The sequence below is a fragment of the Streptomyces sp. NPDC096136 genome (genome assembly GCF_044763325.1).
GTDB lineage: Bacteria > Actinomycetota > Actinomycetes > Streptomycetales > Streptomycetaceae > Streptomyces.
Window position 1 is genome coordinate 1 of record NZ_JBIWFZ010000029.1, and the last position, 55,643, is coordinate 55,643.

The window sequence follows — 55,643 nt, forward strand, 5'->3', positions numbered from 1 at the left end:
TTGACGTCCATCACGGCCTCGACCGCGTCACGGGTGCCGATCGTCTCCTCGAAGTGGTAGCCGGTGTCCAGGAAGACCACGTCCACCCCGGGCATGACCCGCGAGGCGAGGTGGGCGACCACCGCGTCCTCCATCGAGGAGGTCACGCAGAACCTCGCACCGAAGGTGTCCGCGGCCCAGGTGAGGATCTCCGGTGCGGAGGCGTCCTCCAGCTCCCGGCCCGCCCGCTCGGCCAGCTCTTTCCTATCTCCGTGTGCCTGGATCGTCGTCACCCGGCGGCTCCTTCAAAAGGGGAACGCGGCGAACCGGTCAGGAATTTTCTGAGCCGAGATTAGCAATGCCGACACATAAAGCACTGACGGTCCGCTGATCGGGGGTATTTTCCGGACGAACCAGCCACTCCACGTCACTGACCAGTACGTTTCCTTGATTTCTGGGGTTTTGCGGAGTGCGGTCAGGGCCCGGTAAGCGGCTCATCAGCGGACCGCCAGCGCCCCTGTGCGACAGTGACCGGAAATAGCGCCGTCGATTCCCCCCACATTCTGTCCGATATCCCCGGAGAGGGCACGCGGAGAAATGAGCCTGCAAGGACCGCGCCGAGGAAGGCTGATACGCCGCCTCGCACTCTGTCTGTCGGCGGTGGGACTCACCGCCTCCATGCTCACCGCGGCGGAACCCGCCGCCGCCGGCACGCCGGAGACCTGGACCTCCACCTTCCAGGGCTCGGACGGCGTCACCTACTCGGCGACCAACCACCTGGTGGCCCCCGCCGGCGGCCCGGGCCGGCAGTGGATGCTGGTCTGGGCCGGCCCGGCCAAGCAGCCCGCGCCCGACTTCCTGACCGTCATCGACGCGACCCCGGGCTCCCCCACGTACGGCAAGGTCGCCAACACCGTGACCGTCGGCCCGGGCAACGGCAACGAGCCGCACCACATGCAGTACGTGTGGCACAAGGGCGACCGGATCTACGCCGGCGGCATCATGAGCGACACCACCTTCGTCTTCGACGCGAAGGCCCTGCCCGCGCTGACCATCGCCGGGGTCAACACGGCGGCCGACACCCCCTGCGGCACCCTGCCCGACGCCTACCAGGTGCTGAGCGACGGCACCGCGTACGGCACGTACATGGGCGGACCGAACGTCACCGGCCCCTGCACCTACACCAACGGCCAGGTGCGGGTCGGCAACGGCGCCGCCGGCTCGCCCGGCGAGATCGTCCGGATCGGGCAGGACGGCCGGACCCTCGCCGAGATCCCGGCCGCCACCGAGGCCGGCGAGGACCCGGCCCAGTGCGGCAACGTCCCGGCGCTGCCGGCCGCGACCTGCGCCAACCCGCACGGCATCGCGGTCCGCGAGGACCTGAACGTCATGGTGGCGAGCGACTTCGCCGAGGCCCGCAACTTCATGACGCCGGACTCGGCGCTGAAGGAGAACCTGGCCCGCCAGACCGTCCGGGTCTTCGACATCACCAAGCGCGACGACCCCGTGCTGAAGTCGGTGTCCAAGGTCGCCGACGGGCCGCGCGGGGCGCAGGAGCAGCGGGCCTTCTTCCGCGAGTCCCGCGTGGTCATGGAGACCGCGCTCACCAACCGGCCCGGCCACAAGGGCGCGTTCGTCTCCTCGATGGCGGGCGGAGCCGTCTTCTACACGCCGGACATCACCGCGCCGGCCCCGCAGTGGAAGGAGGTCTTCGACGACACGACCGCCTACCGGACCTTCCAGAGCGACAAGGACGTCACCGGCAGCGGCGACAACGGCAGCTGGCTGGCCGTCAGCCCCGACGACCGGTTCCTCTTCCACACGGTGATGGGCCAGTCGGTGCCCTACGGCAAGCCGCTGGACCAGACGACGGGCATGGTCTACGTGCTGGACATCCAGAAGCTGCTCGCGGCCGGCGACGGCGCGAAGTGCTCCGTCGACGAGCTCGCGGAGGCGAGCCGCGGCGGGCGGGAGCGGGACTGCCCGGAGCTGGTGAGCACCGTCCCGATCCGCGACGTCAGCTCCGGCGGCCCGCACTGGGGCGCCATGGACAACTTCAAGCGCGGCGCCGACGGCGTCTACCGGGAGACCACGCAGGTCAGCCGGATCGCGGTGGCCAACTACTTCGTCGCCGGGTCCTTCGGGGGCGGCGGCGACCACCGGGTGTGCGTGTTCGACCTCGACCGGCGCGGCCGGGTGACCCTCGACCGGTCCTTCCGCGACGAGAGCACCGGCAAGCCGTGCGTCGGCTTCAACCGGGCCTCCTGGCCGCACGGCGACTACGGCGACGCGCAGCCGCACGGCGTGCTGTTCGTGGTCAGCGACAGCGTCGTCCGGCGGTGAACGCAGTCCTCCTGGCGGCGGTCGTCCTGACCGCCGCCCTGGCGCTCGGCGTGCTGCTGCTCCTGCGGACGCGGCTGCTCGCCCGCCGCTCCGCCGCCACGGCGTACTTCGCCGCGGCGGCGGCCTGCGCGGCCCTGGCCGGGAGCCTGGGTACGCCGGGCGGCGGGACGGCGGTCCCGGCGGCCGGCGGCCCGGTGCTGGGCTCGGTCGGCCTCGGCGGGCAGCGGGTGCCGGTGCTGGTGGTGCCGAACCGGCCCGGGTACAACCTGGTGGCCGTCGCCGCCCCCGACGCCTCCGCCGGAACCGTCCGGGACCGCCTCGCCCGGGGCGGCCCCCGGCCCGGATCTGCCCTGACCTGGGTCCCGGTCGAACTGCCGGCCGGGCCCGGGCAGGTGTGGGTCTCCGCCGGCGGGGCCGTCGCCCCCCTCTCCGTGGACACCGGGCGGGCGGGGGCCGCCCCGGCCCCGGCCGGGCTGCGGGGCGCCGACGGGCCCGAGTGCGCGAGCGCCGCCGCCGGGTCGCTGCTGGGCGGCAGCGCGAAGCCGCCGGCCGGCTGCCCGTCCGACGCCCTGGCGGCGGCGGACGCGGGCGCGCTGCGGGAGACCGTCTCCTTCCTCGCCGGGCGCGGCACCCGGGCCGTCTCCCTCGTCGAGGACGACTCGCCGCGCGGGCGGGCCGCGGCCGCCGAGGTGCGGACCGCCGCCGCCCGCGCGGGGATCTCCGTCACCGCCCCCGACGCCTCCTCCCGCCGCCCGCTGGTCGTCACCTCCGGCTGGGCGGGCGCGGACGCCGCCGTCCACGACGTCGAGGCCGGCCGCACCGTCGCCGAGGGCACCTACCTGGCGCCCTGGCTGCTGACCGCACCGCTGCTCTCGCCGAGCGCGGGCCAGCTCATCCCGCTGCGCTACGCCCCGACCAGCCCGGCCGCGGTGGAGTACGCCGCCGCACTGGGCGAGCGCCTCCCCGGCGAGGTGCCGACCGCCGCCGGGTACGAGGCCTGGCGCGCGGCGCGCGGCTCGGCGGGCCCCGCGCCCGCGAAGCTCTACGCCGCCGCCGTGCTGTACGTCCCGGGCAGCGGGGGCGCGGGCGCCGGGGGCCACCACCACACCGCGTCCGCGAACTGGCTGCCCAGCGGAATGATCGTCCCGGTCGCGGGCCTCGGCACCACCTGACGCTGACGACAAGGAGCAGGACCATGACGGAAACAGTCGCCGCGCCGCCGGTCCGGACCGCCAGATCCGCGCGCCCCGCCGCCGCCAAGCGCCCGGAGGGCCAGTGGGCCCTGGGCGAGCACGACCCCCTCAACGCCAACGAGGAGTTCAAGGCGGTCGAGGACCCCCTCCTCGTCAGAGAACGCATCGAACGGGTCTACTCCCGCGAGGGCTTCGCGAGCATCGACCCCGACGACCTGCGCGGCCGTATGCGCTGGTGGGGGCTGTACACCCAGCGCAAGCCCGGCATCGACGGCGGGAAGACCGGCTCGCTCGCCCCGGAGGAGCTGGAGGACGAGCACTTCATGATGCGGGTGCGCAGCGACGGCGGCACCCTCGACGCCGCCCAACTGCGGGCGGTCGCCGACGTCTCGATGCGCTTCGCCCGCAACACCGCGGACATCACGGACCGCCAGAACGTGCAGTTCCACTGGATCCGGATCGAGGACGTGCCGGCGATCTGGCGGCGGCTGGAGGAGGTCGGCCTGTCGACGACCGAGGCGTGCGGAGACTGCCCGCGCGTCATCGTCGGCAGCCCGGTGGCGGGGGTCGGCGCGGACGAGGTGCTCGACGCGACCCCGGCGGTACGGGAGATCGCCGCCCGGTACGTGGGCGACCCCTCCCTCTCCAACCTGCCGCGCAAGTACAAGTCGGCGGTGTCCTGGCTGCCGGACGTCCCGTACGAGATCAACGACCTGGCCTTCCTGGGCGCGGTCCACCCCGAGCACGGCCCCGGCTTCGGCATGTGGGTCGGCGGCGGCCTCTCCACGGTGCCGATCCTCGCCCAGCACGTCGGGGTGTGGGTCCCCCTCGCCGACGTCCCCGACGTGTGGGCGGCGGTGGCCCGCCTCTTCCGCGACTACGGCTACCGGCGGCTGCGCGGCCGGGCCCGGCTGAAGTTCCTGGTGGCCGACTGGGGCGTGGAGAAGTTCCGCCGGGTCCTGGAGGAGGAGTACCTGGGCCGCCCCCTCCTCGACGGCCCGGCCCCCGCGCTCCCCCCGGCCCCGATCGACCACATCGGCGTGCACCCCCAGCGGGACGGCCTGTCCTACGTCGGGGCGGCCCCCCTCGCCGGCCGCCTCTCGGGCACGAAGCTCGCAGCCCTGGCCGACCTGGCCGAGACCCACGGCAGCGGCCGGGTCCGCCTCACCCCGTACCAGAAGCTCCTGGTCCTGGACGTGGCCGATCCGGAACCCCTGATCACCGACCTGGCGGAGATCGGCCTCCAGGCCCGCCCCTCGCCCTGGCGGCGCAACACGATGGCCTGCACGGGGATCGAGTACTGCAAGCTGGCGATCGTCGAGACGAAGGAACGGGCGGCGACGCTGGTCGCGGAGCTGGAGAAGCGCCTGTCGGGCGAACCGGACCTCCCGGGCCTCAACATCAACCTCAACGGCTGCCCCAACTCCTGCGCCCGCACGCAGGTCGCCGACATCGGCCTGAAAGGCCAGCTGGTGGCGGACGAGGACGGCCGCCAGGTCGAGGGCTTCCAGGTCCACCTGGGCGGCAGCCTCTCCCTCGCCGCGGACCAGGAGGGCGGCTTCGGCAAGAAGCTCCGCGGCCTGAAGACCACGGCGGCGGACCTCCCGGACTACGTGGAACGCGTCACCCGCGCCTACCTGGCGGGCCGCACGTCCCCCGAGGAACCCTTCGCGTCCTGGGTGGCCCGCTGCGAGGAGTCGGACCTCCAGTAGACGCCGGACGGGCGGCGGGCGACCGGTCAGGAATCGAGAAGCCCCGTCCGCCGTGCCGCCCGTAGCGTGAGGGACATGGAAACCACCGCCTCCACCACCACGTCCCTCGCCTCCGTCACCCTCGAGGTGGCCGACGTCGACGCCGCCCGCCACTTCTACACCGCCTTCGGCGTCGGCGCCCACGTACACCTGCGGCCGTCCGAGGCCCACACCACCGGATTCCGCGGCTTCACCCTGGGCCTCACGGTCTCCAACCCCGCCACCGTCGACGGCTTCTTCAACGCTGCCGTGGACGCCGGCGCCACCGTCCTCAAGCCGGCCACGAAGTCCCTGTGGGGCTACGGCGGCGTCGTCCGGGCCCCGGACGGCACGATCTGGAAGATCGCCACCTCGGAAAAGAAGAACACCGCCCCCGACACCGGCCGGATCGACGAGATCGTCCTCCTCCTCGGCGTCGAGGCGGTCAAGACCACCAGGCAGTTCTACACGGACCGGGGCCTGACGGTCGCCAAGAGCTTCGGCAGCAAGTACGTCGAGTTCGCCGCCGGCCCCACCACCCCCGTCAAGCTGGCCCTCTACAAGCGCCGCGCCCTGGCCAAGGACCTCGGAGTCCCCGTCGACGGCACCGGCTCGCACCGCGTCGTCCTCGGCAGCACCACCGACACCTTCACCGACCCGGACGGCTTCACCTGGGAGCCCACCGCCGCGTAGCCGCCCTCCTCAGGCGGCCCCGGCCGTACGTCACCCTGTGCCGCGCGGCGGCCGAGGGCAGGACCAGGCGGGTTCGACGCTGCCTGGCCGCCTTCGCTGCCATCGACGCGAGCGCGCCGCAACGAGGGCGATCCCGACCCCTTTCACCCGCGCGAGCGGTTCTCCTACTTCGTCGACCTGTGGTCGGGGCGCGAGGACTGGACGTGCGTCTCGGGGTGGGAGGACGGCAGCCCCGTCGGGTACGCGTACGGGTCGAAGTTCAAGCCCGGCGGGTGGTGGAAGGGAGCCGATCGGCCCGACGGCGTGCGCGGGCGGATCTTCGCGCTGTCCGAGCTGATGGTGGTGCCCCGGTGGCAGGGCACCGGGAGGGCCCAGCGGATCCACGACGCGCTGGTCCGGTCCGTCGAGGTGGACTTCGCGACGCTCCTCGTGGACTCCACCCACACGAAGGTCCGGGCCCTGTACGAGAGGTGGGGCTACGAGAGATGTGACGCGGCCACACCCTCCGACGACTCGCCCCTCTACGCGGTCATGGTCCGAGACCTGCCCTGACCTCGGCCATGACAAGCCATCCCCCTCTGCGGCATGACCGCCGGCGAGGTCTGACACGCACCCCCGGCCGGGCCCGGGGGGTCGGGGCCGGCCGGGGGGGGTGGGGGGTGGTCGAGGGGTCAGGGGGTCAGTTCTGCGGCCAGGGATTCCAGGATGACGTCCGCGCTGCGGTCCACGTCCTCGCGGGTCGTGCGCCAGTTGACGACCGAGACGCGCATCGCCGCCCGGCCTTCCCACAGGGTGCCGCCGAACCAGCAGACGCCGCTGCGCTGGATGCGGGCGATGACCCGGCGGGTGGTCTCGTCGTCGTCGCCGAAGCGGACCAGGAGCTGGTTGAGGACGACGTCGTTGAGGAGTTCCACCCCGGGGACGCCCGAGAGGCGCTCGGCGAAGTGGCGGACGTGGTCGCAGCAGCGTTCGACGAGTTCGGCCACGCCCTCGCGGCCCAAGGTGCGCAGGGCCGCCCACACCGGGAGGCTGCGGGCGCGGCGGGAGAAGTCGGGGACCCACTCGATGGCGTCGCGTTCGCCGTCGGTGCCCGGCGGGAGGTAGCCGGCGCGTTCGTTGAGCATGGCCGCGCGGTGGGCCTCGGGGTGGGCGATGACGACGATGCCGCAGTCGTAGGGCACGTTGAGCCACTTGTGGGCGTCGAGGGCCCAGGAGTCGGCCCGTTCCACGCCGTCGACGAGGGGGCGGAGCTTCGGGCTGGCCGCGGCCCACAGGCCGAAGGCGCCGTCGACGTGGACCCAGGCGCCGTGGCGGTGGGCGATGTCGCAGATCTCGCCGACGGGGTCGATGGCACCCGAGTTGACGTCGCCGATCTGGGCGCAGACGATCACCGGGCCGGTGAGGCCGGCAAGGGTGCGCTCCAGTTCGGCGGGGATCATGCGGCCCTTGTCGTCGACCGGGACGTTGCGGATGCGGGCCGTGCCGAAGCCGAGGTAGCGGGCGGCGAGGTCGATGGTCATGTGGTGCTGGGCGCCCGCGACGACGGCCACGTCCGGGGCGCCGCCCAGGCCCTCGCGCTCCACGTCCCAGCCGGCCTCGGCGAGGAGCTTGTGGCGGGCGGCCGCGAGCGAGGTCAGGTGGGCCATGGTGCAGCCGGTGGGGAAGCCGACGGAGGCGTGCGCGGGCAGGCCGAGGAGTTCGAGGACCCACTGGGCGGCGACGTCCTCGGCCACGGCGATGGCCGGGGAGAGGTTGTAGAGGCTGGCGGTCTGGTCGTAGGCGGCCACCAGCCAGTCCGTGGCGATGGCGACCGGCAGGGTGCCGCCGGTGACGTAGCCGAAGTAGCGGGGGCCGTTGGCCGTCGGGATGCCGCCCTCGGCCACCGCGCGGCCGATGACCTCGATGGTCCCGGCCGGGTCGGCCGGTCCGGCGGGCAGGGGGCCACCGAACATTTTCAGCAATTGTTCGGAGCCGGCAGTGGCACCCACCGGCCGATCGGCGAGACCCGCCAGATATTCGATGGCCTGCTGATAGGCCAATGCGAGAGGTGCACCGTCTGCTGTGGTCATAGTACAAAGCTAGGCGGCTGGCACTGACGTGCGACTGACTCAAATGGCCGGAACTTCCAAAGGCTTGGACAGGGAGCCGTTGGACTGTATTACTTTCTCCTGTGGCCCCGGCCGGTGCGGTCAGTCCGGCCGGTCCGACGGTCCGCCATCCGTGCAGAGTCATGAGACTTGAGGAGTTCCAATGTCCGACGAGCAGACCCGCAAGGTTATCGAACAGTTCAACCAGGCATTCCAGCTGCACGACCCCGGCCTGCTGAAGGACATCCTCGGCGAGAACTGCCGGCTGGAGAACTCCGGACCGGCCCCCGACGGCACCAAGCACGTCGGTTACGACGAATGTCTGCAGTTCTGGACCGCGATCGCAGGCAACGAGCACATGACCTTCGAGGTGGAGGACGTCTGGGTGGCCGGCGAGCGTTCCGTCTGCCGCTGGACGCTGCGCTGGGGCGGTGGTCCGAAGGACTTCGTCCGCGGGGTGAACGTGCACCGCCTGGAGGGCGGGAAGCTCGTCGAGAGCTTCGGCTACGTCAAGGGCTGACGGCACACGGGAAGGGGGCCCGGGCCTGTCGGCCCGGGCCCCCTTCCGCATGTGGCGGCGGATCAGTCGGCCAGCTGGGAGACGATCATCACGCAGTCCTCCAGGGCCTTCGTGGCGTGTCCCTTGCCCACCGTGTCCTCGACCAGCTGGGTGTTGCCGGGGACGAAGGTGCGCCAGGTGCCGTCGCTGACGCCGCACTCCATCTTGCCGCTGACCAGGGTCATGATCTGGCGGCGCGGGGCCGGGTGGAAGTCGCCGAACCACCCCGCCGGGATGTACAGGTACACGGCCTGCTTGGCCGGTATGCCGTCGGAGACGAAGAGCGACGGCGCCGGCGGGGCGAAATTGAGGGCCGTCACCTCCAGGGTCTCGTCGATGAAATGCGATTCGCCGTTCTCGTCGTTGTAGAGGCGGGAAACGGCGATTTTGGCGGTCTCGGCGGTGGTTTCGACGGCGGTCTCGGCGGCGGTCTCGGCGGCCACGGGAACTCCCTGTGTGCGTGAAGTCGGGATCAGGTCGGGATCGATCGCCCCTCACTATCCCAGCCGGCGCTGATGGGCCCCTGACCGCTCGGGGCCGACGGGGGAATTCCGTCTCAGATATCCATCAGCCCCGTGTCAGCCGCCGCGTGCCAAGCTGATGGCACAAGAAAGGCCGAAGGAGAGGTACCCAAAGCGGCCGAATGGGGTCCGGCTCTTCGCCGGACGGGCTCTGCCCACGCAGGTTCGAATCCTGCCCTCTCCGCAGGTGCTCATCCCAGGCACGCGCATCCCGATCCGATACCAGGGATGCGCGTGTCTTTGGCATGCGGCGCCCGGACCGCCCGACAGGGCCTCCCCACGCGCCCGTCTCGTCCTCCCCGGACCCGCGGGGCGACCGTATCCGGCCCTTTCCGGCCCCTTCCGGCCCCTCCCGTCCGGGGGTCCCGTCGACGGATCCGCACGTTCCCTTCCCCAGCCCGGCGCGACCCGAACAGGCGTCGCTTTCCCGAGCGACCCCGACAGACATGGAGACGCAGTTGCCCAGCAGCGACCACCACACCGTTCCCGTGCTCCGCAGGACGGACGCCGCCGCGCTCGTGGACGAGATCTCGTCCTGGCTGACCGTCGACGCCGACGAGATCGACGCCAAGTTCCTGGGCGAGCGCGCCCGTATCGTCGAGGCCGTCACCGACCTCAACGCGGCGGCCGTGGCCGGCCCCGCCCGCGAGGACGCCCACTACCACCAGCAGCTCCTGCTCTCGCGCATCTACCAGACCGTGATGCAGATCCCCGACCGGCCGAGCGCCGAGGGCTCGGTGCTGCTGCACGAGGTGACCCGCCTGCTGGAGAACGCCACCCTGGCCGCCGAGGACGCCCACCTGGAGCCCGGCCTGCTGGAGTCCGCGCCCACCGAGCCCAAGGCGTTCCTGTCCTGGCTGAAGGGCCTGGTCCGCAAGCACCGCGCCTTCAAGCACCCCTACTACACGGACTTCATCAACCGCGAGGCGCGCGAGGAGGACCTGCGCACGTACGTCATCCAGGAGTCCCTGATCGACGGCCGTTTCGACGACTTCCTCGCGATGATGCAGATCGGCACGGCCGGCGCCAGCAAGATGGAGATCGCCGCCAACTACTGGGACGAGATGGGCAACGGCGACCCCGAGGCCGTGCACACCCACCTCTTCAACAAGATCTACGAGGTCTTCGACGTCCGCAACGAGGACCTCGAGGCCGCCATGACCACCACCGACCTGCACTCCGGCAACCTCGCGGTGCTGCTGTGCCGCTACCGGCACCTGTACCCGGAGGCGGTCGGCTTCCTCGGCATGACCGAATGGCTGGCCCCCGACCGGTTCCGCAACGTCGTCCGCGCCTGGGAGCGCCTCGGCCTGCCCGAGGTCGGCATCACCTACCACCGGCTGCACATCACCATCGACTCGCAGCACGCGGCGGGCTGGTTCCACAACGTGGTCATCCCGAGCGCCGACACCGCCTACATGCGCCGGGGCATCGCCCGCGGCGCGCTGTGGCGCGCCAACTCCTCCGCCCGCCACCTCGACGAGCGCCTGGACCTGGCCCGGCTCTCCGCCGAGCGCACGCCCGTCGCCGCGGGCTGAGCCGTGTCCCTGCGGGAGCACGGCTTCGCGCTGGTCGGTCTGGACCCCGTGCCGGGGGTGGTCGCGGCCGGCTTCCCCGGCCCTCCGCAGCCGGCCCTGCGACTGCGGATGTCCTGGACGGCGGACGACGACTGGCTGTTCCGGCCCGCCGTGCCGTACGGCGTCGCTGGCGTCGTCCCGGACGCGGGCGCCGACCGGCGGCTCACGACCGGGCTCTGCGCACTGCTGCGGCGCGCCCTGTGCGGGCCCTGGCTGGACGTCCACGCGGACCGGCTGATCGAGCTGCACCGGGTGCGGACCGTGGCGCCCGCGGGGGCGACGGTCCCGGTACGGCTGCCCGGACCGGTGCCGGACGCCTGCGAGTTCGCCCTCGTGGCGGTGGTCGGGCGGACCGGGGGCGGGACGGGCCGGTCCCGGCTGTACGGCACCGGGCCGCGCGTACCCCTGCTGGAGGCGGAACCGGCTCCGGGGCAGGGGCTGCTGTTCGACCGGCGGGTGGTCGCGTACGACGGGCACGAGCTGGTGGCCGGCCCCGGCGGCCCGGCCGTACAGGACCTGCTGGTCGCCCACGTCCTGCGCCCGTCCGGCCCGCAACCGGCCCTGCGCCGCCGCCCGATGCTGGTCCGCGGCCCGGCCGGCACCCTGATCAGCACCCGCCCCGCCCTGCGCTGAGCACGGGGCGGGGAGGACGGGGCGGGGAGGACGGGGATCCACCCCGGCTTCCCCGCCTCCGCGCGGTCCCTCACCGCGGGGCGACTCCGGCACTTCCCACGCGTCCCCCGTCGCCGTCGAAGACGCCGACGAGCACCGCCCCGGCGGGCCGCTGCGGCCACTCCCCGTAGGCGGCGAGCACCTCCGCGGTCCCGGCGGGCGGGACGCCGCCCTCGGCCCGGGGCAGCGTGGTGTGGAGGTGGACGTGCTGCTCGTCCCCCGCTTCCACCACCTGCACCGCCTTGACCCGGGCGACCGCCCCGGCCCACTCGGCGTGCGCGGTGCCCCCGGCCCACTCGGCGAACGCGGCCGCCCGGGCCGCGTCCTCCGGCGTGTAGGCCCCGTGGGGATCGGGCGCGGGCAGATGGGCGGGGATCCCCGTCCCGGACTCCGGGGTCGAGGTCACGGAGCATCCGGCGGCGCCCAGCAGGGCGGCCAGGACGAGAGCGGCGGCGTGGCGTGCGGGTACGGGCATCTGGGGGGCCTTCCGGTGACGGTCGGGCGGATCCGGACGAGCGCGCCCCCGCACGGTATCCGTACGGGGGCGCGGTGACAGCCCCGAGCGGGATGTCACATGACGAGCTCGTCGGCCTTGTCGCCCCAGTTGCCGCCGTACGGGTAGCCGTAGACGTGGAGGTTCTTCAGGCAGTAGCCGAGGGCGGTGATGATCTCGGGGTCCGGCATCCCGGTGCGCCAGTCGTACAGGCTCATCCCGCCTATCTCGTCGTTGTTGCAGGTGGACGAGGCCTTGTCACGGAAGCTCCAGTCGCCGAGGTTCTTCGAACCGTCCGCGGACCACTGGAGCTTGCGGCCGTACCAGCCGGCGTCCTGCCACAGGCAGGTCCACCCGAACCCGCAGGTCGGCGTCCCGTCGCCGTCCACGGCCGCGACGGGCTGCGCGCCGTTCCGCTGCGCCTCCTCGGCCTGCGGCTTGAGCGTGCTGCGGCCCGCGGGGGCCGTCGGCAGGGCGTTCGCGGAGCCGGGTTCGTGGGCCGCGGAGTAGGCCGCGATGTCGGCGGCCGACTCCGCCTCGGAGTCGAAGCACTTCACGGAGAGGTCCGGGTACTCCGAACACACCTGTGCGGTGGACCATCCGTCCTTGCTGAGGTTGATCTTCTTCCCCTTGTAGGTGGCGATCACGTCGCCGGTGCGGGCGCGGCCGGCCTTGGCCGCCCGCTCGCCCTGCTCCCGCTGCTGTTCCGCGTTGCCCCGCCCCTGGGCCGGGCCCGCTGTCGCGGCGCCGGCGGCCTGGGTGGTTCCGATGACGAGCGCTGCTGCGGCAGCGAAGACCACAGCTATCTGACGGACCTTCAAAGCTCTTCCCCCCATGGAGAGTTGATGTCACGTGCTCGGGTGAACCTACCCGCGCTCCCGGGGGAGGGCAAAGCAATTGGTCGCGTATGCGTGTGATCGTCCCAGGGGTCCGGCCGGCATTTCGGCCGTTCGTCCAGGCCCGTCCGGACGCGGGGCGCGCGGGCACGCGGAAGGACCCCGCCGGACGTGCCGGCGGGGTCCTTCCGCGGGGTGCTACTCCCCCGCCGCGCGGAGCATGGCGTCCAGGCGGGTGAGGTCCTCGTCGCAGAGGCGGGCGGCCTCCAGGTCGTCGGGGGCGGCCGCGCAGGACTGGAAGCGGTCCACGACCAGCAGGCCCTGGGCCCGGATCTCCTCGGACGTCGTCATCGTCTGCCTCCCTCTCAGACCGCGTTGCAGGCGCGGAAGACGTGGACCAGCGCGGGCAGGCTCGCGCCGTGCTGGAAGGCGATGTACTCCGGCAGTACGGCGGAGGGCGCCCACTTCTGCTTGTACTCCAGCTGGGTGCGCGCCGGGTAGATGTGCGCGCCGTGCTCCCACAGGTGCTCCATGAACCAGTGGAAGCCCAGGCTGTGGCCCGGGAACTGCGGGGCCGTCAGGGAGGTGAAGGGGGTGAACCCGAAGTGCAGCCAGCGGGTCCCCTCGGCCGTGAACACGTCGATCGCGGCCTTGTTGAGGGCCTCCATCACCCCGGGCGGGGAGTCGGGCTGCCGGCGGCTCAGGTCGTGCATCCAGCCCGGCTGCGGCCCGTACACCGGGGCGTAGGAGACGTAGCCGATCAGCTCGCCGTCGCGCAGGGCGGCGAAGAGCCGGCGCAGGTGCTGGTAGCGGCCGCCGGTCTGGCCGACGAGGAACTCCAGGGGCTTGACGCCCTCGCCCTTGGTGGAGAGCCAGGCGGCGTCCAGCGCCTCGATCTGCCCGGCGTGGTCCTCGTAGGGGACTTCCTTGATCTCCAGGCCGCTGCGCAGGGCGCGGGAGATCTTGTTGCGCAGCTGCATGAACTTCGTGCCGGCCAGGGTGAAGGCCTCCAGGTCGACGGCGTACGAGGCGCCCATCTGGTTCACGGTGAAGCCCTGGTCGACGTAGACGTCGGCGTCCGCGCCCTGGAGCTGTACGGACACGATCTCGCGCCCCTGCTCGGCGGCGAAGGCCCTGAACGCGGCCAGCAGGCGGCCACGGGGGCCGCCCGGGCCGGCGGGGGAGAAGGGGGCGAACGGGCCGCCGAACTGGACGAGGTAGCGGCCGACGGGCCGGTAGACGATCACTCCGGGCCCGTCCGGGAGCCGGAAATAGCTGTTCCCGTCACTGAAGGCGAAATACGCGCTCGGATTTCCGGCGTCCGCGTACTGCCGGATGGCGTCGAGCGCGACATCCGTCTCCAGAATCGTTCCGGTCATGTGAAATCCATTCTCGCGGCAGCACTACCGCTACTTATGGCACGGGCCGCCGGGCCCCACAAGGCCGCAGCCGCCCGCGGTCAGCCGCCCGTCAGGGGAGGGTCAGGCAAAACCGCTGGTCAGATGAGCGTCAGGCCTCAGTCAGATGACGACTGGAAGACTCTCCCCTGCATATTCGACTTTCGGACCGACGGGAATCCCGAAGATCCGGACGCGAAATCCCAGAGAGCCCGAGAGAGCCCGAGGAGAACACGGCGATGCGTTCCCTGACGACAGCGCGCGGGATCTGCGAGCAATTCCACGCAGGTCTTCTCGACGCACTCGAAGAGCTGCCGCTCACGGCCCGGGAGGCCGCGGACAGCCCGGTGCTGGAGCTGTACCGCGAGCACGGCGGGCCCGGGCTGCTCGTGCCGGCCGCGTTCGGCGGTGCGGCCGCCGGTCCGCTGGAGGCGGTCCGGGTGCAGCGGGCGATCGCCTCCGTCTCGCCCTCGCTGGGCGTGGCCACGACGATGCACCACTTCACGGTGGCGATGCTGTTCCGGCTGGCGGAGGCCGCCGACCGGCTGACCCCGGCCCAGCTGAAGCTGATGTCCGCGGTGGCCTCCGACGGACTGCTGCTGGCGTCCGGCTGGGCCGAGGGGCGGACCGACCAGAACATCCTGGCGCCCTCCGTCGTCGCCGAGCGCACCCCGGGCGGCTACCGGGTCAACGGCGCGAAGAAGCCCTGCAGCCTGTCCGGTTCGATGGACGTGCTGACGGCCAGCGTGCAGGTGACGGAGGAGGACGGGCGCTCCGCGCTGGCGCTGATGCTGATCCCGGCCTCCTCCCCCGGTGTGGAGACCCGGCCGTTCTGGGCCACTCCGGTGCTGGCCGCCTCGCAGAGCCACGAGGTCCGGCTCACCGACGTGGAGGTCCCCGAGGACCTCGTCATCCACAGCACCCCCGAGGACGCCGACCGGCTCGACGACCTCCAGACGGCCGGGTTCACCTGGTTCGAGCTCCTCGCCACCTCCGCGTACGTCGGCGCCGCGTCCACGCTGGTCGCGCAGGTGCTGGCCGGCGGGCGGGGCAGCGCCTCGGAGCGGGCGGAGCTGGCGGTCCGGATGGACGCGGCGGTCTCCCTCGTGGAGGGCGCGGCCCGCTCCCTGGAGGACGGCACCGGGGGCGACGAGGCGGTGGCGGCGGTGCTGACCGCCCGCTACGCCACGCAGGACCTGCTGTCCCGGACCGTCGACCAGGCCGTGGAGATGCTCGGCGGGATGGCCTTCATCCGTTCGGGTGACGTGGCCTACCTGGCCTCCGCGGTCCGCGCCCTGGCCTTCCACCCGCCGTCGCGCGCGAGCGTGGCCGCGGAGCTGGCCGAGTACTTCGCCGGCGGCCCGCTGCGCCTGTCCTGACCCACCGGCAGCATCCCGTCGCGCGGCCCGCCCGCAGTAAGGACACCCCTCATGGACATCAAGAACCCGGTGGAATCGCCGGTCACCTTCAACCTGCACCGCCTGGAGTACCTGGTCGCGTTCGCCGTGACGATCGGGTTCATCCTGTGGCACTTCATGGACATCAACTGGTTCGCGGCGATCGGCCTGTTCCTGTACATCGACCTGGTCGGCTACATCCCGGGCGCGATCGCCTACCGGCGCAGCCCGGACAAGCAGATCCACAAGGCGTTCTACGTCCTGTACAACTCGATGCACAGCCTGCTCAGCGTGGCCGCGGTCGGCCTGCTGTGGATGTGGCTGATCGGGCCCGAGTGGGCGCTGCTGGCCCTGCCGTTCCACGTCTTCGGCGACCGGGGCGTCTTCGGCAACTTCCTCAAGCCGTTCGGGCTTCCCTTCGAGCCGGAGGACACCCCGCTGGTGCACCAGCTGACGGCCATGCTCAAGCGCCGCTCGGCCACCGACGGCCCGGTCCCGCTGCCGTACGACGAGCACCCCGCGACCCTCGCCGCGACGGGCGTCTCCGCTCCGGCCGTCGGGGTGAACCGGTGAGCCGCTACCCCGCCTGGCTGACGGACCGCTCGCCCTCGGCGGCCGCCGAGGGGTACGAGGACCCCGACGCGGCCCGGCTGGCCCTGCGCCGGCTGGCGTCGAGCGTGACGGTGCTGACCGTCAGCCGGGACGGCGTCCGGCACGGCACCACCGCCAGCGCCGTGGTCACCCTCTCCCGCGACCCCCTGGTCCTGGGCGCCTGCCTGCGGCCCACCTCGACGTTCGCGTCGATGGTCCGCCGGGCCGGCCGCTTCTCGGTGAACGTCCTCGGCTCGGCCCAGCAGGACGTCGCCCGCCGCTTCGCCAACCCGCAGCGCCCGCTCGGCGACGCGCAGTTCGAGGGCTTCGACTGGTCCACGGACCCGCTCACCGGGGCCCCGCTGATCGGCGGCAGCCTCGCCCACATGGCCTGCCGGGTCCTCGGCTGGCACCAGGTCGGCGACCACGACATGCTCCTCGCCGAGGTCACGGGCGGCTCGCACACCGTCGACTCCCCGATGCTCAGCTTCGCCGGCCGCATGCACAGCGCCTGCGTCACCCCTGCCGCTTCCGTCTCCGTTCCCGCTTCTCCCAGTGAGGTTGCGTCATGACCACCCTTCCGCAGATCCCCGTCGAGGCCGACTGGGACCGCGCGCCCAACCTGCTCGACGGCGCCCAGGAGATGACCCTGACCGCCGAGGAGTGCGACCTGGGGTACTGGCTGTCGGCCGTGGCCCAGGGGACCCTGCGCGGGCGGGCCGAGGCCGGGCACGACGCCGTCACCCCCGCGCACATGCGCGAGGAGGGTCCGCTGCGCGAGGCGCTCGTGCTGGAGCTGGGCAACCGGTCGCTGGCCGAGTCCCGGGCCGTGAACGTGCTGTCCCACTACGTGATCGGCGCGCCCGGCGTCGTCGAGCAGGAGTTCTTCACCACCCAGGTGGTGGACGAGGCCCGGCACGCGATGATCTTCCGCAAGCACCTGGTGGACCTCGGGGTGCCCGAGGCGGGGCTGCTGGAGTTCATCAGGGAGCAGGGCACCGACTACACGCGGCGCGTGCTGAACCCGATCGCCGAGTTCGCCACGACCGTCGTGCGCGACGAGGGCGACTTCATCGGCGCGGTCGCGGTGTTCACCATCGTCATCGAGGGCGTGCTGGCGCCGGCCGCCGAGCTCAGCGAGCGCAAGTGGACGCTGCTCGACCCGGCGGCCGCCGAGATCGCCCGCGGGGCGTCCATCGACGAGATCCGCCACTTGACCGTCGGCAGCTCGATCGTCCGCGAGCACCTCGCGCGCAACCCCTCGTACCGGCCCCGGCTGATCGAGCTGATCCGGCGCGGCCGGCAGCTGTGGGACGAGCTGCCGTCGGAGGAGTTCGTGCTGGAGCGCGAGGAGCTGTTCCAGCAGGGCATGTTCGTCCACGCCGAGCTGCTCAAGGACTACGAGGTGTTCCCCGGCTGCAGGCTGCTGGAGACCACCCCGAAGGAGCGCTACGACCTCGCCGAGCGGTGGACGGACGACATGGCCGAGGTGCGGCTGCCGTACATGGGCATCCCGGAGGCCGTCGACCTGATCCGCACCCACCCGAGGTAGTCCCGGTGACCTCCACGATTCCCGCGAGAGCGGAGCGGCGGGCCCCCGCCGCCGCGCCCGGGCTGCGCCGGACCCTGACCACCCCCCGGATCGTCTTCCTGGTGGTCGCCGCGGCGGCCCCCATGTCCGGAGTGGTGGGCTCGGTGCCCCTCGCCTACGCCATCGGCAACGGGGCGGGGGTGCCGGCCACCTTCGCGCTCGCCGGGCTGATCCTGCTCTGCTTCTCCGTCGGGTACGCGGCGATGAGCCGGCACGTGGTGGGCGCGGGCGGCTTCTACACGTACATCGGCCAGGGGCTCGGCCGGCCTCTGGCCGTCGCGGGCGGGCTGACGGCCGTCGTCGCCTACACGGCGGCCGTCGCGGGCGTGGCCGGAGCCTTCGGGTACTTCGCCGAACTGGTCTCCGCCGCGCACGGCCTGCCACTGCCCTGGCCGGTGTGGACCGGCGGGGCGCTGGCCCTGGCGGCCGTGATGGGCTACCGGCGGATCGACCTCAGCGCCCGCCTGCTGGCGGTGCTGATGGTCGCCGAGGTGGCGGTGCTGGGCCTGCTGGCGCTGGCCATCGGCGTGCGGCACGGGACGGACGCCCTGCCCGCCGCGGCGTTCGCGCCCGGCACCGTCCTGGCCCCCGGGCTCGGGGTGGCGCTGATGTTCGCCCTGATCTCGTACGTGGGCTTCGAGGCGGCCGCGCTGTACGGCGAGGAGAGCCGCGACCCCAAGCGCAGCGTGCCCGTCGCCACGTACGCGTCCGTCGTGCTCATCACCGTGTTCTTCGCGCTGATCAGCTGGGCGGCCGTCGGGGCGGTCGGCGCGGACCGGGTGGCCGGTACCGCGCAGCGGGAGCTGGGCGACCTTTTCTTCCGGCTGTCGGACGACTACCTCGGCGGCTTCGCGACCGGTGTGATGCAGGTCCTGCTGTGCACCAGCCTGTTCGGGGCGCTGCTGGGGCTGCACACCGCCGCCAACCGCTACCTGTTCGTCCTGGGCCGCGAGCGGGTGCTGCCGGGCTCGCTGGCCCGGGTGCACCCGCGGCACGCCTCCCCGCACCGGGCGAGCGTGGTGCTGTCGGTGGCCACGGCCCTCGTCTGCGGTGTGTTCGCTCTCGCGGGCGCGCACCCGTACACCACGCTGGCGACGACCATGCTGGCCCTGGGCACCGTCGGGATCGTCGCCCTCCAGGCGGCGGTGGCGGTGGCGGTGCTGGTCTTCTTCCGCCGGCACCCCGACGCCCACTGGTGGCGGACCCGGCTGGCGCCGGCGCTGGCCCTGGCCGGGCTGGCGGGCGCGCTGTGGCTGCTGCTGGACAACTTCGCGCTGGTCACCGGCACCGACTCCGCGTGGGTCAACCGGATCCCGTGGCTGATGGTCGCCGCCGCGCTCGGCGGGCTGGGGTACGCGGCCTGGCTGCGGGCCCGCGCGCCCGAGCGGTACCGGGCCGTCGCCACCGCCGCGCACGACGTACCGCAGCCGCAGGACATCCCGTAACGAGACCGAGGAGCCGTCATGCACGACCCGCACAGCCTGCTCCAGGACGAGGCGGAGGCCGACCTGGCCCGCCGCGGCTACGTCCTGGACCGGGACGCCCTGCGCACCCTGACCGAACGGCGCGCCCGGCTGGTCGCCGAGCGGGACAAGCTGCGGGCCGAGCAGAACCGCTCGGCGAAGGTCGGCGGCCCGCCCGACGCGGCCGCCCGGGCCCGGCTCCAGGAGGCCCGGGAGCGGCTGCGGTCGGTGTCGGAGGAGCTGAAGGAGGCGGAGGACGGACTCGGCGCGCTGCTGCCGGCCGTCCCGAACCGGCCGCACGCCGACGTCCCCGACGGGACCGAGCAGGACCCGCCGGTGGTGCGGCGGGTCTGGGGGGAGGTGCCCGGCTTCGAGTTCGCACCGCGCGACCACGTGGAGGTGGGCACCCGCCTGGGGATCCTGGACCCGGTGCGCGCCGCCAAGCTGTCGGGTTCGCGCTTCGCGGTGACCCGGGGGGCGGGGGCCCGGCTGGAGCGGGCGCTGGCCGCGTTCCTGCTGGACCTGCACACCACCGAGCACGGGTACACCGAGCACGGGGTGCCGCACCTGGTCAGCCGGGAGACGATGACGGGGACGGGGCAGCTGCCGAAGTTCGAGGACGACCTGTTCCTGACGAACGCCGCCGACCGCGACCTGCTGCTGATCCCGACGGCGGAGGTCCCGCTGGTCAACCTCTACCGGGGCGAGACCCTCCAGGAGGGCGAACTCCCCCTCGCGCTGACCGCGTTCACGCCCTGCTACCGGGCGGAGGCGGGCTCGTACGGGCGGGACACCCGCGGGCTGGTGCGGCTGCACCAGTTCGAGAAGGTGGAGCTGGTGCGGATCTGCCACCCCGACCGGGCCGCCGAGGAGCTGGAGCTGCTCACCGGGCACGCCGAGACGGCGCTGCGGCGGCTGGGGCTGGCGCACCGGGTCGTGGAACTGCGGGCCGGGGACCTCGGGTTCGCCGCCCGGCGCACCTACGACATCGAGGTGTGGCTGCCGGGCCAGGGGACGTACCGGGAGATCTCCTCCTGCTCCGACTGCGGCGACTTCCAGGGCCGCCGGGCCGGCATCCGGGTGCGCGGCCGGGACGGCCGGAAGGCCTTCGCGGCGACCCTGAACGGTTCGGCGCTGCCGGTGGGCCGCACGCTGGTGGCGATCCTGGAGCAGTACCAGCGCGCGGACGGCTCGGTGGGCGTGCCGCCCGCGCTGGTCCCGTACACGGGGTTCTCGGCGATCGCCCCGGACGGCACGCCCGTCGTCAGCCCGTCCTGAGCCCCCCGGCGGGGGACCGCGCCGGGGGCCCCGCGGGGGCGCCGGCGCGGTCCGGCCAGGTCAGGACGGTCACCGGTGGCAGTTCCCGGGACACGAACGCGGTCATCGCCCAGGGGCAGTCCTGCCGGGTGGGCTGGAGCGCGGTGTGCCCGTGCCAGGGCAGGACGCCGTGCCCGGTGATCCCGCGCAGGGTGACGGAACCGTCGGGCCCGAAGGCCAGGTCGACCTCCCGCGCGCCGTCGGTCAGTCCGCGCCCGGTGGCCTTCACGGCGGCTTCCAGCAGGGTCCAGGCGTGGAAGAAGGTGTCGGCGCCGACCCCGTCCGGGACCCCGGGGTAGACGAACGTGAGCACGTCGAGGCTGCTGGTGGACGGGCGGACCAGCTCGACGTCGACCCCGATGGGCCCGGTTTCGGTGGCGCCGAGCAGCAGCAGCCCGTCGGAGCGGGACCAGCTGACGTGGGTGCCGGGCTGATCGGGCAGGTAGGGCTTGCCGGCCGGGTCGTAGTGGATGCGCAGGTCGTGGGCGGCGAGCCCGAGCCGCTCGGCCAGCAGGCGGCGGACGGTGAGGCGGGCCCGGAAGAACCGGTGGGCCGCCCGGGCGTGGACGAACTCGGCGCCGCGCCGCAGCTCCTCCTCGGTCAGGCCCTCGGGGTAGTGCGCGCTGATGTCTTGGGGGGCGACCTGGTCGAGGTCGACCAGCCAGGCGTCCATGGTGCTCCTTTCTCTGGCACGGCCTCCCCGGCCCCGTGCGTACGGCCTGCGCCTACAGGCCGAAGACGCGGGTGCGGGAGCGTGCGGGGTCCCCCGGGCGGAGGTGGAGGCGGCCGGCCGCGGGGAGCATGACGGCCGCGGCGACCGTGCGTTCGGCGCGGATGTCCCCCCGGTCGGGGACGCGCACGGGCGGCTGGGACAGGAGGGTCAGGTGGTCCTCGGGGGTCGCGGTGGCCGGGAGGGCGGCCAGGCCTTCGGCGGCCGCGTGCAGGCGGCGCAGGGAGGAGTTGCGGGCGAAGACGTTCAGCTCGTCCGCCGGGGCGAAGTCCGGGTGGAGGTAGTGGTTGGTGTGGGTGAGCGCGCGGGGGCCGGCGGCCTCGGTGACGCGGAGGTCGCCGTCGAGGTGTTCCACGTAGAGGGCGCGCTCGGGGTCGCAGAGCATGAGGGAGCGGGAGCTGGCCAGCGGCAGGTCCGCGAGGAGTTTGAGGGCCTGGCCGGTGTCGGCCGCGGTGTCGAGGAGGTGGCGGATGGCCAGGTACGGGGGGACGCCCGGGCCCCAGGTGCCGCCGAGGACCAGGTTCAGTCCGACGGCGAGGCCGTCGCTGTTGAGGCCGAGGTAGCCGAGGAGGCCGGCGAAGCTGAGGACGAGGGAGCGCCGGGCGGTGCCGGCGCGGGCGATCTCCAGGACGCTGATGTGGCTGTCGAGGTCGCCGCTGAGGTCGACGGTCTGGGCGAGGACGGGCGGCCCGGCGCCGGGTCCGGTGCGGGCGTAGGTGGTGCAGTCGCCGCCGGTGCGGACCTTGGAGTAGCCGAGGATCTCGCGGCGCAGCTGGAGCAGCCAGGCCTCGTCCTCGGAGGTGCCGGCTCCGTCGGCGAGGCCGGCCACCTCCTCGGCGAGGTCGGGCAGGCAGGCGGTGACGGCCCTGCGGTAGGCGGCGATGGTCGGGAGCAGGGCGGGCAGGGTCAGGGGCCGGGGGACGAGGTGGTTGAGGCGGGCCAGGCCGTCGTCGAGGAAGGCCCGCAGGGGCGTGGCGAGGGCCGCGCCGTGGGCGCGGCCGATCTCGTACGGGGTGCCGCGGACCCGTATGTGGCTGATGCCGGGGTCGGCGGCGGCGGGCCCGCTCATGCCGGTACGGCCTTCCTGGGGCCGCGCGCGAGGTGCGCCCGGACGGCGGGCCATTCGGCGCGCAGGATGCTGTAGAAGACGGCGTCGCGGCGGCGGCCGCCGGGCATGTAGTTGAAGCTGCGCAGGACGCCCTCCTCGGTGGCGCCGATGTTGGCGAGGCCGCGGCGGGCCTGGACGTTGAGGACGTCGGTCTTGAACTCGGCTCGTTCGGCGCCGAGCACCTCGAAGGCGTGTTCCAGCAGGAGGGCCTTGGCCCAGTGGTTGACGCCGCGGCCGCGGAAGTCGCGGCCGAGCCAGGACCAGCCGAGTTCCAGGCGGCGGTCGGCCTCGGCCATGTTGCCGAAGCTCATGCTGCCGGCGATGCGGCCGCTGTCCTTGTCGGTGAGGGTGAAGACGGTGCGGCGACCGGCCGCGTGGTCGGCGAGGCCGGCGTCGAAGAAGGCCTCGAAGTCGGCGTCGGTCTCGACGGCGGCGACGAAGTAGCGCCAGATGTCGGGGTCCATGGCCACGGCCCGGATGCCCTCGCGGTCGGCCTCGGTGATCGGGGTGAGGCGCACCCGGTCGTTCTCCAGGACGGCGGCGGCGTGTTCGGTCCAGCTCATGGTTCAGGCTCCGGTGGTGGCGTGGTGGTGGCGGGCGAGGGCGTCGGCGACGTCGCGGAGGGTCTTCATGTCGGCGAGGTCGTGCTCGGTGAAGTGGGCGAGGTCCACGCCGGTCTCCTCGCAGACCTCGGTGAGGAAGAGGACCTTGTTGAGGGAGGTCAGCCCGTAGGCGGCGACCATGTCGGCGTCGGGGTCGATCTCCTCGGCGGGGACCTCGGGGACCAGGACGAGGGCGAGCTGGTCGCGGGCCGCGTCCTCGACGAGGGTGCGCGCGGCGGTGGTGTCAGGCATGGATTCCGGCCTCCTGGGAGTGCAGCGGGGCGTGGTAGGCGGCCCGGATGTCGGGGCGCTTCGGCTTGTACTGGGAGGTCAGCAGGCCGCCCTCGATGCTGAACGGCGGGTCGGCGACGAGGACCCGGCTGATGCGCTCGTCGGGGGTGGTGGCGGCGTTGACGGCGGCGAGGCGGGCGGCGATGGCCGCGTGGTCGGCGGGGGCGGCGGCCGGGGAGACCACGGCGACGAGGTCGGTCTGCGTGGGGCTGAACAGCACGCATTCGGCGATGGCCGGGTCGGCGCGCATGAGTTCCTCGAGGGGCCGGACGATGACCTTGCGGCCGTTGTCGAGGACGATGACGTCGTCGGCGCGCCCGTGGACGAAGAGGTAGCCGTCCTCGTCGAGGTGGCCGAGGTCGCCGGTGCGGACGGTTCCGTCGGGCGAGAAGACCTTCTCGGAGTCGCCGGGGCGGGCGTAGGTGTAGTGGTTGTTGACGGGGTGGGTGCTGCGGACGCTGATGACCCCGTCGTCGCCGATGAGCACCTCCTTGCCGCGCACGGCCCGCCCGACGCTGCCCTCGCGGTGGGCGCCGGGGTGGTTCTTGGTGACGATGCAGGTCTCGTTGAGCCCGTAGCCCTCGTAGAGGGGCAGGCGGGCCTCGTGGTGGAAGAAGCGGAGCACGGCCGGGGAGGCGGGTGCGGAGCCGGTCCACAGGTAGCGGACGCGGTCGCCGAACAGGGCGCGGGCGGCCTGTTCGGGGCTCTGGCCGGGGGTGCGGCGCAGGCGGGCCCCGATCTGGCGGCGGGCGGTCTCGTAGAAGGCGGGGACGCCCATGACGACGGTGGGGCGGACGCGGCGCAGGGTGGCGAAGGCGGCCTCGTAGGTGGTGACGGTGACGTCGTGGCCGTGGAGGAGGGCGGAGTAGACCCAGTAGCGCTGCTGGAGGAGGGAGAGGGGCAGGAAGACGAAGAGGTGGTCGTCGGGGGTGTGTTCGAAGATCTCCTGGACGGCGGTGAGGGAGCTGTCGATGCTGCCCGCGGTGGCGCCGAGGCCTTTGGGGACGCCGGTGCTGCCGGAGGTGAACTTGATGGTGGTGACGTCGCCGGCGGCCCAGGTGACGGGCGGGAGGGGCGCGTCGGGGCCGGGGCCGGGCTCGGTCAGGGCCAGGACCTCGTCCATGGGGAGGACGCCGGGGACTCCGTCGGCGGGCTGGTCGGTGCAGAGCAGGTGCAGGGCGTAGCGGTCGGCGAGTTCGGCGGAGGGGGTGAACTTGCCGGGTTCCAGGCCGGCGGTCTGCGCGCCGAGCCGCAGGGCGGCCAGGTCGAGGAGGACCCAGGCGAGGCTGTTGGCGGCGAGGATGCCGATGCGGTGGCCGGGGCCGATGCCGTGGGTGCTCCGCAGGTGGTGGGCGAGGCGGTTCGCGCGGTCGTGGAGCTCGGGCAGGGGGATGGTGCGGGTGCCGTCCAGTCGTGCGACGTGGAGGTGGCCGCGGGTGGGCCTCTCGTCGACGATCCGGCGGATCGTCTCCGGCTCCGCCGGGGGTGTGGCCGGCCGGGTGCCGGTCGGCTGTGGGCGGTCGCGCAGTTCCCCGCGCCCCTGGCGGGGCTGGGGCTGGGCGCGCAGTTCTCCGCGCTGTTCGGGGGGCATCAGGCCCCCTTCGGCAGGAGGGCGGCGGCCATCGCGCGGACCGTGTCGAGTTCGGTGAACTGGTCGAGGGTGAGGGTGACGCCGAAGCGCTTGCGGGCGGCGGTGAGGATGCGGGCGGCCGCGATGGAGTCGCCGCCGAGGGAGGTCAGGGTGTCCAGGGCGCCGACGTCGGGGCGGCGCAGGACGGTGGACCAGATGTCGCAGAGGATCTTCTCCGCCTGGGTGGCGGGGGCGCTGCCCCCCGACGCGCGGCCGGCGGCGGGCGCCTGGGCGCCGAGTTCGGCCAGCCGGGTGCGGTCGACCTTGCCGTTGCGGGTGAGCGGGAGCTCCTCGTGCCAGAGCACGGCCGCCGGGAGCATGTAGTCCGGCAGCTCGGCGCGCAGGGCCTGGCGGATCTCGGACAGGTGGGGGCGGTGGCCGCCGGAGGGGACGAGGTGGGCGACGAGCCGGTTGCCCTGGGGGGCGACGACGGCCCGGGCGATCTCGGCGAGGGCGGCGAGGCGGGTCTCGACCTCGCCGGCCTCGATCCGGTAGCCGTTGATCTTGATCTGGAAGTCGCTGCGGCCGAGGATCTGGATGCTGCCGTCGGGCAGGTACCGGCCGAGGTCGCCGGTGCGGTACATGCGCTCCCCGCGGGCGGTGTCCTCGTAGAAGCGCTCGGCGGTGCGCTCGGGGTCGCCCCAGTAGCCGCGGGCCAGGCCCGTGCCGGCGGCGGTGATCTCACCGGTGACCCAGTCGGGGGCGTCGAGGCCGTCGCGGTCGATGACGTAGGCGCGGTTGTTGGAGTTGGGGCGGCCGTACGGGATGGACGCGGACCCGTCCTCGTCCTCCGCGACGGGGTGCAGGATGTTCCAGACGGTGGTCTCGGTGGGGCCGCCGAGGGAGACCACCTCCAGGCCGGGCACGAGCTCGCGCAGCTGCGCGGGCAGGGCCGGCGGGATCCGGTCGCCGCTCATCATGACCAGGCGCAGCCCGGGCGGTACGTCGCCGTCGGAGCGGGCCTGTCCGTGGAGGAGGCCCACGATGGCGGGGACGGAGTTCCACACGCTGACCCCGTAGAGCCAGCACAGTTCGAGCCAGTGGGCGGGGTCGGTGGCCTTGTCGCGGTCGGGCATGACGAGGGCGGCGCCGGCCGAGAGGGCGCCGAAGACGTCCCAGACGGACAGGTCGAAGTGGAAGGCGCTGACGGCCATGAACCGGTCCTCGGCGGTGATCCCGAAGCGGTCGTGGCAGTCGGCGACGAGGTTGGCGACGTTGCGGTGGCTGACCATGACGCCCTTGGGGGCGCCGGTGGTGCCGGAGGTGTACAGCACGTACGCGAGGTCGTCCGGGTGGGATCCGGGGAGCCGGTCGGGGAGTTCGGCGCGGCCGGAGCAGGGCCGGGTGAGGTCGAAGGCGGCGACGGAGTCGTCGGAGGGCCGGCCGGTGTTGGTGAGCACGCAGCGGACCCGGCCGTCGGCGAGCATGTACTCCTGGCGGGCGGCGGGCAGGGCGGCGTCCACGGGCAGGTAGGCGGCTCCGGCGAGGACGGTGGCGAGGATGCCGACGATCTGCTCGGGCCCGCGGTGGCAGACGAGGCCGACGAGTTCGCCGCGGCCGACGCCCTGGGCGCGCAGCCAGGTGGCGGCGGTGGCGGCCCGGTGCAGGAGTTCGCCGTAGCTGACGGTGCGGTCGGAGGTGAGGATCGCGGGGGCGGCGGGGGTGAGGGCGGCCCGGGCCACGACGGCGTCGCCGAGCATCTCGTCGGGGAGTGCGACGGCGGTGTCGTTGGCGGCGGCGCGGCGCTCGCGCTGGGCGGGCGGCAGCAGGTCGAAGGCGTGGAGCTGCCAGGAGGCCTCGTCGACGAGGGTTTCGAGGAGGGTGCGGTAGCCGTGCGCGAGGTCGTCGAGGAGGCCTTCGCAGAACAGTTCGTCGATGCCGTCGAGCTGGACGACGAGGGCGCCGTGCTGCTCCATGGCGAAGGCGTTGAGCCATACCTGGGGGGTCTGGCTGACGGAGTAGACCTCCTTGCCGAAGAGCTCCAGGGCGGAGCCGTCGACCTCGCTGCTGACGTGTCCGATGGCGCTGTTGAAGGTGTACGGCATGCGCGCGCCGGTGACCCCGCCGCGGCGGCGGGCGAGTTCGCGCAGCAGCTCGACGCCGGAGAAGTGCCGGTGGTCGATGTCGGTGTGCAGCCGGGCCTGGAGGAGCTGGGCGCGGTCGGCGAAGGTCAGGGCGCGGTCGACCTCGGCCTCCACGAGGAGGGTGTCGGAGAACTGGCCGATGGCCTCGAAGACGCGGGGGTGGACGGGCGGGCGGTGGGCGACGGTGGTGGTGAGGGTGAACCGCTCGCCGGCGCCCCAGGTGGCGAGGGTTTCGGCGTAGGCGGCGAGCAGCAGGGCGGAGGGGGTCAGGCCGGCGGCGGCGGCGCGGTCCTTGAGGGCGGTCCAGGCGCTGCGGTCGAGGGTGACGCGGCGCTGGGTGAAGCGGGTCTCGGCCAGGGCGGCGGGGCTGGTGCGCAGCGGCAGGTCGGGGTGGGGGGCGAGGTCGTCGGCGCGGTCCAGCCAGTAGGTGCGGGAGCGGCGGGCGGGGGCCTTGTCGCGGGCCGCTTCGAGGGCGGTGAGGTAGTCCTCGTAGGGGAGTTCCTCGTGGACGTCGGCGCCGGGACTCTGGTAGGCGTGCCACCAGGCGCGGAAGAACAGGAACATGCTGATCCCGTCCATGACGAGCCCGTCGTGGCCGACGTGGAGGAGCATCCTGTCGTCGTCGAGGATGGTGGCGTCGACGGTGAGCAGGGGCGCCTGGTCGGCGGGCAGGACCTGGTGGGAGCGCATCTCGCGGAGCTGGGCGCGGATGGCGTCCTGCTGGCGGGGGGTGTGGGAGCGCAGGTCGAGGACGCCGATGCGGGGGGCGAGGTCCCCGTACTGGGTGGCCTGGCGTTCGTCGGACAGGAAGCGGGAGCGCAGGCCGCTGTGGGCGGCGACGACGGTGTCGAGGGAGGCCTGGAGCCGGTCGATGTCCCAGTCGCCCTCGATCTCGTGGAAGACGTGGCTGGAGACGTCGCCGACCTCGAAGACGCCGCTGCGGCCGAGGTAGTAGCTGCGCTGGAGGGGGGTGAGGGGGAAGCCGGGGCCGTGGTCGGCCTCGCGCTCCAGGTGGGCGACGAGGGCGGGTTTGGCGTCTCTGACGCGGGCGATGAACTCGGGGTCCATGCGCTCGCGGTTGCCCTGGAGGCGCAGGTCGCCGTCGGCGAGGCTGACGGTCAGCCCGCGCTCGGCTATCTCGCGCAGGACGTGGCGGTGCTGGTTCATCGGGCCTCCCCCGAGGTCAGGGCGGCGACGGCGGAGGGCTCGGCGCGCTCGGCGATGACGGCGGCGAGTTCCGCGAGGGTGCCGCCGTGCAGGAGTTCGTCCATGGACAGGTCGACGTCGAGGGCGTCGAGGATCTGGTACTGGACGGTGACGGCCTGGAGGGATCCGGCCGCGAGCTGGGTGAGGGTGCGGTGGGCGATCTGCTCGTCGGCGCCGAGGCGCAGGGCGGTGCGGGCGACCTGGGTGAGCCAGGGGGTGAGGGCGGGCTCGTCCCGGACGGCGCCCTCCGCGCGCCGCGCGGCCGGGGAGGGCTGGAAGAAGACGGCGTCGGCGAGGTCGACGGCGGCGCCGGGGGCGAGGAGTTCGACGGTGCGGGGCCACGTGCGCGGGGTGTCGGTGCCGAGGGCGGCGGCCAGCCGGGCGGCGAACCGGGGCATGACGGGGGCGGCGGTGTGCGCGAGGAGGCGGGCGGCGGCCAGTTCGAGGGCGACGGCGGTGCGGTTCTCGTCCTCCCAGCCGGGGGTGTCGGTGAGGAGGCCTTCGGCGCGGGTGAAGCGGACGGTGTCGCGGACGAGGCCGTCGAGTTCGGCGGCGGCCTGGGCGAGGGAGAAGGAGTCGTTGCCGAGGGCTCCGGTGACGGCGTCGAGGCGGGTGCCGAGGCGGGCGAGGAAGGCGGTGTGCTCGGGGGTCCAGTTGCCGGCGTCGGGGGCGCGGCCGCCGTGGTGCTTGGCGACGCGGGCGCCGAGGTCGGTGAGCCACTGCTGCCAGGTGCCGATGAGGGTGTCGGCGAGGACTTCCTCGTAGGCGGCGCGCCGGAAGTCGGTGCGGGCGCCCTCGGGGCGGGTGGCGGCGAGGAAGTAGCGGACGGCGTCGACGGTGTCGGGGGTGAGGACCTCCTTGCCCCAGATCGCGTGCCGGCGGCTGGTCGAGAACTTCTCCCCCTCCAGCAGGTAGAACTCGTTGACGTGGTAGTCGATGTCGGGGGTCCAGCCGGGGTGGGCGAGCTGGTAGAGGACCGGGTAGAGCACGGAGTGGTAGAAGCTGTTGTCGTAGCCGAAGAAGTGGACGATCTTCCAGTCGGCGCTGGGCCCGTCGGCCCGCCAGGGGCGGCCGAGGCGGGCACCGAGTGACTGGATGCCGTGCAGGAAGCCGTAGCTCATCTCGGGCCAGACCCAGATGACCTGTCCGTCGGTGTCGCCCTCGCGGGGTTCGACGCCCCAGCCGGAGGGGTGGGTGAGGGGGAGGTCGAGGGCGGGGCGGCGGAAGAGCCGGTCGGCGAGTTCGCGCAGCCGGGCGGGGACGCGGCCGCGCCGGTGGTGGGCGCGGACGTCGCCGGCGTAGGCGTGCAGGGGCAGGGTCCAGCGGGCGGCGGGGGCCGGGCGGGGTGCGCTGCCGGTGGCGGCGGAGCGGGGTTCGGCGAGGTCGGCGACGGTGTTGGGTTCGCCGCACTCCTCGCAGATGTTGCCGGAGGTGGCGGCGCCGCAGCCGGGGCAGCCGCCGGTCACGTCGGCCTCGTAGAGGTACTGGCCGCTGAGGGGGTCGTAGAGGGCGTCGTGCGCGCCGACGGCGATCTCGCCGGAGGCGACGATCCGGCTGAAGAAGTCCTGGAGGCCCTGGCGGTAGCCGGGGTCCTGGTCGGTGGCGGTGTACTGGTCGAGCGGTATGTCCATCAGCCGCAGGGTCTCGGCGATCTCGGCGCTGTAGTGGGCGGCGGTCTCGGCGGGGGTGCGGCCGTCGCGGCGGGCGGCGCCGACGACGTAGCTCTGGTAGTCGTCGCTGCCGGTGAGGTGGTAGGCCTCGGTGCCGTTCATGCGCTGGAAGCGGGTGAAGGCGTCGGCGCCGAGGTAGGGGCCGGCGAGGTGGCCCAGGTGCAGGTCGCCGTTGGGGGTGGGCGGGGTGGAGAAGACGAAGACGGGGCGGTCGCCGAAGCCGGTGCGGACGGGTGCGGAGGCGGCCTGCGCGGCCCGCTGGGCGTCGCGCCAGTACTGGGTGAAGAAGACCAGGTCGGTGCCGTCCTCGGCGGTGTTCTCCAGGACGTGGGACTCGAAGGGCTCGAAGAGGACGACGGTGCCGGGGGCGGCCTCGTGGTGGTCGCCGTCGATGAGGAAGCGGCCGCGGCCGGAGACGATGACGAACAGCTCGGTCTCGTCGTGGTGGTGGTCGTCGGTGGCCCGGCCGGGGGCCACCCGGCCCCAGCCGGCGCCGGTCCCGAGGCCCTCCACGCCGCTCATGTCGATGCCGAACGCCTGCTCCAGCACGTCGTCGTCATAACTCGCGATGATCATGTCGTGGCCTTTCGCGGGGACGGGAGGGAGGGGATCAGGTCGACGGCGCGGGCGGCGAGCGCCGGGGCCAGGCGGTAGCCGGAGCCGCCGGCGGCGCCCGCGAAGACGAGCCGGCCGTAGGGGTCGAGGGCGGTGGCCAGGGGCGTGCCGTCGGGCCCGTACGCGTCGCAGAACACCCGGCCCGACCGGCAGTGGGCGGCCAGGGCGGGGGCGTAGCGGGTGAGGAGGGCGCGGCCTTCGCGCAGGTGGCCGGCGGTGACGGCCGGGTCGACGGTGGCGGGGTCGGCGTCCCACTCCCGGCAGGTGTAGCTGAGCAGCCAGTGGCCCCGGTGGTGGACGGGCAGCAGGAAGGCGTCCTCCTCGTGCAGGACGACCGCCCGGTCCCCGGGGGCGGGCGCCGTGTCCACGTGCAGGGCGACGACCTTCTTGACCCGGGTCCCGAGCGGGGCGACGAGCTCGCGCCAGGCGGGTTCGCCGGTCCAGGGGCCGGGGGCGATGACGACGTGGCCGGCGTCGAGGGTGGCGCCGCCGGTCAGCGTGAGCCGGGTGCCGCCGGGGCCGGCGGCGGCGGTCTCGACGGCGACGCCCTCGCGGAAGGAGACGGCGGGGCGCAGTTCGGCGGCGAGGAGCTGGGTGAGGGCGTGGACGTCGGCGTACTGGCAGCCGTCGCCCTCCCAGGCCCCGAAGTCCTTCGGCAGGGCGGGGACGCAGGGGGGCAGTTCGGCGGTCCAGCGGAGCTTGGCCTCGGGGAGGTAGGCCTCGCGCAGGGCCTCTTCGGCGGACTCGGGCGCGAGGACGGTCATGTCGAGGGGGTGGATGGGCAGGTCGGGGCGGGCGGTGTGGAGGTCGGCGTAGAAGCGCTCGCTCTCGGCGGCCAGGGCGCGGACGGCCTCGTTGGCCCCGCGCGGGAAGTGCAGTCCGGCGGAGCGGCGGGTGGCGCCGGAGCCGATCATGTCCCGGTCGAGGACGGTGACGGTGGCGGAGGGGTCGCGGGCGAGGACCTCGCGGGCGACGAGGACGCCGAGGATGCCCGCGCCGACGACGGCCACGTCGGTCCGGGCCCCGGTGGGGCCGCCGGCGTGGGGCGCGGTGGTGCGGTAGGCGGCGGCGCCGGTGGGGTCGGCGGCGGGCCCGGACGCGGGCCCGGACGGCGTGCCGGTGACGGCGCGAACGGCGGCGGCCGGCACGGAGGCGGAACCGGACGGCACGGCGGTGGTGGCCGGCGCGGGGGGACCGGCCGGGGGCTGCGGCGGGGCGGTGGGCGCGGGGCGGGCCTCGGGGTCGGTGGACAGGGGGCGGCAGGAGCCGGCGCGGTCCGTGGTCATCAGGCGGTCCACCGTTCGTCCTGGGGGGTCTTGGAGGACCACTCGATGAAGGAGGCGAGCTGTTCGTCCCCGCGTACGCCGCACAGCCGGTCGGCGATGCGCCGGCTGCGCCAGGCGTTGAGGCTGAGATTGGGGTCGGCGAGGCCGCGCTGGCCGCGGACGCCGTTCTGGACGAAGATCCGGCGGTCGGCGGGTCCGTCCCAGCGGACGGCGTAGTCCTCGTCGACGCGCAGCTCCTCGCCCTCCCGCTCAAGGCGCCCGCCGAGCGGGGCGAGGAACTCGGTCGCGGCGGGCCGGTAGCCGGTGGCCCAGACGATGACGTCGGTCTCGAACTTCTCCATGGACTGCGCCTCCTGGGTGTGCCGGGCGCAGACCTCCCAGCCTCCGAAGGGGCCGGGGCGGACGTCGAAGACCTCGCGGCCCGGGTGCAGGGCGACGAGGTCCTCGTTGCCCTCCACGAACCGGTGGACGTAGATGCCCTGGTAGATCTCGCGCAGGGTGGACTCGGAGATGCCGTCGCTGCTGAGGACGTTGCGGGAGTTCAGCGACTGGCGGCGCTCGCGCGGCAGCCCGTAGAAGTAGTCGGCGTGGCTGGGCATGTAGTAGTCGTTGGTGAAGGGCGAGTCGTCGATCGGGAAGTAGTTCTGCCGGCGCGAGATCCACGAGACGCGGCGGGGCAGGTCCCAGCCGCCGCGGGAGATCAGGTCGAGGAAGGCCTCGGCGCCGGACTGGCCGCCGCCGATGACCACGACCCGCTTGCCGCCGACGTCCTGCGCGTTGGCCATGTAGTCGCTGACGTGGAACTGGGTGGGGCACAGCTGGTGGGCGCCCAGCGGCGGCACCCAGGGGCGGCTGCCGACGCCGACGACGACGTTCTCGGCGGTGACGGTGCGGCGTTCGGTGCGGACCGTGAACACCCCGCGCCCGTCGTCGAAGTCGACCTCCTCGACGCCCTCGCCGAAGACGACGTTCTCGTTGCGGCGGCTGGCCCAGGCCAGGTAGTTGCGGAACTCCAGCCTCGGCACGTCGTCGAACTGGGCGTTGAGGAAGTGGTACACCCGGCCCTTGGCGTGCAGGTAGGAGAGGAAGGAGAAGGGGTTGGCGGGGTCGGCCAGGCTGACCAGGTCCTTGAACTGGGAGACCTGGAGGCTGGTGCCGGGGATCTGCTGGCCGTCGTGCCAGCCGAAGGACTCCTTGCGGTCGAGGAAGAGATTGGGTACGTCCGGCCTGCTGTGCAGCAGGGACGCCAGGCTGAGGTTGGCCGGGCCCACGCCGACTCCCACGCAGCGGAAGTGCGTGATGCCCGGCCGGAAGCTCTCGTGCCCCATGGTTCGGAACCTCTCGTTCGATGTGCGGTGGGTGAGGTGAGGGGGAAGTGGGGTGAGGGAGGGGTGGGGTGGGGACGTCAGGCGGTCATGCCGGTACTCCTGTGGGGGTGGAGGCGGTCTCCTCGTAGCGGCCGGCGAGCCCGTGGGCGCCGAGGAACGACAGCCAGCGGGAGGCCTCGCGGGGCGTCCCGGCGGCCCGGTTCAGCCCGGCGGGGAGGGCGCCGGCCAGGATCCGCGTCACCCCGTACGCGACGGGGAGGGAGACGCAGCGGGCCATGGCCGACTCGTCCGGGCCGCCGGTGAGGTCGAGCAGGCGGGAGCCGCGCCAGCACTCGCCCGACCGGGTGCGCAGCTCCAGGGAGACGGACAGCACGACGCGGTCGAGGTCGGCGGGGCCGGACGGGTGGCGGGCGGCGAGCTCGTGGGCCAGGGCGCGGACGGCGTCCTGGTCCCCGGCGGCGACGGTCTCGAAGACCTCCTCCCAGGCGGTGCGCCAGCCGGCGTTGCGCAGGGTGCCGCGGACGAAGCTGTCGAGGTGCCAGTAGTACGGGATGCCGTACTGGGCGACGAAGGGGAGGCTGTCGCGGTTGGGGTAGACCTCGAACTCCTCGCCCGCCAGGGTCAGGGGGGTGGTGGCCTCCCAGGGGCGGGAGGCGGTGAGCTCGGCGCACCCGTCGATGTAGCGGGCCGGGTTGCCGAGGGCGCTGAGCACCCCGTACGGGGCCCAGCTGAAGCGGTAGCGGAACGGTCCGGGGTCCGCCGGGAGGCCTCCGCAGTAGGAGGTGAACACGGCGGTCGCCGGCGACGGGCCGAACGCGTCGCGGGCCCGGGCGACGAGGTCGTGGGCCATGAGGTGGTCGATGCCGGGGTCGAGCCCGGCCTCGGTGAGGACGACGGTACGGGCCCGCGCGGCCGCCCGCTGCGCCTGTTCGGCCAGATCCGGGGAGGTGTAGCTGGTGCAGGCGAAGTGGGCGCCGCGGTCGGCGGCCAGACCGAGCAGGGGGGCGTGCTCGGTGGCCGGGAGCATGGAGACGAGGACGTCGCCCGCGCCCGTCTCCGCCGCCAGGGCGGCGGGGGTGAGGGCGCGGACCTCGGCGCGGCCCGCCAGGCCGAGGGCGGCCAGGCGGACCGCGGCGCGCTCGGCCGTGCGGTCCCACAGGACCACGCGGCGGGCGCGCTCGCAGACGAGGGAGAGGCCGGAGCGGCCGGTGGACAGGCCGGTGCCTATCCAGTGGACGGTGCCGGACGCGGGGGCCGCGGCGGGCGCGGGCGGGTCAGATGACAAGGGGTGCCTCCTGGGCTTCGACGGCCGTCCGGTAGGTGTGCAGGGCGCGGGCCCAGACGCCGTCCCACTCGGCCAGGCGCAGCAGGTGCGGGGCGAGTTCGGCGGAGAAGGCGGTGCTGGCCTCGACGGGGAGGAGGGAGGGGAGGTTGTCGATGGCGATCAGGTCGAGGGGGCGTTCGCCGTCGCGCAGGGCGCGGACGGGCTCGGCCCAGGTGGTGGTCTCGTCGTAGACGGGCAGGACGTTGCAGTCGGAGGTGACGTCGCAGGTGACGTCGGAGACCAGGCGCAGGCGGCGGACGGGTTCGTCCAGGTCGGCCTTGGTCAGGAAGGGCGGTACGGGGGTGCTGGTCAGGACGGTGTTGACGAGGAGGTCGTGGCCGAGGAGGGCCGCGCGGTCGAGGTCGCGGGTCTCGGGCAGGTCCCAGCGGGTGGGTTCCAGGCCGGCCTGGACGAGGGCGTCGCAGGCGCCGCGGCCGCAGCGGCCGAGGGCGCCGATGACGAGGGCGGCGGTGGTGTCCGCGGCCGGCGCCGTGGAGGCGAGGAGGTCGTCGAGGGCGGGGCGGTCGGTGGGGACCAGCGGGGTGGTGAGGGCGCGGCGGTGGTGCAGGACGGCGAGGGCGGCGCCGACGTAGCCGGCCCAGTAGCCGAAGGCGGCGACGCGGCGGCCGGTGTCGTCGGTGAGGTACTCCATGTCGAGCAGGGCGCCGCCGCCGGCGGTGAAGCGGGCGAGCAGCTCGCGGGCGCCGGACTGGCCCTTGTAGGCGTGCCCGAAGTAGATGTGGCGGTGGCGCAGGGCGGGGGCGCCGGGGCCGCCGGGGAGTTCCTTGAGGCCGAGGACGTACGCGTCGTCGGGGGCCTGTTCGTGCCAGCTGCCGGTGGGGGCGGTGGCGCAGCCGGCGGCGGCGTAGTCGCCGAGGGGGAAGGCGCGCTGGGCCGACTCCTCGACGGTGATGCGGACTCCGGCCTCGACGAGGCGGGCGGCGTCCTGCGGGGTGAGGGGGGCGCGGCGCTCGGTGGGGCGGGCCTCGTGCCGCATCCAGAGGTGGGTGTGGTCCGACTTGTTGTCCGACATGGTGCGTTTTGTCCTGTCTGGAGGCATGGGGGTGGGTGACCCCCGGCCTGATCGCGGTTGCGGGGGCTGCGTCCTGGACGTTCTCGCGCGCTAGAGGAGCGGGATCCGGGCGTTCGCCAGAGGGCGGTAGGCGGGGGTCGCTGAGGTGCTCCAGCCTGCCCTGCGGAGTCCGTCCACCACGGCGGTGGCGAGGACCGTCGCCAGCTCCCCGCCCGGGCAGCGGTGGGCTCCCGCACCGAAGGTGAACACGGTCGGATTCACCCTTCCGGGTGACAGCGTGTGGGGGTCCGGGTTGACGGCGGGGTCACGGTTGGCGGCGGCGAGGAGGACGAGGACCGGCTGACCGGGCTCCACGGTGGAACCCGCGTGGGTGAAGGCCCCGGCGGCGAAGCGGCGGGTGTTCTGGATCGGCGCGTCGTACCGGACCACCTCGCGCACGAGCGCCCCGGTGTCGAGCGCCCCGGTGTCGGGGGCCCCGGCGCCCCGGGAGAGGGCGACGAGGGTGTTCCCGATGAGGCCGGCGGTGGCGTCGTAGGTCTGCGAGAGGAAGCCGATGGCATTGGAGAGCAGCGGTCCGGCGTGTTCCCAGCCGGTCCGCTCGGCGGCCGCGACCAGCTCCCGCAGCAGCCCGTTCGCCCGGCCGGCGGGGTACGCCGAACCACCCGCCGGAGCCGGCGCCCCGGCGGGGGCCGCGCCCTCGCGGCCGGTCCGGGCCCCGGGCAGCACCCCGGCGCCGGACCCCGCATCGGTGGCGGACGCGGCGGCCAGGGGCGGGCCCAGGAGTTCGCGCAGTCGGGCGGCGGCCGACGCGGCCGCCCGGTGGTCGTCCTCCGCCGCGGAGGCGGGGATGCAGCGGACGAAGTCGCCGATCGCCGCGGCCGCCTCGCGGTCGGCCCCGTCGGCCAGGCCGCTCAGCGCCGCGACGACCCGGGCCGGCACCCCGAACATCAGCTCCTCGTACGGGACTTCGCCGCCCCCGGCCAGTGCCTCGCGGGTGAAGCGGGCGGCCAGCGCGGCGGCCCGCCCGAGGTCGGCGCGGGCCAGCGCCTGCGCGACGACCCCCTTGAGGCGGACCGCCGCCGCCCCGTCCGTCATCCGTACGAGCTCGCCGAAGACCTCCCCGGCCGCCGTCCCCGCGATGCCCGCCGGAACGGGCTCCGCCACCGGCCGCACCCGCAGCGCGCCGGCGCCGAGCACCGCGCGCACCGCGGCCGCGTCGGCGGCCACCCACGCCCCGAGCGCCTCGTCGAAGGCGAAGGGGCGCTCAGCCACCAGGCGCGCGTAGAAGGGGTAGGGGTCCGCGAGGCGGACGGCCTCGACGGGGGTGGGCTCGACGGTGCTCGGGGCGTTCACTGCATCTCCTCGTTGAACGGTCTTACGGGTGGGGCGGGTCGTACGGGCGGTCAGGCTGCGGCGCGCGCCGCCCTGCGCATGTCGAGGGAGCCCGCGATGGCCATGCGCAGGACCTCCGAGGTGCCCTCGTAGATGCGCAGCGAGCGGATCTGCCGGTACAGCCGCTCGGTGACGGAGTCCCGGACGATCCCCGCCGCGCCCAGCAGTTGCACCGCGCAGTCCACCACCTCCTGCGCGGCCTCGGTGGCGTGGACCTTGGCGATGTTGGAGTGCCGGGCGAAGCGCCGGCTGCCCCGGTCGGTCTCCCAGGCGGCCCGCGCCACCAGCAGCGAGGCCGCGTTCAGCTGCACCTCCATGTCGGCGAGGCGGGCCTTGACCAGCTGGAGGTCGAAGAGCACGGACCCGTACGCCTCCCGTGCCAGGACGTGCGCGAGGGCGGTGTCGAAGGCGCGCCGGGCGAAGCCGAGGGCGGCCGCGCCGACGGTCGTGCGGAACCGCTCCAGCAGGTCCACGGCGACCACGAACCCCTTGCCCGGCCGCCCGAGCACCGCGTCGGCCGGCAGCCGGCAGTCCTCGAAGGAGAGGTGGGCGAAGGAGCGCGGGGCGATGGCGTCGATCCGCTCGACCCGCAGCCCGGGCGTGGCGGCCGGCACCAGGAAGGCCGACAGGCCCAGCGGTCCCGGGCCCTCCCCCGTACGGGCGATGACCACGAACACGTCCGCGATGGTGCCGTTCGCGATCCACGCCTTGCGGCCCTTCAGCGTGTACGAGCCGTCCCGCTCGCGCACCGCCTCCAGCCCGACCGACGCCAGGTCGGACCCGGCCTCCCTCTCGGAGACCGCGAACGCCCCGATCAGGGTGCCGGCGGCCATCCCGGGCAGGTAGCGGCGGCGCTGCGCCTCGCTGCCGAAGCGCAGCAGCGGGGTCGCGGCCAGCGCCTGCACGGAGAAGGCGAAGTCGGCCAGGTCCTCGGCGTAGGCGAGGGCCTCGCGGCGCAGGCACACCGCCCGGAAGTCGTCCACCGGGACGCCGCGCGGGTCCAGTTCGGTGAGCCAGCCCGCCGCGCCGAGGGCGCGCACGAGGCGGCGTCCGGCGGCGTCCGGGTCGAGGGCGCGGGCCTCCTCCCACAGGACGCGGTTGCTGTCGCACCAGGCGCCGGCCGCCGCGGCGAGGCGGCGGTGGGAGTCCTCGTAGAAGGGGAGGGCGAGCACCTCGGGGTCGAAGCTCGTGGTCGGTTCCATGGTCCGGCTCCTCAGATGACCAGCTCGGCGGGGGCGCCGGCCGTCTCGGCCCCGGCGGCGCGGACCCGCTTGACCAGGGCGTGTTCGATGAAGAAGGCGAAGGAGGCGTAGCCGCGCCAGATCCGCCGCCAGGCGCGCTGGACGGCCTCGTCGCCGGAGAGGTGGCGGACCTCGTCGAGGTGGGCGACGACGAGGTCGGCGGACTGGCGGGCGTGGCCCGCCGAGAAGTTGTCGATGGACAGGTGGGCCTCTTCGTAGGAGACGTCGAGGCCGTGCCGGCGCAGCTTCTGGATCTCGTGCATCCGCATCGCGCCGAGGCCGAACATCTCGATGCCCAGGTTGTAGCCGAGGATCTCGTCGTAGAGGGTGTCGGGGAACAGCGACAGGCAGAGCTGGTGGACGGAGAAGCCGTAGAGGTGGTCCGGCAGGTCGCCCTGGTGCAGGAAGGCCTCCTGCCGGATGTGCGGCAGGTCCATGTCCATGCTGGCCAGGACCTTGTGGATGATCGTGATGTGGTTCTTGGCCATGTCCCCGCGGCCCATCTCGTCCGCGTAGATGGAGAAGAGCATGTCGTCGCTGCGCCGGCCGCGGCGGCCGAGGTTGCCGACGCGGTGGGCCCAGGTGCCGTCGATGAGGCTGCCCAGGGCGTACGTGGACTGCTCGAAGACCACCTCGTCGCGGGAGGGGATCTCGGTGAGCGGCTCGTACGGGTCCACGAGCTTGTCCCAGTAGATCCGTTCGACCCGTTCCAGCAGGGCCTCGGGGGTGTACGGGAACCAGGAGGCGTCGGTGAGCAGGCCCTCGGCCCCGTGCTCGAAGAGGATCTCGGCCTCGGCGAGGCCGGCCTCGGCGCGGGCGCGGGCGAGCGGCAGCACGTTGGGGTGGTGTTCGAAGTTGACGAGCCGGTGGAAGAACCGGCGGTGGTCCTCGGGGCCTTCGGGCTCGCGCACCAGGATGTCGGCGGGGTCGACGGCGAGCCGCGCGCTCCAGGCGCGGGCGGGCGCGTCCCCGGCGGTGGCGGGCGCGAGGTCGGCCCCGGCGGGCTCGCCGTCGGCGATGGCGCGGGCCCAGTCGGTGAGGACGGCGGCCTCGCGCTCGTCGAAGATGCCGAACATGGGGCCGCCGAACTTGACGGCCTTCAGGAAGCGGCAGGGGCCGCCGTCGCGGGCGGGCCTCAGCGAGCGCGAGGCGCGCAGCTCGCGGACGAAGGCGGGGGCGTCGAGGTCGCCGGTGTCCAGCCAGTCGGTGAGGGCCCGGGTGCCCAGGCGTACGGCGGAGTGCTGGCGGCCGGCGTGCGGGGCGTGCCGTTCGACGATCCGGGCGACCTTCGCGTCCAGCGACAGCCCGTCGTGCCAGGCGGCGAGCTCGGCGAGGGCGGCGGTGTGCTCGCGCTCCAGGCGCAGCAGGAGGCGTACGGCGGCCAGCGCGCGGCGGCGGTCGGCGCGGCCGGTCGGGGAGTCCTCGGTGAAGGCGAGGTAGGCGGCGAGCACGGGCCGTACGTCGCTCTCGGCGAGCATCGGCTCGGTGCCGAGGAGGAGTTCGTCGAGGCCGAGGGCGTGGGCGGCGTAGTGGACGCCGACGACCTCGGGGAGGAAGGAGGCGGGCAGCCGGGACAGCGCCAGGTGGAAGGCGCCGTGCAAGGCGGTGAGCGGGCGGGCGCCGGCCTCGTCGAGGAAGGCGGCGGCCTCCACGCCGGGGAGGTGGACGCCGTGGCCGATGAGGGCCCGGCGGCGGCGGCCGAGCAGGCCGGCCTCGGAGGTGCCCTCGCCCTGGAGCAGCCAGTGCTGGCCGAAGAGGCGGCCGACGATCTCGGCGGGCTGGGTGGCGGCCTGGGAGAGGGTGTCGAGCCAGCAGCCGCCGGTCAGGGCGAGCGGGGCCCGCTGGCGCAGGACGGCGGTGCGGACCTCGGGGTCGGGGTGGGTGCGCAGCGGGGCGAGGACGGCGGCGAACTCGGCGCGGGCGGCCAGGACGTGGGCGGCGACGGCGTCCGCGTCGGCGTCGGGCCCGAGGACGCCGGATCCGGCGGCGTCAGGCCCGACGGCGGCGAGACCGGCGGGATCGGGTCCGGGGGCGGCGAGACCGGCGGCCGGGTCCTCGGTCTCTTCGGCCGGGGTCAGGAAGGCGGCCAGGACGCGGCGGGCCGCGAGGAGGACGGCTTCGCTCTCCTGGTCGGCGATCAGGCGCCGGAAGAGCGCGGCGGGCGGCCCGGCGGTGATCCGGGCGGCTTCGGCGGCACCCTCCGGGGAGGCCTCGAAGGGGCCCTGGGGCAGGGAGGTGGTGAGGTCGGGGAGGGTGAAGGCGGGCGCGTAGAAGCTGCGCGCCATGTCGAGGGAGGTCTCCTCGTCGGGGGTCGGGTGCGCGCTCATGCCAGGGATCCTTCGGGTGCGGCTGCGGGTGCGTCGGCGTCGGCGTCGGCGTCGGCCGGGTCTTCGGGGGTGCGCGCGGCCGTCGGCAGCGCGCGGAGCAGGACGGCTATCCGTACGCCCGGGACGCTGGACGCCAGCAGGTAGTGCCCGTGGGGCTTGAGGGCCCCGTCCCGGGCGCGGTCGACGAGGTTGATCAGCGGGTCGGCGGCGAAGCAGTGGCCCAGGCGCGGGATGTTGTCGAGGAAGAGCTGCTCGCGGGTGAAGCCGGCCTGGCGTTCCTTGAGCACGACGAGGGGCTTGTAGAGGTTGGCGTGGAGCACGCCCCGGATGTCGCCGATCTTCATGCCGGCCTCGTCGAGGATCTGCCGGTTGACCTCGCGGGCCAGGTCGGAGCTGATCTCGTTGGACCAGTCGAGCCCGGCCGGGTCCTGGGCCCCGGCGCCCGCGACGACCTCGTAGGCGTCGGGGCCGAGCGGGTCCGCGCTGACCAGGCAGGAGGCGGCGCCGTCGCTGAAGAGGGCGAAGTTCTCCATGCGGGCGGACTCGTCGGCGATCCGGTCGGCGGTGACGACCATGACCGTGCGGTGCATGCCGGAGGCCACGTACGCCTGCGCGGTGCGGATCCCGGCGAGGAGGTTGGCGCAGCGGCCGAGGGTGAGGCCCGTGAAGGCGGCGGTGCCGAGGCCGGTGGCGGCCATCACGTTCTCGACGAAGGCGCCGTGGGTGCGCGGGCCGCCGGGGAAGCGGGTGGAGCACAGGACGAGGCAGTCCACGTCGGCCGGTGCGGCGCCCGCGCCGTCGAGGGTGGCGCGGGCGGTCTCGGCGGCGAGGGTCTCCAGGGACTTGGCCGTGCGGTACACCGAGCCCCAGCCCCACAGGTCGGCGCGGGGCGGCATGCCGAAACGGCGGGCGCGTTCCCGCAGGCCCTCGACGGTGGTGTGGTCGCAGCGGAGTTCGCCGAGGACGTAGCGGGGCGCGGACAGGTGGACGGCGGCGGGGGCCGGTCGGGCCCCCGGGCCGGCGGGCGCGGTGGGTGTCGCGTACGGAAGGCTCACGGTGCCGGATCGCTCTCTCGGTCGGCGGCGGACGGGGCGGGCGGGGCGGGGGCGGCGGACACGGTGGCGGCGGACCCGGGCGGGGTGGTGGCGGCCGGGGCCGCCAGGAGCGCGTTGGCCTCGGCGTACGGGAGGGCGTCCGCGGCGAAGCCGAAGGTGCCCGGCCCGGTGATCTCGCGGGCGGCGCGGGTGAGGGCGCCGAGCGCGGCGCGGGACAGGGCGGAGCCGGTACTGACGCGGCGCACGCCGAGGGCGCCGAGTTCGGCGACGGAGAGCTTCAGGGCGCCGGTCATCAGGACGTTGACGGGCCGGGAGACGGCGGCGCAGACGGCGCGGACCGACTCGGCGTCGGGCAGCGCCGGCGCGTAGAGCACGTCGGCGCCGGCGGCCTCGTACGCCCGGAGGCGGCGGATGGTGTCGTCGAGGTCGGGCCGGCCCAGGAAGAAGTTCTCGGCGCGGGCGGTGACGGTGAAGGGGAAGTCGAGCCCTTTGGCCGCCTCGACGGCGGCGGCGACCCGCTCGACGGCCTCGTCGAGCGGCCGCAGCGGGTCCTCGTCACGGCCGGTGGCGTCCTCGACGGAGCCTCCGGACAGGCCGGCCCGGGCGGCGAGGCGGATGGTCTCGGCGACGTCCTCGGGGCGCGCGCCGAAGCCGCTCTCCAGGTCGGCGGTGACGGGCAGTCCGGTGGCGTCCACGATGGCGGCGGCGTTGGCGAGGAGCTCCTCGCGGGTCAGCCGGTTGGCGCCGTCGGGGCGGCCGAGGCTGTGGGCGAGGCCCGCCCCGGTGGTGGCGAGGGCGGCGAAGCCGAAGGAGGCCAGGATGCGGGCGCTGCCGGCGTCCCAGGGGTTGGGGACGACGAAGGGGCCGGGGCCGGTGTGCAGGTCCCGGAAGGCCTCGCCGCGCCGGAGTCGGGCGGCGGGGTCGGTGCTGGGGCTGTGGCTCATGAGGGGTCCTCGCTGGGGTGCCGTCGTACGTCGGGCGGGCCGTCAGATCAGCTCAACGTACTCATCGCCGGGGACGGTTGATCCCGAAGCCACCGGCTTCGTCACCTTCGCGGACGCCGCTGCCGCACGGGCCAGGGAGCGCAGCAGGGAGGTGGCGGCGTCCGGCCCGTCCTCGAAGTAGAAGTGGCCGCCGACGGCCCAGTGGCGCCGGGGCGGGGCGGCGCATTCGCGGGACCAGGGGTCGAGCGCGGCGGGGCCGACGTGCGGGTCGTCCGTGCCGTTGAGCAGGGTGACCGGGACGCTCAGCGGGGGGCCCGGGCGGTAGCGGTGGGCGGCGACCATGCGGAAGTCGGTCTTCAGGTGCGGCAGGAGGAGTTCCTGCACGGCCTCGTCGCGCATCACCTCGGGCGGCAGACCGCCGAAGAACCCGACGGCCTCGGTGAAGGCGCGGCCTTCCAGGCGGGCCGTCTCGACGACGCGGGGGGTGGGCAGCAGGGAGGGGGCCGCGCATCCCGAGGCGACGAGGCCGGCGAAGCCGCGCACGCCGTCCAGGCGGCGGGCCACCTCGAAGGCCAGGGCCGCGCCGAAGCTGTGGCCGAAGAGGAGGAAGGGGCGCCCGGCGGTGGTGTCGTCGTCGAGGGCGATGGCGGCCGCGGCTCCGTCGGCGAGGGCCGGGAGGGAGGCGGGGGCCGGCTCGCGGAAACGGTGGCCGCGGCCGGGCGGGCAGACGGCGGCGATCCGCGCGTCGCCCTCCAGGGCGGGCTGCCACCCGAGGAAGGTCCGGGGGTTCCCGCCGGCGTGCGGGAAGCAGTAGACGCGGACGGCGGCGGGGGCGGGGCCTGCGGCGGTCTCGGCGGTCAGGAACCATGGGGAGGCAACCACGAGGATCAGCCATTCCTTTGCCGGTCGGTCAGTGGCGGGAGGTGATGCAGTGCAGGACGGGGCGTCGGTGGGCGATCAGTTCCAGCCAACGTCGTTGGTCGAGGTGGGGGTGGGCGCCGGGGTGGTCGCGGGCTGCGGGTTGTTCCACCCGACGTCGCCCGCCTCGCCGTTCTCACCGGCGGCGACGTGCGGGTTCACGAGGTTCCAGCCGACGTCGCCGGAGCGCAGGTGGCTGACGGACCCCGCGGGGGAGGCGTCCTGGGCGGCGTGGGTGGCGAAACCGGCGACCGCCGTTCCGAGTCCGAGGGCCACGCCGGCCGTCGCGAGAACCACGCGTCCGCGGATTCCCGAAACACGGTTGGCCGGACGAGTCACCATGCGGTTCTTCCCCATTTTGCCCAGTCCCCTCGAGTCGTTTCGTGTTTGGACATTCCAGGAACGCCAAACCGAGGCGGTATCCGGGTGGTCCTGATCTCCGGTGCGCCTTCTCGGTGTTCGTTCCTGCGGTGAGACCAAATCTCCCCTGCCCGCTCGAGAGGAACTAGACCTACGATGGCTCCGGTTTACGCATTGCGGGAACCCACGGGGTCTCAACCGCTGCAAACAGCTCCATACCGGACAGACAGGGGTGGGTAGTGGACGTAGTCAAATACGTCAAAACCGCACAGAGCGGTGCACCTGCGGAGCTGTGCACGGCCGCGGCGGGAGAACCGCAGGCCTTCTTGCGGGAACTCGCAACGCACCTGGGCCTGCTGGCGCAGGAGGCCGCCCAGCAGGCGGCCCGGCCGGCCGCGGCGGCGGCCGTCGAGGCCCCGGCGGAGGAGGTCGTCGGGCCCGGTGTGCGGTATCTGCACGGCCTGGGCAGCATCTCGACGGCGATCAACGAGGCCCTCGGGGCGGTCCGGCGGGACATCCTCACCGCCCAGCCCGACGGGGCGCGGCCCAGCGCGGTACTGAAGGACGCGCTGGAATCCGTACGCCGGCAAATCTCGGCGGGGATCGCGATGCGGACCCTGTATCAGCACACCACGAGATTCGACGAGGCGACGAAGGAATACGTCCGCGCCGTAACGGAATACGGCGCTCAAGTACGGACGCTCGAAGAATTCTTCGACCGTTTGATCATCGTGGACGACGTCGCCTTCATTTCGGCGAACGAGGACCGTACCACGGCGATCTCGATTACCGAACCGACTATCGTACGATTTCTCCGCGACACGTTCGACAAGGCCTGGGACCGGGCGAAGCCCTTTCCCTTCGTCCCCCTCCACGCCGCGAAGGCGGCCGACGAGGTCGTCCCGGCGATCCGGGAGTCGATCAGCCGCCTGCTGGTGGAAGGTTACTCGGACAAGGCCATCGCGCGCCGCATAGGGATCAGCGAGCGTTCCCTCCAGGCCCATATCGCCGCCATCAAGCAGGAACTCGGAGCGCACAACCGATTACAGCTCGGTTACCTCCTGGGGCGCAACGAGGCGACGTACGTGGTGTGACGGGGGCTCGGGGGGGCTACTGGCGGTTGAGGTAGGTGAGGACCGCACGGACGCGGCGGTTGGTGTCGTCGTCGTCCGTGATGCCGAGTTTGCCGAACAGGGAGGTCGTGTACTTGCTGATCGCGCCCTCGCTGAGGAACAGGCGGCGGGCGATGGCGTGGTTGGACAGGCCCTCCGCCATCAGGGCCAGTACGGAGCGCTCGCGTTCGGTGAGGCGCTCCAGCCCGCGGTCGGGGGCGCTGCCCGACAGCAGCTTCGCGATGACCGCCGGGTCCATGGCGGTGCCGCCCGCCGCGACCCGTTCCAGGGAGCCGATGAACTGGTCGGCGTCGAACACGCTCTCCTTGAGCAGGTAGCCGACGCCGCCGGTGCCGTCGGCCAGCAGTTCGCGGGCGTAGAGCTGTTCGACGTGCTGGGAGAGGATCAGGACGGGCAGCCCGGGGATCTCGGCGCGGGCGGCCAGGGCCGCGCGCAGGCCCTCGTCCGACTGCGTCGGGGGCATCCGGACGTCGACGACGGACACGTCCGGGCGGTGCGTCCGCAGGACGTCGAGGGTCTCGGGCCCGGTGGCGGCCGTGGCCACCACCTCGTGCCCGAACGCCTCGATCAGGCGGACCATCCCGTCACGCAGGAGGTACAGGTCTTCGGCTACGGCTATTCGCATGGCACGGCCATCCTGACACGGGTCGGGCCGCCGGGGGGACTGGTGATCGCCAGCGTGCCGTCGAAGACGGCCAGACGGCGGCGCAGGCCGGCGAGCCCGCCGCCGGGCCGGGCGTCGGCCCCGCCGCGGCCGTCGTCCTCGACCTCCACCACGATGCCGGTCTCGTCCCGTACGAGGGAGACGTGCGCCCGGTTCGCCCCGGCGTGCTTGGCCGCGTTGGTGAGGAGCTCGGCGACGCCGAAGTAGAGGGCGGACTCGATGGGCGGGTCCAGGCGCAGCGGGCCGTCGGCCCTGACGGCCACGTCGAGGGGGACGTCCAGCGCGAGCGCGCGGACGGCGTCGACGAGACCGCGCTCGCTGAGGACCGGCGGGCTGATCCCCCGGATGAGCTCGCGGAGTTCGGTCAGCGAGGCCGCGGCCCCGGCCCGCGCCTCCCGCATCAGCGCCCTGGCCTGCTCGGGGTCCCGGTCCATCAGCGCCTCGGCGGTGGCCAGGGAGAGCCCGAGCGCGACGAGGCGGGCCTGCGCGCCGTCGTGGAGGTCCCGCTCGATGCGGCGGATCTCGGCGGCCTGCGCGACGGTGGCGTCGGCGCGCTGGACGGTGAGCTCGTCCACGCGCTCGGCGAGCAGCATCGTGGAGGAGGGGCCGAGGAAGCGGACGGCGACCCGGGGCAGGGACCGCCAGGTGTACGGGGCGACTCCGACGGCCACCGCCAGCGCGCCGGCCCCGGTGAGGCGGGCGGCGGCCCCGGAGCCGGCCGGCCCGACGCCGGCCAGCCCGAGCACCGCGCAGGCGAACGCGGTCGGCGGGACGGCGGCCACGAACCCGGCGGTGAAGGGCGCGATGACGGCGAACCGCAGGTCGCGCCAGGTGGCGGGGTCGCTCCACCACAGCCGCATCCGCTGGTCCATGACCGCGTCGCGGCGGCTGCGTTCGTAGCTGAAGCCGTTCCACCAGTACCCGGTGGACAGCTGCATCACCGGCCCGGCCTCCCGGTACCCGCCGGGTATCGCGGTACCGGTCCACCGCGCGACGAGCGCCCGCACGGCCCGGCAGACTCCCTGCGCCAGGGCGAGGGTGCCCGCGCACACGATGACGGCGGGCCCGATCCACGACCACGGGTGCTCCGCCCCGCACCAGACCGCCAGCCCCACGGCCGCGGCCCACACCAGGGGCACCACCAGGCAGACCCCGGCCGCGACGACCGCCCGCCAGAACCCGACCCCGGCCCGCGCCAGCCAGGAACCCGTACGTCCCATGACTCCCCCTCGTTCTCGGTCCACTCCCCCCACTGTGCACGGTCCGAGGCCCGCAACACCCCGGCTGAGGAGGGCAGTGGGGCTGGACCCACCCCCCTGTGGGGCCAGGCCGATACCGTGCCCCCCAGCCGCTCCGTAGCGTCATGGCCATGGAAACCAACACGAACGAGAAGCCGACCACCACCATCCCGGCCCTCCTCGACACCCCCGCCGCCCAGGCCGCCTTCACCACGACGCGGACCGCCGTCAAGGTCTACGGCGCCCTCACCACGGCCGCCTTCCTCGCGGTCGTCGCCGTGGCGAGCACGGGCCACATGGTGAACCCGTTCATGTGGACCCGGGCGATCCTGCTCCCCTTCATCGCGGTGCTCCTCCACCGCCTGGCCCTCTCCACCGCCGGCGGCTCCCGCCGCGCCTACGACCGCCTGCGCACCATCACGGTCGTCTTTCCGGTCGCGGTCGTAGGCGTCGACCTGATCCCGGGCGTCTGCCCGTGGTGGTACGCGGCGGTGCAGACCGTGTGCGTCCTCCCGGCCCTCCGCATCGCCCTCGCCCTGCGCACCCCGGACCTGCGCACGGCCTTCCCGAAGCCGAAGTCCCGCTGAGCGGGGCGGGTGGGAGACTGCCTGCATGAGTGAGGCGAATCCCAAGGCAGAGCTGCTCCGTTACCTGCAAGAGGGGCGGGACGCCCTGGTGTGGAAGCTGGAAGGGCTGTCGGACTACGACGTCCGCCGCCCGCTGACCCCCACGGGCACGAACCTGCTGGGACTGGTCAAGCACATCGCCGGTGTGGAACTGGGCTACTTCGGCGACACGTTCGGCCGCCCGTTCTTCGGGGAGGAGCCGCCGGGCTGGTGGTACACGCAGGACGCGGAGCCCAACGCGGACATGTGGGCCACCGCCGACGAGTCGCGTGAGGACATCGTCGGGCTGTACCGGCGGGCGTGGGCGCATTCCGACGCCACGATCGCCTCGCTGGCGCTCGACACGGTCGGACGCGTGCCGTGGTGGCCCGAGGAGCGGCGGGAGATGACGCTGCACCACGCCCTGGTACGCGTGATCTCCGATACCCAGCGCCACGCCGGCCACGCCGACATCCTGCGCGAGTCCCTCGACGGATCCGCGGGCGAGTCGAAGGGCGGGAACAGCCTGCCGGAAGAAGACCGCGTCTGGTGGGAGAACCACCGCGGCCGACTGGAGCGCGTGGCCCGCCAGTTCGAAAGTCGATCCGCAACGCCCTCCTGACCCTCCTCCGTCGCAGGCATCGGCCCGAGCCCCCTCCGGCACCGCCCCGCCGGCCCCCCCTACTTCGCCGCCGCTGCCACCCGGGCCACCGCGCCCGACCGCCTGCGGGAGACCGATACGCCGGCCAGGCAGACGGCTCCGCCCAGGAGGGTCAGCCAGCCGGGGATCTCGTCCAGGGCGAACCAGGCGATGAGGACGACGACCGCCGGGACCGCGTACGTCGTCGCGCCCATCTTGCCCGCCGTCGTGCGGGACAGGGCGTAGGTCCAGGTGGTGAAGGCGAGGGCGGTCGGGAAGAGGCCCAGGTAGACCATGTTGAGGGTGGCGGACAAGGGTGCCTCGGGGAGCTGCGTGAGGAGCTGGCCGGCGAAGGGGAGGGTGCAGGCCGTGCCCACGAAGCAGCCGTACGTGGTGACTTGGATCGGGTCCGCGTGCCGCAGGGCGGGCTTCTGCGAGACCACTCCGGCCCCGTAGGCGAGCGCGGCGACCAGGCAGAGCAGCACCCCGGTGAGCGAGGACGTGCCGCCCTCGGAGGTGGACATGCCCACGACCACGGCCCCGGCGAAGGAGACGCCCATCCCGGCGAGCAGCATCGGCGGGAACCCTTCCTTCAGCAGCCAGCCGCTGAGCAGGGCGATGACGATCGGGCCGATGTTGACGACCATGGCGGCGGTGCCGGCGTCGACGCCCTGTTCGCCCCAGTTCAGCGTCACCATGTACAGCCCGAACCAGAGCACCCCGGACGCCAGGATCCCGGGCCAGGCCTGGCGGGGCGGCAACGGCACCCGCTTGACCAGCAGGACGACGCCCAGCGCGACCGAGGCCGTCAGGAGGCGTCCCAGTGCGAGCGCGCCGGGGCCGAAGTGCTCGGCGGAGGCGCGGATGGAGACGAATGCGGAGGCCCACAGCGCGACGGTGACGGAGGCCGCCAGGAGGGCGCGGTGATCGATGCTGGAGTCGCCAGGCGATTGGTCCATGCGCGTCAATGTATTGATGGGTATCGGCCTTGCCTACAGCATTTTCCGCGCAATAAGGCCATGTCAGAGCGCCGTCAGCAGGGCGCACAGGCGTTCGGCGTAGGCCTTGGGGTGGCTGGTGTTGCCGTTGTGGCCGCCGGGGAAAGTGCGTATCTCCTCGCCCACCAGGTCCGCCAGTGCAACGGCGCAGGCGACGTCGAAGACGGTGGCGGGGGTCGTGGCGCCGACGGCCGGGATGATGCGGGTCGGGACGCCGGCCAGGGCGGCGGGGTCGAGGGTGTCCTGGACGATCGCCGAGAAGTCGTGCTCGACGAAGTAGTCGAAGTTGGCGCGGCGCCGCTCGTCCAGCGGCTGCGGGGTGAGGTCCGGTTCGTAGCCCTTGCCGCTGGTGTCTATGCCGAGCACCAGGGCGGCCTCCCTGATGGTCGCGGGGAGTCCGGCCGTGCGGTGGAGGTGCTGGAGCTCGACCAGCTCCGCCTCGTGCCGGGCGCGGTCGGCGGGGGGCAGCAGGCGCGGCGCGACCGGTTCGTGGGCGATGAGGGTGGAGAGCCGGCCGGGGTGGCGGACGGCCACATGCAGGCCGATGACGGCGCCGAGGCTGCAGCCGAGCATCAGGGCGGGCTCGTCGGTGACGGCGGCGAGCAGGCGGTCGACGTCCTCGGCGTGCTCGGCGAGGGAGGTGGTCCGGCCGGGATCCTCCAGGCGGCTGCGGGACAGGCCCCGGCGGTCGTAGGTCAGGACGGTGAACGTGTCGGCGAGGTGCGGGACGAGGTCGACCGTGCGGTCGGCGTCGCCCTCGCCGCTCTGGGAGATGAGCAGCAGGGGCCCGGAGCCCTGGAGCCGGTAGTGGAGGGTGGCGCCGGGGACCGGGAGGGTGGAGGTGGAGACGCGGTGGCTGGACATGGCGGGAACGCTCCTTCGTGCGGTCGGTCGGCGCGGGCCCTCGCCCTGCGCTCTCCCCCGACCATAATCCATCCACATCGATGCATCAAGAGTGATGGATACATTTCGATGGATCTTTTCTGATGTAACTTGGGGCGGGTGGATGGAATCGAACTGTTCCTGCTGGGCCGGGCCCTGATGAAGCTCGGCGAGGAAGCCCTGCCCGAACCCCCCGGCGGATCGGGGCAGTACGCGGGCGGCACCCGTTCCGTCGTCATCGTCGCCGGGGACGTCGCCGCGCACCCGGACACCACCGTCGGCGAGACGGCGCAGCGTACGGGCCTGCCGCAGAGCCAGGTCTCGGGCGCCGTCGCCCGCCTGCGCGAGGCCGGTTCGGTGGTGACGGCCCCCGACCCGGCCGACCGCCGCCGGACCCTGGTGCGGCAGGCGCCCGGCGCCTCGGCGCGGGTGGCCGCCGTACGGGCCGCGGGGGCCTCGAAGGTGGAGGAGGCCCTCGCCCGGGCCCTGGGCGAGGGCGGGGCCGAGCGGCTGCCGGAGGTGACGGAGGCGCTGGAGGTGCTGGCCCGGCACCTCGCGGTGCGGGGCGAACAGCCGGGCTGAGCCGCCGCCCGGGGCCGCTCCGGGCCACCCCCGGAGCCCGCCGCCCCCGCGCCGCCCCGGGCCGCCACCGGCCGCCCCCGGGCCGCTGCCGACGGGCCGTCACACCGCGGCGGCGAAGGCCTTCAGGTCGTCGGCGATCGCGCGGGCCACGGCCTCGTGCTGCGCGACCAGGTAGAAGTGCCCGCCCGGGAAGCCCCGGAAGGTGAAGGCCGCCTCCGTGAGCTCGCGCCAGCCCATCGCCTCGGCCGCGCTCGTCCGCGGGTCGGACTCCCCGCAGAGCACGCTGACCGGGGTGCGCAGCGGCGGTCCCGGCTCGTGGCGGTAGGTCCCGACGGCCCGGTAGTCGCTGCGCAGCGCCGGGAGGATCATCTCCCGCAGCTCCGGGTCGGCCAGCAGCCCCGCGTCGGTGCCGGACAGTGCCCCGACGTGGGCGATCAGGGCGTCGTCGTCGCGGGTGTGCAGGTCGTCGTGGCGGGGCACCAGCGGGGAGCGGCGGCCGGAGAGGATCAGGCCGCGCGGGCCTTCGCCGGACGCCTCCAGGCGGCGCGCCAGTTCGTACGCGAGGACCGCGCCCATGCTGTGTCCGAACAGCACCAGGGGCCGTCCCCGCCAGGGTTCCAGGGCCCGTTCCACCCCGCCGACGAGCCCGGCGACGGTGTCGGGGGCCGGCTCACCGAGCCGTTCCTGGCGGCCGGGGTACTGGGCGGTGAGGACCTCGGCGTGCGCGGCGAGGTCGCGGGAGAGCGGGAAGTAGAAGGAGGCGTTGCCGCCGGCATGCGGGAGGACGACGAGGACCGGGGCCGCGCCGGAGGGTCCGGCCGGCGGGTGGAAGCGGCGGATCCAGGGGTTGCCGGCGGTGGCGGTGACGGCGCTGCCGGTGTTCACCGCCCGGTCGCGTGCGGGGCCGGGGGTCACCGGTCGGTCCCCTGCGGGGCGTCCGCGAGCAGGAGCTTCTTCTGCGGCTTGCCCATCGCGTTGCGCGGGATGGACGCGACGAAGCGGACCTCGCGGGGGCGCTTGTGGACCGACAGGTGCGCGGCCACGAAGTCGGTCAGCTCGCCGCCCGTGACGCCCTCGGCGACGACGAAGGCCACGATCCGCTGCCCGAGGTCCGCGTCGGGGACGCCGACGACGGCCGCCTCGCTCACCCGGGGGTGGTCGAGCAGGGCGTTCTCGATCTCGCCGGCGCCGATCCGGTAGCCGCCGGACTTGATCATGTCGATGGAGGCCCGGCCCACGATGCGGTGGACCCCGTCCTCGGGGTCGACGGCGGCGATGTCGCCCGTACGGAACCAGCCGTCCTCGGTGTACGCGGCCGCCGTGGCCTCCGGGCGGCCCAGGTAGCCGGAGAACAGGGTCGGCCCGGTCAGCTGGAGTTCGCCGATCTCGGCGCCCGGCTCGGCGGCGATGCGCGTGCGGATGCCGGGGAGCGGGGTGCCGACCGTGCCGGGGCGGACCTCGCCGCCGGCGCGGCCGCTGAGGGTGATCAGGGTCTCGGTCATCCCGTACCGCTCGACGGGGCGGTGGCCGGTGAGGCGCTCCAGGTCCCGGAAGACCGGGGCGGGGAGGGCGGCGCTGCCGGAGACGAGGAGGCGGGCGCCGGACAGGGCCGCGGCGGCGGTGGGTTCGGCGGCGATGCGGGACCAGACGGTCGGCACCCCGAAGTAGAGGCTGCCGCCCGCGGCGGCGTACGCCTGCGGGGTCGGACGGCCGGTGTGCACGAGGCGGCTCCCGGTGCGGAGGGCGCCGAGCACGCCGAGGACGAGGCCGTGCACGTGGAACAGCGGGAGCCCGTGCACGAGGGTGTCCTCGGTGGTCCACTGCCAGGCCGCGGCGAGCGCGTCGAGGTCGGCGGCGAGGGCGTCGACGGCGAGGACCACGCCCTTCGGGGGGCCGGTGGTGCCGGAGGTGTAGAGGATGAGGGCGGGGTCCTGCGGGCCGGCCGCGCGGGGCACGGTCGCGTCGGACCGGCGGGCGAAGTCGACGGTGGTCAGGGCGGCGCCGGAGTCGCGCAGGATGTGCGCGCGTTCGGCGGGGCCGGCGTCGGGGGGCAGCGGGACGAAGGGCACCCCGGCGAGCAGACCGCCGACGGCGGCGGCGACGGTTTCGAGCGAGGCGGTCGCCGTGACGGCGAACGCGGGGGCGCCGGCGATGTCGGCGGCCACGGCGCGGGCGGCGCCCAGCAGTTGCTCGTACGAGGCGGTACGGCCGGCTACGGCGACGGCGTCGGCGCGGTCGCCGTACGTACCGTCTAGGGCGGTCAGCACGCGGTCACTCCCTGGGGCTGGTGGGAGGCCAGGGTACGCGGACGGGCCGGACCCGTGGCTGAGCGGGCCTGGTCCCGCCGGGGGTGTGAGTGGGCCGCCGCGCGGAGCCCTCTCCCCCGCACCCGCCCCCTCCCCGGCTCGGGCGTGCCCGCCCGGACGCTGAGCGACGCGGCCGTCGGCGTGCTCGCGCACGGCACGGCGCACCCCCCTGCCCACCGCCGCCTCCGCCCGGCCCGACGACCGGCTCGACGACCGGCCCGGCACGGGGATCGCGGTGGCCGGTGCCGCGCGTGGGGTGAGCGTTCAGTGGGCCGGCCCCGGGCCGTCGGGCCCCCACCCCGGTGCGGGGTGCGGGCCCGGCGGGAGGGCCGGGGTCAGATCACGCCCTGGGCCAGCATCGCGTCCGCGACGCGTTCGAAGCCCGCGATGTTCGCGCCCGTCACGTAGTCGCCGGGGGCGCCGTAGCGGGTCGCCGTCTCGTGGGCGACGCGGTGGATGTCGCGCATGATGCCCGCCAGTTCGTCCTCCACCCGGTCGCGGTCCCATGCCACGCGGCCCGCGTTCTGGGACATCTCCAGGGCGCTGACCGCCACCCCGCCGGCGTTGGCGGCCTTGCCCGGGCCGAAGGCGACGCCCGCGGCCTGGAAGAGGTGGACCGCCTCCGGGGTGGTGGGCATGTTGGCGCCCTCCGAGACGGCCTTGACGCCGTTGGCGATGAGCGTGCGCGCGTCGTCGGCGCCCAGTTCGTTCTGGGTCGCCGACGGGAAGGCCACGTCCGCCGGGACCTCCCAGACCCGGCCGCCGGGCACGAAGCGGGCCGAGGGGCCGCGGCGGGCGGCGTACTCGCTGACGCGGCCGCGCTCGACCTCCTTGATCTGGCGCAGGAGGGCGAGGTCGATGCCCTTGTCGTCGATGACGTAGCCCTGGGAGTCCGAGCAGGTCAGCGGGTTGGCGCCGAGCTGCTGGAGCTTCTCGACGGTGTAGAGGGCGACGTTGCCGGAGCCGGAGACCACGGCGGTGAGGCCGTCCAGGGAGACGCCCTTGACCGCCAGCATCTCGCTCGCGAACAGGACGCTGCCGTAGCCGGTGGCCTCGGGGCGGATCTCGGAGCCGCCCCAGCCCTGGCCCTTGCCGGTGAGGACGCCGGCCTCCCAGCGGTTGGTGATGCGCCGGTACTGGCCGAACAGGTAGCCGATCTCGCGGCCGCCGACGCCGATGTCGCCGGCCGGGACGTCGGTGTGCTCCCCGATGTGGCGGTAGAGCTCGGTCATGAAGGACTGGCAGAAGCGCATGACCTCGGCGTCGGACTTGCCGTGCGGGTCGAAGTCGCTGCCGCCCTTGCCTCCGCCGATGCCCAGGCCGGTCAGGGCGTTCTTGAAGACCTGCTCGAAGCCGAGGAACTTCACCACGCCGATGTCCACCGACGGGTGGAAGCGCAGGCCGCCCTTGTACGGGCCGAGCGCGCTGTTGAACTCCACCCGGTAGCCGCGGTTGACGTGGACGCGGCCGCGGTCGTCGGTCCACGGCACCCGGAAGATGATCTGCCGTTCGGGCTCCACGAGCCGCTCGACGAGGCCGGCCTCCGCGTACTCGGGGCGCGCCTCGAACACGGGGGCCAGGGTGTCCAGGACCTCCCGTACGGCCTGGTGGAACTCGGGCTGGGCGGGGTTCCGACGTTCGATGTCGGCCCTCAGTACGTCCAGCCTCTGCTTCGGGTCGGTCACGTCAGATTCCTCTCCAGCGTCAGGGGCGGGCGTGCGGGCCCAGGCGGGAGGGTACCCGCATGCCGGGGGCCCCCGGGGGTCCCGTCTCGCCTGCTGGGCCGGGAAGTGCCGTCGTCACGGCGCGTGGCGCGTTCGCGACCGTACGATCGGACCGGGCGTGGCAACGGGCGACGAGGGGGAGACCCGCATGGAAACGGCACGGTTCGCGGCGCTGGTCGCGGCGACGATCACGATGGGGCTGGTCAGCGGCCTCTTCTACGGGTTCTCGGTGGCAGTCATGCCGGGTCTGCGGGCTTCGGCGGACCGGACGGTCGTCGAGACGATGCAGCGGATCAACGTGGCGATCCTCAACGGCTGGTTCCTGCTGGGCTATGTGGGTGCGCTGGTGTTCACCGCGCTGGCCCTGGTCCTGCACCTGGCGGGAGGCGGGGACGGCGCGCCGTGGCCGCTGGTGGGGGCGCTCGTCGCGTACGTCCTCGCGATGGCCGTCACCGGGCGGGTGAACATCCCGCTGAACAACGCCCTGGAGCAGGCCGGCCCGGTGGAGCGGATCGCCGACCCGGCGGCCGTGCGCCGCGCGTTCGAGGGCCCGTGGGTCCGGGCGAACACGTGGCGCACGGTGCTGTGCGCGGTGGCGTTCGGGCTGCTGGTGTGGGAGCTGGTCCTGGACGGGCGGTAGCCCTGGCCCCACCGCGGAAGGGGGTGTCAGCGCGGGGTGGCGCGGCCGTGGAGGAGGAGGGCACGGGTGAGGGCGGCGAGGGCGGCGGTGCAGAGCAGGGTGCGCAGGATGTTCGTGGTGACCCAGGTGCCCTTGAACTTGTCGACCACGGCGAACCCGGTCATCCGGGCCGCGTCGCCCGCGGCGGCGAGTTCGTTGTTCAGCGGGATGTTCACGGCGAAGGTGATCACCAGGACGGCGAGGTAGGCGGCCGCGGCCGCGCCCGCCCACACGGCGGGGCCCCGTCTGCCCTTGCGGTGCTCGACGACGGCCGCGGCGGCGGTGACGAGCAGGGCGAGGACGAAGACGCTGCCGAAGAGGCCGTTGCCGTCGATGACGGCGTTGATGTGCTGCATGGCGGTGACGTAGGTGCGGTCGTCGCCCGCGGCCAGGCCGGGCATCACCGAGACGTCGAAGGCGAAGAACAGGCCCGCCATCAGGCCGATGAGGACGGTGGAGAGGGCGAGCAGGGGGCCGGCCGCTCGGTCGGCGGCGGACCTTTGCGTGGTGCCGGGGGAGGTGCCGTGTTCCGGGTTCGCGCCGTGTTCCGGGTTCATGGGTCCGTCCTCACCTGTGGCCGGGTGGCTGGATACCGGCGGGCCCGTGCCC

At 73.9% G+C, this 55,643-nt stretch carries 52 protein-coding genes and 1 tRNA gene; 20 read left to right on the forward strand and 33 right to left on the reverse strand.

What is annotated here, in order from left to right:
* A partial coding sequence (locus ACIRBY_RS35440) for a phosphoadenosine phosphosulfate reductase family protein (RefSeq protein ID WP_403908543.1) occupies positions 1-272 on the reverse strand: 272 nt, incomplete at its 3' end.
* A 367-nt stretch (positions 273-639) separates the two neighbouring features.
* Between ACIRBY_RS35440 and ACIRBY_RS35445 the strand changes: the two genes are divergently transcribed.
* From ACIRBY_RS35445 to ACIRBY_RS35465, 5 genes are all read left to right on the forward strand, one after another.
* Positions 640-2,322 carry a hypothetical protein gene (locus tag ACIRBY_RS35445; RefSeq protein WP_403908545.1) on the forward strand — a complete coding sequence of 561 codons (1,683 nt, stop codon included), beginning with the start codon at positions 640-642 and terminating at the stop codon, positions 2,320-2,322.
* Positions 2,319-3,494: a hypothetical protein gene (locus ACIRBY_RS35450; RefSeq protein WP_403908547.1), complete on the forward strand. Its 1,176-nt coding sequence runs from the start codon at positions 2,319-2,321 to the stop codon at positions 3,492-3,494. Before ACIRBY_RS35445 ends, ACIRBY_RS35450 begins: the two co-directional genes overlap by 4 nt.
* Positions 3,495-3,517: 23 nt before the next feature.
* On the forward strand, positions 3,518-5,227 hold the full coding sequence (locus ACIRBY_RS35455) for a nitrite/sulfite reductase (protein ID WP_403908549.1): 1,710 nt from the start codon (positions 3,518-3,520) through the stop codon (positions 5,225-5,227).
* A 75-nt stretch (positions 5,228-5,302) separates the two neighbouring features.
* Positions 5,303-5,938, forward strand: a complete 636-nt coding sequence (locus ACIRBY_RS35460; protein ID WP_403908551.1) for a glyoxalase — start codon at positions 5,303-5,305, stop codon at positions 5,936-5,938.
* A gap of 177 nt (positions 5,939-6,115) precedes the next feature.
* Positions 6,116-6,490 (forward strand): GNAT family N-acetyltransferase, encoded by a 375-nt coding sequence (locus ACIRBY_RS35465; RefSeq protein WP_403908667.1) that lies wholly within the window; start codon positions 6,116-6,118, stop codon positions 6,488-6,490.
* A gap of 119 nt (positions 6,491-6,609) precedes the next feature.
* Here the strand turns inward: ACIRBY_RS35465 and ACIRBY_RS35470 are convergent, their stop codons facing one another.
* Positions 6,610-7,890, reverse strand: a complete 1,281-nt coding sequence (locus ACIRBY_RS35470) for a pyridoxal phosphate-dependent decarboxylase family protein (RefSeq protein ID WP_403908553.1) — start codon at positions 7,888-7,890, stop codon at positions 6,610-6,612.
* A 298-nt stretch (positions 7,891-8,188) separates the two neighbouring features.
* Between ACIRBY_RS35470 and ACIRBY_RS35475 the strand changes: the two genes are divergently transcribed.
* Positions 8,189-8,545 carry a nuclear transport factor 2 family protein gene (locus ACIRBY_RS35475; RefSeq protein ID WP_079432288.1) on the forward strand — a complete coding sequence of 119 codons (357 nt, stop codon included), beginning with the start codon at positions 8,189-8,191 and terminating at the stop codon, positions 8,543-8,545.
* Between the two features lie 62 nt (positions 8,546-8,607).
* On the opposite strand, the gene ACIRBY_RS35480 is transcribed toward ACIRBY_RS35475, so the two are convergent.
* Positions 8,608-9,027, reverse strand: coding sequence for a hypothetical protein (locus ACIRBY_RS35480; RefSeq protein ID WP_403908555.1), 420 nt, complete (start codon positions 9,025-9,027; stop codon positions 8,608-8,610).
* Between the two features lie 177 nt (positions 9,028-9,204).
* Between ACIRBY_RS35480 and ACIRBY_RS35485 the strand changes: the two genes are divergently transcribed.
* From ACIRBY_RS35485 to ACIRBY_RS35495, 3 genes are all read left to right on the forward strand, one after another.
* Positions 9,205-9,289, forward strand: a tRNA-Lys gene (locus ACIRBY_RS35485).
* A gap of 262 nt (positions 9,290-9,551) precedes the next feature.
* Entirely contained in the window at positions 9,552-10,643 is a 1,092-nt protein-coding gene (locus ACIRBY_RS35490; RefSeq protein ID WP_403908557.1) for an iron-containing redox enzyme family protein, read from the forward strand.
* Positions 10,644-10,646: 3 nt separating this feature from the next.
* Positions 10,647-11,315 carry a hypothetical protein gene (locus ACIRBY_RS35495; protein ID WP_403908559.1) on the forward strand — a complete coding sequence of 223 codons (669 nt, stop codon included), beginning with the start codon at positions 10,647-10,649 and terminating at the stop codon, positions 11,313-11,315.
* A gap of 70 nt (positions 11,316-11,385) precedes the next feature.
* On the opposite strand, the gene ACIRBY_RS35500 is transcribed toward ACIRBY_RS35495, so the two are convergent.
* From ACIRBY_RS35500 to ACIRBY_RS35515, 4 genes are all read right to left on the reverse strand, one after another.
* The gene (locus ACIRBY_RS35500; RefSeq protein WP_403908561.1) at positions 11,386-11,829 is read right to left on the reverse strand and encodes a hypothetical protein; all 444 of its coding nucleotides are present in this window, start codon (positions 11,827-11,829) and stop codon (positions 11,386-11,388) included.
* A gap of 95 nt (positions 11,830-11,924) precedes the next feature.
* Positions 11,925-12,647: a hypothetical protein gene (locus ACIRBY_RS35505; RefSeq protein ID WP_403908563.1), complete on the reverse strand. Its 723-nt coding sequence runs from the start codon at positions 12,645-12,647 to the stop codon at positions 11,925-11,927.
* 234 nt (positions 12,648-12,881) lie between these two features.
* Complete coding sequence (locus tag ACIRBY_RS35510; RefSeq protein ID WP_403908565.1) at positions 12,882-13,034, reverse strand: hypothetical protein; 153 nt, start codon at positions 13,032-13,034, stop codon at positions 12,882-12,884.
* 14 nt (positions 13,035-13,048) lie between these two features.
* On the reverse strand, positions 13,049-14,062 hold the full coding sequence (locus ACIRBY_RS35515) for a bifunctional lysylphosphatidylglycerol flippase/synthetase MprF (protein WP_403908567.1): 1,014 nt from the start codon (positions 14,060-14,062) through the stop codon (positions 13,049-13,051).
* A gap of 257 nt (positions 14,063-14,319) precedes the next feature.
* Between ACIRBY_RS35515 and ACIRBY_RS35520 the strand changes: the two genes are divergently transcribed.
* Genes ACIRBY_RS35520 through serS form a run of 6 tightly spaced genes read left to right on the forward strand, consistent with a single transcriptional unit; the run spans position 14,320 to position 20,400 of the window.
* Complete coding sequence (locus ACIRBY_RS35520) at positions 14,320-15,459, forward strand: acyl-CoA dehydrogenase family protein (RefSeq protein ID WP_403908569.1); 1,140 nt, start codon at positions 14,320-14,322, stop codon at positions 15,457-15,459.
* 51 nt (positions 15,460-15,510) lie between these two features.
* A complete protein-coding gene (locus ACIRBY_RS35525; RefSeq protein WP_403908571.1) occupies positions 15,511-16,050 on the forward strand; it encodes a hypothetical protein in 540 nt (179 codons plus the stop codon).
* Entirely contained in the window at positions 16,047-16,640 is a 594-nt protein-coding gene (locus ACIRBY_RS35530; protein WP_403908573.1) for a flavin reductase family protein, read from the forward strand. Before ACIRBY_RS35525 ends, ACIRBY_RS35530 begins: the two co-directional genes overlap by 4 nt.
* Entirely contained in the window at positions 16,637-17,620 is a 984-nt protein-coding gene (locus ACIRBY_RS35535) for a VlmB-like protein (protein WP_403908575.1), read from the forward strand. Before ACIRBY_RS35530 ends, ACIRBY_RS35535 begins: the two co-directional genes overlap by 4 nt.
* A 5-nt stretch (positions 17,621-17,625) precedes the next feature.
* Positions 17,626-19,104 carry an APC family permease gene (locus tag ACIRBY_RS35540; RefSeq protein WP_403908577.1) on the forward strand — a complete coding sequence of 493 codons (1,479 nt, stop codon included), beginning with the start codon at positions 17,626-17,628 and terminating at the stop codon, positions 19,102-19,104.
* 18 nt (positions 19,105-19,122) lie between these two features.
* Positions 19,123-20,400, forward strand: a complete 1,278-nt coding sequence (gene serS, locus ACIRBY_RS35545; protein WP_403908579.1) for a serine--tRNA ligase — start codon at positions 19,123-19,125, stop codon at positions 20,398-20,400.
* On the opposite strand, the gene ACIRBY_RS35550 is transcribed toward serS, so the two are convergent.
* The 18 genes from ACIRBY_RS35550 to ACIRBY_RS35635 all read right to left on the reverse strand — a co-directional run bounded on the left by ACIRBY_RS35550 (position 20,387) and on the right by ACIRBY_RS35635 (position 43,520).
* Positions 20,387-21,112, reverse strand: coding sequence for a 4'-phosphopantetheinyl transferase family protein (locus tag ACIRBY_RS35550; RefSeq protein ID WP_403908581.1), 726 nt, complete (start codon positions 21,110-21,112; stop codon positions 20,387-20,389). The two genes, serS and ACIRBY_RS35550, sit on opposite strands and share 14 nt — an antisense overlap.
* 52 nt (positions 21,113-21,164) lie before the next feature.
* Complete coding sequence (locus ACIRBY_RS35555; protein WP_403908583.1) at positions 21,165-22,238, reverse strand: C45 family autoproteolytic acyltransferase/hydolase; 1,074 nt, start codon at positions 22,236-22,238, stop codon at positions 21,165-21,167.
* Complete coding sequence (locus ACIRBY_RS35560) at positions 22,235-22,840, reverse strand: GNAT family N-acetyltransferase (RefSeq protein WP_403908585.1); 606 nt, start codon at positions 22,838-22,840, stop codon at positions 22,235-22,237. Before ACIRBY_RS35560 ends, ACIRBY_RS35555 begins: the two co-directional genes overlap by 4 nt.
* Before the next feature lie 3 nt (positions 22,841-22,843).
* On the reverse strand, positions 22,844-23,131 hold the full coding sequence (locus ACIRBY_RS35565; RefSeq protein ID WP_403908587.1) for an acyl carrier protein: 288 nt from the start codon (positions 23,129-23,131) through the stop codon (positions 22,844-22,846).
* Entirely contained in the window at positions 23,124-24,761 is a 1,638-nt protein-coding gene (locus tag ACIRBY_RS35570) for an AMP-binding protein (protein WP_403908589.1), read from the reverse strand. The genes ACIRBY_RS35565 and ACIRBY_RS35570 overlap by 8 nt, the downstream gene beginning before the upstream one ends.
* The gene (locus ACIRBY_RS35575) at positions 24,761-28,051 is read right to left on the reverse strand and encodes an amino acid adenylation domain-containing protein (RefSeq protein ID WP_403908591.1); all 3,291 of its coding nucleotides are present in this window, start codon (positions 28,049-28,051) and stop codon (positions 24,761-24,763) included. Before ACIRBY_RS35575 ends, ACIRBY_RS35570 begins: the two co-directional genes overlap by 1 nt.
* Complete coding sequence (locus ACIRBY_RS35580) at positions 28,048-30,336, reverse strand: class I tRNA ligase family protein (protein WP_403908593.1); 2,289 nt, start codon at positions 30,334-30,336, stop codon at positions 28,048-28,050. The genes ACIRBY_RS35575 and ACIRBY_RS35580 overlap by 4 nt, the downstream gene beginning before the upstream one ends.
* Positions 30,333-31,661 carry an NAD(P)/FAD-dependent oxidoreductase gene (locus ACIRBY_RS35585; protein WP_403908595.1) on the reverse strand — a complete coding sequence of 443 codons (1,329 nt, stop codon included), beginning with the start codon at positions 31,659-31,661 and terminating at the stop codon, positions 30,333-30,335. The genes ACIRBY_RS35580 and ACIRBY_RS35585 overlap by 4 nt, the downstream gene beginning before the upstream one ends.
* On the reverse strand, positions 31,661-32,989 hold the full coding sequence (locus tag ACIRBY_RS35590; RefSeq protein WP_403908597.1) for a lysine N(6)-hydroxylase/L-ornithine N(5)-oxygenase family protein: 1,329 nt from the start codon (positions 32,987-32,989) through the stop codon (positions 31,661-31,663). The genes ACIRBY_RS35585 and ACIRBY_RS35590 overlap by 1 nt, the downstream gene beginning before the upstream one ends.
* Before the next feature lie 85 nt (positions 32,990-33,074).
* Entirely contained in the window at positions 33,075-34,274 is a 1,200-nt protein-coding gene (locus ACIRBY_RS35595) for a saccharopine dehydrogenase C-terminal domain-containing protein (protein WP_403908599.1), read from the reverse strand.
* Complete coding sequence (locus tag ACIRBY_RS35600; protein WP_403908601.1) at positions 34,264-35,346, reverse strand: saccharopine dehydrogenase; 1,083 nt, start codon at positions 35,344-35,346, stop codon at positions 34,264-34,266. Before ACIRBY_RS35600 ends, ACIRBY_RS35595 begins: the two co-directional genes overlap by 11 nt.
* 90 nt (positions 35,347-35,436) lie before the next feature.
* On the reverse strand, positions 35,437-36,699 hold the full coding sequence (locus ACIRBY_RS35605; protein WP_403908603.1) for a cytochrome P450: 1,263 nt from the start codon (positions 36,697-36,699) through the stop codon (positions 35,437-35,439).
* Between the two features lie 50 nt (positions 36,700-36,749).
* A complete protein-coding gene (locus ACIRBY_RS35610; protein ID WP_403908605.1) occupies positions 36,750-37,940 on the reverse strand; it encodes an acyl-CoA dehydrogenase family protein in 1,191 nt (396 codons plus the stop codon).
* 11 nt (positions 37,941-37,951) lie between these two features.
* Positions 37,952-40,306 (reverse strand): iron-containing redox enzyme family protein, encoded by a 2,355-nt coding sequence (locus ACIRBY_RS35615; protein ID WP_403908607.1) that lies wholly within the window; start codon positions 40,304-40,306, stop codon positions 37,952-37,954.
* Positions 40,303-41,361: a 3-oxoacyl-ACP synthase gene (locus tag ACIRBY_RS35620; RefSeq protein ID WP_403908609.1), complete on the reverse strand. Its 1,059-nt coding sequence runs from the start codon at positions 41,359-41,361 to the stop codon at positions 40,303-40,305. Before ACIRBY_RS35620 ends, ACIRBY_RS35615 begins: the two co-directional genes overlap by 4 nt.
* Positions 41,358-42,305 carry an isocitrate lyase/phosphoenolpyruvate mutase family protein gene (locus ACIRBY_RS35625; protein WP_403908611.1) on the reverse strand — a complete coding sequence of 316 codons (948 nt, stop codon included), beginning with the start codon at positions 42,303-42,305 and terminating at the stop codon, positions 41,358-41,360. Before ACIRBY_RS35625 ends, ACIRBY_RS35620 begins: the two co-directional genes overlap by 4 nt.
* Before the next feature lie 42 nt (positions 42,306-42,347).
* Positions 42,348-43,187, reverse strand: coding sequence for a thioesterase II family protein (locus ACIRBY_RS35630; RefSeq protein ID WP_403908613.1), 840 nt, complete (start codon positions 43,185-43,187; stop codon positions 42,348-42,350).
* A gap of 75 nt (positions 43,188-43,262) precedes the next feature.
* Positions 43,263-43,520 (reverse strand): hypothetical protein, encoded by a 258-nt coding sequence (locus tag ACIRBY_RS35635; RefSeq protein ID WP_403908615.1) that lies wholly within the window; start codon positions 43,518-43,520, stop codon positions 43,263-43,265.
* A 302-nt stretch (positions 43,521-43,822) separates the two neighbouring features.
* Between ACIRBY_RS35635 and ACIRBY_RS35640 the strand changes: the two genes are divergently transcribed.
* Positions 43,823-44,677 (forward strand): LuxR C-terminal-related transcriptional regulator, encoded by an 855-nt coding sequence (locus ACIRBY_RS35640; RefSeq protein WP_403908617.1) that lies wholly within the window; start codon positions 43,823-43,825, stop codon positions 44,675-44,677.
* A 16-nt stretch (positions 44,678-44,693) separates the two neighbouring features.
* Here the strand turns inward: ACIRBY_RS35640 and ACIRBY_RS35645 are convergent, their stop codons facing one another.
* Both ACIRBY_RS35645 and ACIRBY_RS35650 read right to left on the reverse strand, forming a co-directional pair.
* Positions 44,694-45,341 carry a LuxR C-terminal-related transcriptional regulator gene (locus tag ACIRBY_RS35645; RefSeq protein WP_403908619.1) on the reverse strand — a complete coding sequence of 216 codons (648 nt, stop codon included), beginning with the start codon at positions 45,339-45,341 and terminating at the stop codon, positions 44,694-44,696.
* Entirely contained in the window at positions 45,332-46,600 is a 1,269-nt protein-coding gene (locus ACIRBY_RS35650) for a sensor histidine kinase (protein ID WP_403908621.1), read from the reverse strand. The genes ACIRBY_RS35645 and ACIRBY_RS35650 overlap by 10 nt, the downstream gene beginning before the upstream one ends.
* Before the next feature lie 149 nt (positions 46,601-46,749).
* On the opposite strand from ACIRBY_RS35650, the gene ACIRBY_RS35655 reads away from it, so the two are divergent.
* Together ACIRBY_RS35655 and ACIRBY_RS35660 are read left to right on the forward strand one after the other, a co-directional pair.
* Positions 46,750-47,205: a hypothetical protein gene (locus ACIRBY_RS35655; RefSeq protein ID WP_403908623.1), complete on the forward strand. Its 456-nt coding sequence runs from the start codon at positions 46,750-46,752 to the stop codon at positions 47,203-47,205.
* Between the two features lie 25 nt (positions 47,206-47,230).
* Positions 47,231-47,845: a DinB family protein gene (locus tag ACIRBY_RS35660; protein WP_403908625.1), complete on the forward strand. Its 615-nt coding sequence runs from the start codon at positions 47,231-47,233 to the stop codon at positions 47,843-47,845.
* Positions 47,846-47,904: 59 nt separating this feature from the next.
* Here ACIRBY_RS35660 and ACIRBY_RS35665 read toward each other — a convergent pair whose 3' ends face one another.
* Both ACIRBY_RS35665 and ACIRBY_RS35670 read right to left on the reverse strand, forming a co-directional pair.
* Positions 47,905-48,822, reverse strand: a complete 918-nt coding sequence (locus tag ACIRBY_RS35665; protein ID WP_403908627.1) for a DMT family transporter — start codon at positions 48,820-48,822, stop codon at positions 47,905-47,907.
* A 63-nt stretch (positions 48,823-48,885) separates the two neighbouring features.
* The gene (locus ACIRBY_RS35670) at positions 48,886-49,725 is read right to left on the reverse strand and encodes an alpha/beta fold hydrolase (protein WP_403908629.1); all 840 of its coding nucleotides are present in this window, start codon (positions 49,723-49,725) and stop codon (positions 48,886-48,888) included.
* 177 nt (positions 49,726-49,902) lie between these two features.
* On the opposite strand from ACIRBY_RS35670, the gene ACIRBY_RS35675 reads away from it, so the two are divergent.
* Positions 49,903-50,325 carry a MarR family transcriptional regulator gene (locus ACIRBY_RS35675; protein ID WP_403908669.1) on the forward strand — a complete coding sequence of 141 codons (423 nt, stop codon included), beginning with the start codon at positions 49,903-49,905 and terminating at the stop codon, positions 50,323-50,325.
* A 99-nt stretch (positions 50,326-50,424) separates the two neighbouring features.
* On the opposite strand, the gene ACIRBY_RS35680 is transcribed toward ACIRBY_RS35675, so the two are convergent.
* The 3 genes from ACIRBY_RS35680 to gdhA all read right to left on the reverse strand — a co-directional run bounded on the left by ACIRBY_RS35680 (position 50,425) and on the right by gdhA (position 54,316).
* Positions 50,425-51,240 (reverse strand): thioesterase II family protein, encoded by an 816-nt coding sequence (locus tag ACIRBY_RS35680; RefSeq protein WP_403908631.1) that lies wholly within the window; start codon positions 51,238-51,240, stop codon positions 50,425-50,427.
* On the reverse strand, positions 51,237-52,592 hold the full coding sequence (locus ACIRBY_RS35685) for an AMP-binding protein (RefSeq protein ID WP_403908633.1): 1,356 nt from the start codon (positions 52,590-52,592) through the stop codon (positions 51,237-51,239). The genes ACIRBY_RS35680 and ACIRBY_RS35685 overlap by 4 nt, the downstream gene beginning before the upstream one ends.
* Before the next feature lie 374 nt (positions 52,593-52,966).
* Positions 52,967-54,316, reverse strand: a complete 1,350-nt coding sequence (gene gdhA, locus ACIRBY_RS35690; RefSeq protein ID WP_403908635.1) for an NADP-specific glutamate dehydrogenase — start codon at positions 54,314-54,316, stop codon at positions 52,967-52,969.
* Between the two features lie 187 nt (positions 54,317-54,503).
* On the opposite strand from gdhA, the gene ACIRBY_RS35695 reads away from it, so the two are divergent.
* Complete coding sequence (locus tag ACIRBY_RS35695; protein WP_403908637.1) at positions 54,504-54,995, forward strand: DUF1772 domain-containing protein; 492 nt, start codon at positions 54,504-54,506, stop codon at positions 54,993-54,995.
* 26 nt (positions 54,996-55,021) lie between these two features.
* Here the strand turns inward: ACIRBY_RS35695 and ACIRBY_RS35700 are convergent, their stop codons facing one another.
* The gene (locus tag ACIRBY_RS35700) at positions 55,022-55,591 is read right to left on the reverse strand and encodes an anthrone oxygenase family protein (protein ID WP_403908639.1); all 570 of its coding nucleotides are present in this window, start codon (positions 55,589-55,591) and stop codon (positions 55,022-55,024) included.
* Positions 55,592-55,643: the final 52 nt, after the last annotated feature.

Bases quoted from the DNA above. Each gene is read 5' to 3' on its own strand.
- ACIRBY_RS35515 (WP_403908567.1), bottom strand. From the start codon at position 14,062: ATGACCGGAACGATTCTGGAGACGGATGTCGCGCTCGACGCCATCCGG.
- ACIRBY_RS35455 (WP_403908549.1), top strand. From the start codon at position 3,518: ATGACGGAAACAGTCGCCGCGCCGCCGGTCCGGACCGCCAGATCCGCG.
- ACIRBY_RS35580 (WP_403908593.1), bottom strand. From the start codon at position 30,336: ATGATCATCGCGAGTTATGACGACGACGTGCTGGAGCAGGCGTTCGGC.
- ACIRBY_RS35655 (WP_403908623.1), top strand. From the start codon at position 46,750: ATGGAAACCAACACGAACGAGAAGCCGACCACCACCATCCCGGCCCTC.
- ACIRBY_RS35650 (WP_403908621.1), bottom strand. From the start codon at position 46,600: ATGGGACGTACGGGTTCCTGGCTGGCGCGGGCCGGGGTCGGGTTCTGG.
- ACIRBY_RS35665 (WP_403908627.1), bottom strand. From the start codon at position 48,822: ATGGACCAATCGCCTGGCGACTCCAGCATCGATCACCGCGCCCTCCTG.
- ACIRBY_RS35575 (WP_403908591.1), bottom strand. From the start codon at position 28,051: ATGAACCAGCACCGCCACGTCCTGCGCGAGATAGCCGAGCGCGGGCTG.
- ACIRBY_RS35675 (WP_403908669.1), top strand. From the start codon at position 49,903: ATGAAGCTCGGCGAGGAAGCCCTGCCCGAACCCCCCGGCGGATCGGGG.
- ACIRBY_RS35565 (WP_403908587.1), bottom strand. From the start codon at position 23,131: ATGCCTGACACCACCGCCGCGCGCACCCTCGTCGAGGACGCGGCCCGC.
- ACIRBY_RS35550 (WP_403908581.1), bottom strand. From the start codon at position 21,112: ATGGACGCCTGGCTGGTCGACCTCGACCAGGTCGCCCCCCAAGACATC.
- ACIRBY_RS35510 (WP_403908565.1), bottom strand. From the start codon at position 13,034: ATGACGACGTCCGAGGAGATCCGGGCCCAGGGCCTGCTGGTCGTGGAC.
- ACIRBY_RS35560 (WP_403908585.1), bottom strand. From the start codon at position 22,840: ATGAGCTGGACCGAACACGCCGCCGCCGTCCTGGAGAACGACCGGGTG.
- ACIRBY_RS35535 (WP_403908575.1), top strand. From the start codon at position 16,637: ATGACCACCCTTCCGCAGATCCCCGTCGAGGCCGACTGGGACCGCGCG.
- ACIRBY_RS35645 (WP_403908619.1), bottom strand. From the start codon at position 45,341: ATGCGAATAGCCGTAGCCGAAGACCTGTACCTCCTGCGTGACGGGATG.
- ACIRBY_RS35670 (WP_403908629.1), bottom strand. From the start codon at position 49,725: ATGTCCAGCCACCGCGTCTCCACCTCCACCCTCCCGGTCCCCGGCGCC.
- ACIRBY_RS35590 (WP_403908597.1), bottom strand. From the start codon at position 32,989: ATGGGGCACGAGAGCTTCCGGCCGGGCATCACGCACTTCCGCTGCGTG.
- ACIRBY_RS35600 (WP_403908601.1), bottom strand. From the start codon at position 35,346: ATGTCGGACAACAAGTCGGACCACACCCACCTCTGGATGCGGCACGAG.
- ACIRBY_RS35475 (WP_079432288.1), top strand. From the start codon at position 8,189: ATGTCCGACGAGCAGACCCGCAAGGTTATCGAACAGTTCAACCAGGCA.
- ACIRBY_RS35610 (WP_403908605.1), bottom strand. From the start codon at position 37,940: ATGGAACCGACCACGAGCTTCGACCCCGAGGTGCTCGCCCTCCCCTTC.
- ACIRBY_RS35615 (WP_403908607.1), bottom strand. From the start codon at position 40,306: ATGAGCGCGCACCCGACCCCCGACGAGGAGACCTCCCTCGACATGGCG.
- ACIRBY_RS35500 (WP_403908561.1), bottom strand. From the start codon at position 11,829: ATGCCCGTACCCGCACGCCACGCCGCCGCTCTCGTCCTGGCCGCCCTG.
- ACIRBY_RS35525 (WP_403908571.1), top strand. From the start codon at position 15,511: ATGGACATCAAGAACCCGGTGGAATCGCCGGTCACCTTCAACCTGCAC.
- ACIRBY_RS35490 (WP_403908557.1), top strand. From the start codon at position 9,552: ATGGAGACGCAGTTGCCCAGCAGCGACCACCACACCGTTCCCGTGCTC.
- ACIRBY_RS35570 (WP_403908589.1), bottom strand. From the start codon at position 24,761: ATGCCCCCCGAACAGCGCGGAGAACTGCGCGCCCAGCCCCAGCCCCGC.
- ACIRBY_RS35695 (WP_403908637.1), top strand. From the start codon at position 54,504: ATGGAAACGGCACGGTTCGCGGCGCTGGTCGCGGCGACGATCACGATG.
- ACIRBY_RS35585 (WP_403908595.1), bottom strand. From the start codon at position 31,661: ATGACCACGGACCGCGCCGGCTCCTGCCGCCCCCTGTCCACCGACCCC.
- ACIRBY_RS35470 (WP_403908553.1), bottom strand. From the start codon at position 7,890: ATGTTCGGTGGCCCCCTGCCCGCCGGACCGGCCGACCCGGCCGGGACC.
- ACIRBY_RS35625 (WP_403908611.1), bottom strand. From the start codon at position 42,305: ATGAGCCACAGCCCCAGCACCGACCCCGCCGCCCGACTCCGGCGCGGC.
- ACIRBY_RS35460 (WP_403908551.1), top strand. From the start codon at position 5,303: ATGGAAACCACCGCCTCCACCACCACGTCCCTCGCCTCCGTCACCCTC.
- ACIRBY_RS35555 (WP_403908583.1), bottom strand. From the start codon at position 22,238: ATGAGCGGGCCCGCCGCCGCCGACCCCGGCATCAGCCACATACGGGTC.
- ACIRBY_RS35660 (WP_403908625.1), top strand. From the start codon at position 47,231: ATGAGTGAGGCGAATCCCAAGGCAGAGCTGCTCCGTTACCTGCAAGAG.
- serS (WP_403908579.1), top strand. From the start codon at position 19,123: ATGCACGACCCGCACAGCCTGCTCCAGGACGAGGCGGAGGCCGACCTG.
- ACIRBY_RS35520 (WP_403908569.1), top strand. From the start codon at position 14,320: ATGCGTTCCCTGACGACAGCGCGCGGGATCTGCGAGCAATTCCACGCA.
- ACIRBY_RS35700 (WP_403908639.1), bottom strand. From the start codon at position 55,591: ATGAACCCGGAACACGGCGCGAACCCGGAACACGGCACCTCCCCCGGC.